Origin of the sequence: Chryseolinea lacunae (genome assembly GCF_016735595.1) — a bacterium.
In the GTDB taxonomy this organism is placed as follows: Bacteria; Bacteroidota; Bacteroidia; order Cytophagales; family Cyclobacteriaceae; genus Chryseolinea; species Chryseolinea lacunae.
In genome coordinates, this window is sequence record NZ_JAERRB010000007.1 from 1 (window position 1) to 57,671 (window position 57,671).

49 protein-coding genes (1 of these 49 running past the window's edge) are annotated in these 57,671 nt (G+C 51.6%); 27 read left to right on the forward strand and 22 right to left on the reverse strand.

Features of this window, described 5'->3' with window-relative positions; translation table 11 throughout:
• Positions 1 to 124: 124 nt before the first annotated feature.
• The 7 genes from JI741_RS19485 to JI741_RS19515 form a co-directional block, all read right to left on the reverse strand.
• Complete coding sequence (locus JI741_RS19485) at positions 125 to 1,243, reverse strand: adenylate/guanylate cyclase domain-containing protein (RefSeq protein WP_202012775.1); 1,119 nt, start codon at positions 1,241 to 1,243, stop codon at positions 125 to 127.
• A gap of 65 nt (positions 1,244 to 1,308) precedes the next feature.
• Positions 1,309 to 1,920 carry a DUF3667 domain-containing protein gene (locus JI741_RS19490; RefSeq protein ID WP_202012776.1) on the reverse strand — a complete coding sequence of 204 codons (612 nt, stop codon included), beginning with the start codon at positions 1,918 to 1,920 and terminating at the stop codon, positions 1,309 to 1,311.
• Positions 1,921 to 2,204: 284 nt separating this feature from the next.
• Positions 2,205 to 2,963 (reverse strand): type I methionyl aminopeptidase, encoded by a 759-nt coding sequence (map, locus tag JI741_RS19495; RefSeq protein ID WP_202012777.1) that lies wholly within the window; start codon positions 2,961 to 2,963, stop codon positions 2,205 to 2,207.
• Between the two features lie 93 nt (positions 2,964 to 3,056).
• Positions 3,057 to 3,599: a flavodoxin family protein gene (locus JI741_RS19500; RefSeq protein ID WP_202012778.1), complete on the reverse strand. Its 543-nt coding sequence runs from the start codon at positions 3,597 to 3,599 to the stop codon at positions 3,057 to 3,059.
• Between the two features lie 130 nt (positions 3,600 to 3,729).
• Entirely contained in the window at positions 3,730 to 4,230 is a 501-nt protein-coding gene (locus JI741_RS19505) for a hypothetical protein (RefSeq protein WP_202012779.1), read from the reverse strand.
• 136 nt (positions 4,231 to 4,366) lie between these two features.
• Positions 4,367 to 6,115: a PQQ-dependent sugar dehydrogenase gene (locus JI741_RS19510; protein ID WP_202012780.1), complete on the reverse strand. Its 1,749-nt coding sequence runs from the start codon at positions 6,113 to 6,115 to the stop codon at positions 4,367 to 4,369.
• Between the two features lie 345 nt (positions 6,116 to 6,460).
• A complete protein-coding gene (locus tag JI741_RS19515; protein WP_202012781.1) occupies positions 6,461 to 9,202 on the reverse strand; it encodes a patatin-like phospholipase family protein in 2,742 nt (913 codons plus the stop codon).
• 268 nt (positions 9,203 to 9,470) lie between these two features.
• On the opposite strand from JI741_RS19515, the gene JI741_RS19520 reads away from it, so the two are divergent.
• Both JI741_RS19520 and JI741_RS19525 read left to right on the forward strand, forming a co-directional pair.
• Positions 9,471 to 10,388 (forward strand): family 2A encapsulin nanocompartment shell protein, encoded by a 918-nt coding sequence (locus tag JI741_RS19520; protein WP_202012782.1) that lies wholly within the window; start codon positions 9,471 to 9,473, stop codon positions 10,386 to 10,388.
• On the forward strand, positions 10,375 to 12,432 hold the full coding sequence (locus JI741_RS19525) for a family 2A encapsulin nanocompartment cargo protein cysteine desulfurase (RefSeq protein ID WP_202012783.1): 2,058 nt from the start codon (positions 10,375 to 10,377) through the stop codon (positions 12,430 to 12,432). Before JI741_RS19520 ends, JI741_RS19525 begins: the two co-directional genes overlap by 14 nt.
• A 121-nt stretch (positions 12,433 to 12,553) precedes the next feature.
• Here the strand turns inward: JI741_RS19525 and JI741_RS19530 are convergent, their stop codons facing one another.
• The 3 genes from JI741_RS19530 to JI741_RS19540 form a co-directional block, all read right to left on the reverse strand.
• Positions 12,554 to 13,003 (reverse strand): SRPBCC family protein, encoded by a 450-nt coding sequence (locus JI741_RS19530; RefSeq protein ID WP_202012784.1) that lies wholly within the window; start codon positions 13,001 to 13,003, stop codon positions 12,554 to 12,556.
• A gap of 89 nt (positions 13,004 to 13,092) precedes the next feature.
• Complete coding sequence (locus tag JI741_RS19535; protein WP_202012785.1) at positions 13,093 to 14,358, reverse strand: M64 family metallopeptidase; 1,266 nt, start codon at positions 14,356 to 14,358, stop codon at positions 13,093 to 13,095.
• A gap of 32 nt (positions 14,359 to 14,390) precedes the next feature.
• Complete coding sequence (locus tag JI741_RS19540) at positions 14,391 to 15,059, reverse strand: IPT/TIG domain-containing protein (protein WP_202012786.1); 669 nt, start codon at positions 15,057 to 15,059, stop codon at positions 14,391 to 14,393.
• A gap of 262 nt (positions 15,060 to 15,321) precedes the next feature.
• Here JI741_RS19540 and JI741_RS19545 point away from each other — a divergent pair, with 262 nt between their 5' ends.
• From JI741_RS19545 to JI741_RS19570, 6 genes are all read left to right on the forward strand, one after another.
• Entirely contained in the window at positions 15,322 to 16,332 is a 1,011-nt protein-coding gene (locus tag JI741_RS19545) for a hypothetical protein (RefSeq protein WP_202012787.1), read from the forward strand.
• A gap of 348 nt (positions 16,333 to 16,680) precedes the next feature.
• Positions 16,681 to 17,007: a PadR family transcriptional regulator gene (locus tag JI741_RS19550; protein ID WP_202012788.1), complete on the forward strand. Its 327-nt coding sequence runs from the start codon at positions 16,681 to 16,683 to the stop codon at positions 17,005 to 17,007.
• Positions 17,008 to 17,026: 19 nt separating this feature from the next.
• A complete protein-coding gene (locus JI741_RS19555; protein WP_236676178.1) occupies positions 17,027 to 19,651 on the forward strand; it encodes an ABC transporter permease in 2,625 nt (874 codons plus the stop codon).
• A gap of 297 nt (positions 19,652 to 19,948) precedes the next feature.
• Entirely contained in the window at positions 19,949 to 20,218 is a 270-nt protein-coding gene (locus JI741_RS19560) for a hypothetical protein (protein ID WP_202012789.1), read from the forward strand.
• 18 nt (positions 20,219 to 20,236) lie between these two features.
• Positions 20,237 to 20,677 (forward strand): DUF1801 domain-containing protein, encoded by a 441-nt coding sequence (locus tag JI741_RS19565; RefSeq protein ID WP_202012790.1) that lies wholly within the window; start codon positions 20,237 to 20,239, stop codon positions 20,675 to 20,677.
• A gap of 167 nt (positions 20,678 to 20,844) precedes the next feature.
• Positions 20,845 to 21,378 carry a DUF4269 domain-containing protein gene (locus tag JI741_RS19570; protein WP_202012791.1) on the forward strand — a complete coding sequence of 178 codons (534 nt, stop codon included), beginning with the start codon at positions 20,845 to 20,847 and terminating at the stop codon, positions 21,376 to 21,378.
• Between the two features lie 78 nt (positions 21,379 to 21,456).
• On the opposite strand, the gene JI741_RS19575 is transcribed toward JI741_RS19570, so the two are convergent.
• On the reverse strand, positions 21,457 to 21,870 hold the full coding sequence (locus tag JI741_RS19575; RefSeq protein ID WP_202012792.1) for a DUF1801 domain-containing protein: 414 nt from the start codon (positions 21,868 to 21,870) through the stop codon (positions 21,457 to 21,459).
• Positions 21,871 to 22,003: 133 nt separating this feature from the next.
• On the opposite strand from JI741_RS19575, the gene JI741_RS19580 reads away from it, so the two are divergent.
• Together JI741_RS19580 and JI741_RS19585 are read left to right on the forward strand one after the other, a co-directional pair.
• Complete coding sequence (locus JI741_RS19580; protein ID WP_202012793.1) at positions 22,004 to 23,911, forward strand: M61 family metallopeptidase; 1,908 nt, start codon at positions 22,004 to 22,006, stop codon at positions 23,909 to 23,911.
• A 203-nt stretch (positions 23,912 to 24,114) separates the two neighbouring features.
• Complete coding sequence (locus tag JI741_RS19585) at positions 24,115 to 26,511, forward strand: ABC transporter permease (RefSeq protein ID WP_202012794.1); 2,397 nt, start codon at positions 24,115 to 24,117, stop codon at positions 26,509 to 26,511.
• Between the two features lie 176 nt (positions 26,512 to 26,687).
• Here JI741_RS19585 and JI741_RS19590 read toward each other — a convergent pair whose 3' ends face one another.
• The 3 genes from JI741_RS19590 to rhaT form a co-directional block, all read right to left on the reverse strand.
• Positions 26,688 to 26,870: a hypothetical protein gene (locus tag JI741_RS19590; protein WP_202012795.1), complete on the reverse strand. Its 183-nt coding sequence runs from the start codon at positions 26,868 to 26,870 to the stop codon at positions 26,688 to 26,690.
• Positions 26,871 to 27,018: 148 nt separating this feature from the next.
• The gene (gene rhaM, locus JI741_RS19595) at positions 27,019 to 27,333 is read right to left on the reverse strand and encodes an L-rhamnose mutarotase (RefSeq protein WP_202012796.1); all 315 of its coding nucleotides are present in this window, start codon (positions 27,331 to 27,333) and stop codon (positions 27,019 to 27,021) included.
• A 33-nt stretch (positions 27,334 to 27,366) separates the two neighbouring features.
• Positions 27,367 to 28,446 carry an L-rhamnose/proton symporter RhaT gene (rhaT, locus tag JI741_RS19600; protein ID WP_202012797.1) on the reverse strand — a complete coding sequence of 360 codons (1,080 nt, stop codon included), beginning with the start codon at positions 28,444 to 28,446 and terminating at the stop codon, positions 27,367 to 27,369.
• Positions 28,447 to 29,078: 632 nt separating this feature from the next.
• On the opposite strand from rhaT, the gene JI741_RS19605 reads away from it, so the two are divergent.
• From JI741_RS19605 to JI741_RS19630, 6 genes are all read left to right on the forward strand, one after another.
• A complete protein-coding gene (locus JI741_RS19605) occupies positions 29,079 to 30,026 on the forward strand; it encodes an acetyl-CoA carboxylase carboxyltransferase subunit alpha (protein WP_202012798.1) in 948 nt (315 codons plus the stop codon).
• Between the two features lie 175 nt (positions 30,027 to 30,201).
• The gene (locus JI741_RS19610; protein WP_202012799.1) at positions 30,202 to 31,041 is read left to right on the forward strand and encodes an MBL fold metallo-hydrolase; all 840 of its coding nucleotides are present in this window, start codon (positions 30,202 to 30,204) and stop codon (positions 31,039 to 31,041) included.
• 2 nt (positions 31,042 to 31,043) lie between these two features.
• Positions 31,044 to 31,811: a patatin-like phospholipase family protein gene (locus JI741_RS19615; protein ID WP_202012800.1), complete on the forward strand. Its 768-nt coding sequence runs from the start codon at positions 31,044 to 31,046 to the stop codon at positions 31,809 to 31,811.
• 1 nt (position 31,812) lies between these two features.
• Positions 31,813 to 33,816 (forward strand): urocanate hydratase, encoded by a 2,004-nt coding sequence (gene hutU / locus JI741_RS19620; RefSeq protein ID WP_202012801.1) that lies wholly within the window; start codon positions 31,813 to 31,815, stop codon positions 33,814 to 33,816.
• A 192-nt stretch (positions 33,817 to 34,008) separates the two neighbouring features.
• On the forward strand, positions 34,009 to 34,233 hold the full coding sequence (locus JI741_RS19625) for a porin family protein (RefSeq protein WP_202012802.1): 225 nt from the start codon (positions 34,009 to 34,011) through the stop codon (positions 34,231 to 34,233).
• Positions 34,234 to 34,248: 15 nt separating this feature from the next.
• A complete protein-coding gene (locus JI741_RS19630) occupies positions 34,249 to 34,587 on the forward strand; it encodes a porin family protein (RefSeq protein ID WP_202012803.1) in 339 nt (112 codons plus the stop codon).
• Between the two features lie 91 nt (positions 34,588 to 34,678).
• On the opposite strand, the gene tyrS is transcribed toward JI741_RS19630, so the two are convergent.
• The 4 genes from tyrS to JI741_RS19650 form a co-directional block, all read right to left on the reverse strand.
• Positions 34,679 to 35,962 carry a tyrosine--tRNA ligase gene (tyrS, locus tag JI741_RS19635; RefSeq protein ID WP_202012804.1) on the reverse strand — a complete coding sequence of 428 codons (1,284 nt, stop codon included), beginning with the start codon at positions 35,960 to 35,962 and terminating at the stop codon, positions 34,679 to 34,681.
• Between the two features lie 44 nt (positions 35,963 to 36,006).
• Positions 36,007 to 36,657, reverse strand: a complete 651-nt coding sequence (can, locus tag JI741_RS19640) for a carbonate dehydratase (RefSeq protein ID WP_202012805.1) — start codon at positions 36,655 to 36,657, stop codon at positions 36,007 to 36,009.
• Between the two features lie 3 nt (positions 36,658 to 36,660).
• On the reverse strand, positions 36,661 to 38,220 hold the full coding sequence (locus JI741_RS19645; protein ID WP_202012806.1) for a SulP family inorganic anion transporter: 1,560 nt from the start codon (positions 38,218 to 38,220) through the stop codon (positions 36,661 to 36,663).
• A gap of 111 nt (positions 38,221 to 38,331) precedes the next feature.
• On the reverse strand, positions 38,332 to 38,700 hold the full coding sequence (locus JI741_RS19650; RefSeq protein ID WP_202012807.1) for a hypothetical protein: 369 nt from the start codon (positions 38,698 to 38,700) through the stop codon (positions 38,332 to 38,334).
• A 287-nt stretch (positions 38,701 to 38,987) separates the two neighbouring features.
• On the opposite strand from JI741_RS19650, the gene JI741_RS19655 reads away from it, so the two are divergent.
• A complete protein-coding gene (locus JI741_RS19655; protein WP_202012808.1) occupies positions 38,988 to 39,461 on the forward strand; it encodes a pyrophosphohydrolase domain-containing protein in 474 nt (157 codons plus the stop codon).
• 7 nt (positions 39,462 to 39,468) lie between these two features.
• On the opposite strand, the gene JI741_RS19660 is transcribed toward JI741_RS19655, so the two are convergent.
• A complete protein-coding gene (locus JI741_RS19660) occupies positions 39,469 to 39,696 on the reverse strand; it encodes a hypothetical protein (protein ID WP_202012809.1) in 228 nt (75 codons plus the stop codon).
• A gap of 18 nt (positions 39,697 to 39,714) precedes the next feature.
• Positions 39,715 to 39,969 (reverse strand): hypothetical protein, encoded by a 255-nt coding sequence (locus JI741_RS19665; RefSeq protein ID WP_202012810.1) that lies wholly within the window; start codon positions 39,967 to 39,969, stop codon positions 39,715 to 39,717.
• Positions 39,970 to 40,363: 394 nt separating this feature from the next.
• Here JI741_RS19665 and JI741_RS19670 point away from each other — a divergent pair, with 394 nt between their 5' ends.
• The 5 genes from JI741_RS19670 to JI741_RS19690 all read left to right on the forward strand — a co-directional run bounded on the left by JI741_RS19670 (position 40,364) and on the right by JI741_RS19690 (position 48,069).
• Positions 40,364 to 41,254, forward strand: coding sequence for a hypothetical protein (locus JI741_RS19670; RefSeq protein WP_236676179.1), 891 nt, complete (start codon positions 40,364 to 40,366; stop codon positions 41,252 to 41,254).
• A gap of 202 nt (positions 41,255 to 41,456) precedes the next feature.
• Positions 41,457 to 43,502 carry a carboxy terminal-processing peptidase gene (locus tag JI741_RS19675; RefSeq protein WP_202012811.1) on the forward strand — a complete coding sequence of 682 codons (2,046 nt, stop codon included), beginning with the start codon at positions 41,457 to 41,459 and terminating at the stop codon, positions 43,500 to 43,502.
• A 348-nt stretch (positions 43,503 to 43,850) separates the two neighbouring features.
• The gene (locus tag JI741_RS19680) at positions 43,851 to 46,937 is read left to right on the forward strand and encodes an ATP-binding cassette domain-containing protein (RefSeq protein ID WP_202012812.1); all 3,087 of its coding nucleotides are present in this window, start codon (positions 43,851 to 43,853) and stop codon (positions 46,935 to 46,937) included.
• Between the two features lie 58 nt (positions 46,938 to 46,995).
• On the forward strand, positions 46,996 to 47,445 hold the full coding sequence (locus tag JI741_RS19685; RefSeq protein WP_202012813.1) for a hypothetical protein: 450 nt from the start codon (positions 46,996 to 46,998) through the stop codon (positions 47,443 to 47,445).
• A 66-nt stretch (positions 47,446 to 47,511) separates the two neighbouring features.
• On the forward strand, positions 47,512 to 48,069 hold the full coding sequence (locus JI741_RS19690; RefSeq protein ID WP_202012814.1) for a pentapeptide repeat-containing protein: 558 nt from the start codon (positions 47,512 to 47,514) through the stop codon (positions 48,067 to 48,069).
• Between the two features lie 124 nt (positions 48,070 to 48,193).
• On the opposite strand, the gene JI741_RS19695 is transcribed toward JI741_RS19690, so the two are convergent.
• Positions 48,194 to 50,413 carry a YCF48-related protein gene (locus JI741_RS19695; protein ID WP_202012815.1) on the reverse strand — a complete coding sequence of 740 codons (2,220 nt, stop codon included), beginning with the start codon at positions 50,411 to 50,413 and terminating at the stop codon, positions 48,194 to 48,196.
• A 553-nt stretch (positions 50,414 to 50,966) separates the two neighbouring features.
• Between JI741_RS19695 and JI741_RS19700 the strand changes: the two genes are divergently transcribed.
• From JI741_RS19700 to JI741_RS19715, 4 genes are all read left to right on the forward strand, one after another.
• The gene (locus tag JI741_RS19700; RefSeq protein WP_202012816.1) at positions 50,967 to 52,067 is read left to right on the forward strand and encodes an outer membrane beta-barrel protein; all 1,101 of its coding nucleotides are present in this window, start codon (positions 50,967 to 50,969) and stop codon (positions 52,065 to 52,067) included.
• A gap of 4 nt (positions 52,068 to 52,071) precedes the next feature.
• On the forward strand, positions 52,072 to 52,461 hold the full coding sequence (locus JI741_RS19705; RefSeq protein ID WP_202012817.1) for a hypothetical protein: 390 nt from the start codon (positions 52,072 to 52,074) through the stop codon (positions 52,459 to 52,461).
• Positions 52,462 to 52,693: 232 nt separating this feature from the next.
• Positions 52,694 to 53,929 carry an outer membrane beta-barrel protein gene (locus tag JI741_RS19710; protein WP_202012818.1) on the forward strand — a complete coding sequence of 412 codons (1,236 nt, stop codon included), beginning with the start codon at positions 52,694 to 52,696 and terminating at the stop codon, positions 53,927 to 53,929.
• 4 nt (positions 53,930 to 53,933) lie between these two features.
• On the forward strand, positions 53,934 to 55,874 hold the full coding sequence (locus JI741_RS19715; protein ID WP_202012819.1) for an IPT/TIG domain-containing protein: 1,941 nt from the start codon (positions 53,934 to 53,936) through the stop codon (positions 55,872 to 55,874).
• 120 nt (positions 55,875 to 55,994) lie between these two features.
• Here the strand turns inward: JI741_RS19715 and JI741_RS19720 are convergent, their stop codons facing one another.
• Positions 55,995 to 56,801 (reverse strand): alpha/beta hydrolase, encoded by an 807-nt coding sequence (locus JI741_RS19720; protein ID WP_202012820.1) that lies wholly within the window; start codon positions 56,799 to 56,801, stop codon positions 55,995 to 55,997.
• A gap of 143 nt (positions 56,802 to 56,944) precedes the next feature.
• On the opposite strand from JI741_RS19720, the gene JI741_RS19725 reads away from it, so the two are divergent.
• Positions 56,945 to 57,671, forward strand: the beginning of a protein-coding gene (locus tag JI741_RS19725; RefSeq protein ID WP_202012821.1) for an MFS transporter. 818 nt of this gene lie beyond the right edge of the window; only the first 727 of its 1,545 coding nucleotides appear in the window; the start codon lies at positions 56,945 to 56,947; the stop codon falls past the right edge of the window.

Genomic DNA, 57,671 nt, shown 5'->3' on the forward strand with positions numbered 1-57,671 from the left:
GGGCGTGCGAAGGATTCTGCGCGGCCACTCGCGAAGCCCTTGACTTATTTGGAGCGGTGGCTACCTTTGCCTAGTAGGAAGGAATCCCTAGCTCAACTGTCAGATCAAGTACTAGCTATTACATTTAAAAGACAGGCTCCACACTCACAATCTCAATCTCTTCTTCACGTCCTTTCAACTTCACAACACCTAATTTGTCGATCTTATAACCAGGCAACCCATTCATCGCCGCAATCACCGTGTCTGACACCAGCAGGTTTTTATGGTACTCGTTGCACAGGCTTTGGATGCGGGCGGCGGTGTTGAGGGTGTCGCCGTGGTAGGCAATGTCTTTTTTGATTTCGCCAATTTCTACGGCCGCCACAATGCCCATGTGAACGCCCGCTTTGAAGAGGGGCAGGGTGCCGTATTTGTCGAGGTAGTATTTCGATTTTTCGTGGAATCGTTTTTCGCATTCAAAATAGAAGCGGATAAAGGTGGCGTTGTCGAGGCCATACTGCATGGGCCATGTGAGCACAATTTCGTCGCCCACGTATTGATAGATTTCGGTGTGGACGGTGCGGATGGCGAAGTTGATGTCGAGGAAGCTGTCTTGTATGAGTGCGCTATATTTCAAATGGCCCAGTCGTTCGGCGAGGGTGGTCGAGCCCTTCAGGTCCATGAACATAAAAATGCGATGCTCTTCCTTGGGGTTTCTGTATTTTCCGAACAGCAGGGGAATGACCACCCCAGGCCCGAATTTTTTGTTCACCATGTTGATCACGCTGATCAGGAGGGTCATGAAGAAGTAGTAGAAAATGAGCAGGTGAAACGTGGACCGGAACAATTCTTCATTGTCGGGCATGGGGTTGCCCATGACGGCGCTCATAAACCCGTTGGTATACACGCTTCGGGTAATGGTGATGATGGCGATGATGCCTGCCAGTGAGATGCCGGTTTTGATGAATAGCACCTTGCCCAGCGATTTGTTTCTGAAATAGCCTTGAAATAGATAGTAGTCGGCAAGGCCCAGGATGAGGCCATACACAATGCCAATGCTCACGGCCAGGATCAGTAGACCCTTCAGGTCGTAGGCTGCAGGCACGTGGTTCACCTTCGACGTCATCAGGTCGTGCAGGTACAGGATGACTGTGAGAAAAATATTGGCAGCGATCCAGAAATTGATCTGAATCGACACAAAGGTTAGTGCGGGGTAGCGTGAGCTAAGGGCTTTAGCCCAAAAGGTGTATTCTCTCTGCGACATTCATCCACTCTTTTTCGTTTCTGCATCTTCGCCATATACGGGCATGCCGGGTCGGTAGTTGGGGGTCAGTGCATAAAGATCGCGTCGGCGAGCAATCCCAACAGCCATGTCGCAAGTGAAAATGTGATCATTCCCAGGGTGTAGGCGCCAAGCGCTTTCCCGTAGCTAAGGGCTTTCTTCTCATCAAAAAACTGCGCGATGGCCCACATTGCGTAGAGAAAGAAAAGAGCTGCCGAAACTTGCATCAGGTGTGTTTTTATCAGGCCCTCCACGATGCCAAAAAAAGAAAAGAACAACATGCCCACGCCCATCACGAAACACAAAAGGATCACAATTTCAAAAATGTTATAACCATACTTTTTGAAAAACAGGTTTAGCCAGAACGCAATGAATACGCCCAGAATGATATTCGCATAGCCGTAGTGCGTGGTGATCCATCTGGCGATGGCTACTGACGGTGAATTTTCAGGAATGTGTGCGTTGCTTAATTTAATGTAGCCATCTTCGATGTGAAAAAAGTGTGTGACGATGGAATAGATCAACGACGTGACAACAATGAAGATGATGGGCTTCACCAGTCGGCTTCTGTTTTCGGAGATAAATTCCCGCACAATTTTTCCGGGCCTGATCAGGAGTTCCTTTACGGTGAAAAAAAAACCTTTTTCAACGTGCAGCACGTGTTGTATTTCATGTACGATATAGTGCCAATCAATCCTTTTCAGTTTGGCGGGGTACCCACAGTTGGAACAAAAGTTGTCTTGTATGGTGTGGCTACAGTTTTTGCAAGTTGTGGTCATCGGTCAGGGTCAGGAATTTGAGAGCTGAGGTAAGGAACATACGTTTGCATTACATGATTTATACGTATGTTGTCTGCCTTTTTTTATCTGCTTTCCAAAGTAAGCACTCCCGGCAGATTATCCAAAAACAGGAAGAGGCTTCTAGTAGTGGGGCACCGTGTGGATCAAATCTCATTCATCCCTGTCAGAATCAGGGAATCATTTTCGCCCACCACAATGGTGTGCTCATGCTGGGCCACAAAGCCGCCGCGATTGCCCAGCAGGGTCCAGCCATCTTGTGTGGTTTGGGCAAACGTTGACGCGGTGGAGATAAAGGTCTCGACCGCCACTACTGAATTTCGTTTGAAGCGGGTGGTGTTGTTCCGGTCCCTGAAGTTGGCAATCTCGTGTGGCGCCTCATGCAGGCTTCGGCCGATGCCATGACCGGTCAGGTTTTTGATGACCTTGTAGCCCGACCGTTTGGCCTCGGTTTCAATTAAATGGCCGATATCCGAAATGCGCACGCCCGACTTTATGTTGGCGATTGCTTTTCGCAAAATGCGCTTCGAAGCGTCCACCAGGGGTTGATGTTGGTTGGTGTCTTCGCCCAGCACAAACGAGCCACCGTTGTCTGACCAGAATCCGTCAAGCTCTGCCGACACGTCGATATTGATGAGGTCGCCTTCGCGGATAATTTTTGAAGCACTGGGAATGCCGTGGGCAATTTCGTTATTCACGCTAATGCACGTCCACCCGGGAAAGCCGTAGGTGAGGCGCGGCGCCGACCGGGCATTGAAGTCGCGAAGAATTTGTCCGCCAAAGTCGTCCAGCTGTTTGGTGGTCATGCCGGGTCTGGCATAATTTCTCATTTCTTTCAGCGTCACGGCAACGGCCTCGCTGGCGGTTTGCATGCCGGTTAGTTCTGATTGCTTCGTGATGGACATAGGTGCTGTTGTGGAGTCAAAGACGTCCACAAGATTAGCAAATTCAGAATTCAAGGACAAATCTCACCGGCGCGAGAGGGTCGTGGCAATGTTTCAGAGCGGCACGGGCTGGTGGTCGAGGATGGCTTCTGTAAAGGCGTTCAGTCTTGCGTCGAAGGTTTTCCAGTCTTGGGGACTCACGCGATAGGGTGTGGTGTATTTAACTTTGTTTTTCTGTTCGGCGGGCAACAGGTCGTTCACCCAGAACTCTTCGAGGGCAATTGGTTTTTTTGACGTCAGCTTTTCGAGGGAAAGGGCGAGTATTTCTTTTTGGCCGGGTCGTCCACCACACAGGGTGGCAAAGGCATAGTGGTTCAGTTCACTGCTGGCGTCTTGCAGGTAGGTGGCCATGGGGGAGGCAATCAGTCCGGCCCACACCGGCGCGCAAAAGATCACCACATCAAATTCAGACAACACAACGTCGGGTTTGCGTATTTTGGCCGGGCGACGGAAAACAAATTCCATCAGCATGGTGAACGTGTTTCGTTTTCGCAATTCTTCAATGGGAATGGCCGGGCAATCCAAACGGCGTTGGAGCTCACGCATCAGCAGGGCGTTGTTGCCTGTGTAGGAATAATAGACGATGACAGTTTTCATAGCGGTCGGTTTTTGAAGTGATGAGGCGTTGTTTGCATAATAAAAGTAACAGCCACATTCGCCGTGCGCGATGACTTTCGTTTGCCTGCAAGACGACAATTGTCATCCCGAACCAGAGGCTCACGTTTCTTTAGTAAAGTACTCTCAGTCGGGTGTTGCGTCTTATTTTTATTTTGTTCCGGATAAAAAGTTTCAAGAGCAGCCCGGTGCCGATGGCCGTGCCGCTAATGATGAGGGTTTGCCTGTTGAACTCTTCGTTGTTGATGACGTCCAGCACCAGATAACCAGCGCCCGCCAGCAGCAACAGTTGGGCAGGTTTGTAGCGAAGCCACCACCGCGTTTTTTCATCGATGTGAAGGGCGGTGATTTTGGTGATGTGAATTTTATAACCGCGGAACACGATGGCACTGTCTTCAAAGGCCAGGATGGTGTCGGTCACTTTTGAATGGCGATCGGTGTAGTAGGTAATTTCGTCGCCCACGTCGTAGTAGACATTTTTGTTCCTGTTTTTCTTTTGCAGCATGAGGTGCTGGCCAAAGGCGTTGGAGCAGGCGAGGAGCAGGATCAATGCAGCGAATATGCAGCTTTGGTAGGGTATGAATTTTTTTAATACGCCGGTCGCAGCGATCATGGTGTGGTCGTAGGTTTCGCGGCGCGTGGTGGTGCCCTGCGTGGTGAAGGTTAATCTTGGTAGAGATGGTGTGAAGGAGGGAAAAGTTTTAAGTGGTCCCGCGTTTCACATTAACCGTCATCGCCTGACGGCGCCGTCACTTCACCTTCTCCGCTTTCACGATCTTGTAAATCTTCCCGTCATACTTTGTCAACACATATAATTCCCCTTGCGCATCGCGACCCAAACGCATGTCGACACGGCTCAGCCCTGACCTGGACAGCAGCGTGGTTTCTTTGCCGTTGAGACGCACGTGCAGGCGGTGAAGGTCGGCAAGTTTTGCGTTGCGTAATTGTGCCACGTCGGTGATGAACAGCTTGCCCTTGGCAATGTCGCCCAGGATATATTTTCCCGCGAAGGCCGGAATGGCTTTGCCTGTGTATTCAAATCCACCCACCATCGCGAAACCTTCGTCGTGATCGTATTGCACCACCGGATAAACCAAACCGTTAATAGAGTCGTTGGCAGGCAGGGGATAGGCACGGTTGATGTCGCCTTCGGTGTCGATCGCAAAGCTGCCTTCGCGTATGGGCCATCCGTGGTTCTTGCCCTTCTGCACGCGATAGACCGCTTCCACATGATGCTGACCAATGTTGCCCGCCAGCATTTCGCCAGAGCGCAGCCATGTGAGGCGGTGTGGATTGCGAAAGCCATAGGCAAAGATCTCTTTCACCGCGCCGTCTTCTTTCACAAACGGATTGCTGGCGGGAATGCCATAGTGCCCGTTCTTGCTGTTGGTGCCCAAGGGGTCTATTCTGAAAATCGATCCCAGGTAGCAGCGCTCGTTTCCGACCAGAAACGGAAAACCATGCTCCACACATCCCGCGTCGCCTATGCCGATATAAAGAAGTCCATAGTCTTCGTCTTTGGGTTTTGCATTGGGATTGAAGGTGAGCTCCTGCATGCCGTGCATGCCCGTCACCATTTCGGCGCGGAAAATTTCGCGGCTTGTGCCGGAGAAGGGAACCTTGTCGGGCGTGGTGGTTTTCCATTCGGTAACCACCCATTGAACGGTGCTGGGAATGGAGTCGGCAAACGTGAAGTCGGCGGGTTTGCTTCGCGGCGGTTCGGTATGGGCGGTATATAGCAAGCCGTTCGCGTTAAACTCCGGGTGGAAGGCAAAGCTGCCAAAGCCCGTGGCCATGCCCGGCTCGCTCACAAACGCGGGCTTCTCTTTTGTCATGTCCAGGTAGGGCTGTGTTTTTCCGTTCTCTACCAGATAGAGCGTTCCGCGCAGGTCAACCACATAGAAGCCGCCGCGGGGAGCCGATTGAAATTTCGTGATCCGTGTTTGCAGTCCCTCAAACGTAACACCCTTCCGCGTCGACGCCGGCATCTGTGTGATCAGTTCCAGGTCCACACGCAGGTCGGCCATGGGTATCGAATCGGGGAACGGATCTTTGATGGCCGTGAGCGTGTCGTAGTGATTCACGGGCAGGCGTTTGTGTTTGGTGTTGATGTAGGCCAGCAGATTGTCCACCTCGTCGGCTTTCAGGTGTGCGAACGACGGCATGGTGACTTTAAAGTTTTCTTTCATGTCGAGCGCCCTGAACTCCTTCCGGTCCATGTAACTCTGCGAGTTGTTGATGAACCCCGCGATCCAGGCTTTCGAAAGTGTGTCGTGTGTCACGCCCGCGAGGTTGGGGCCAATGCCATCGAGCCGGAAGTTGTGGCAGGCGCTGCAGTGTTTTTCGAACAATGCCTCGCCTTGGTGGATGGCTTCGGCGCTGGAGAGATAGGGCGCGTCATCTTTGTTTTTTGTGCAGGAGGTAAACGCGGTGAGCGCGAACAGCAGTAACGACGAAATGGTGCGTGTGCGTTTTGAGCTGAGGAAAAATCGAGTCATGATCAACTAAAGTTTTTTGTACATCCATGGCAGCCGGACCAGGCCAAAGGATGTGGTTTCGATTGGTGCTACAGCCGATACTCTGAAGGAGACATGAAGCGACAACACCTAATCAAAGAAAGTTAAAAAATCGGCGAATACGCAAGAATGTGCGTGTGTTTTTGCAGTGCCCTTGCGCGTTGCTGTGCGTGTGTTGAACACACCGCTTAAAGGTGGAGTTATTGGAATAAAATAAAGCCGCGCAACGGACAACGCTAGTGCACAACGACTCTGGATGCACACGCACACAGTATGCAGGCTTTGGTTGGACAACGTCTAGCGCACAGCGCCATGATCATCACTTTTTTATTTAGGCACGAGCGACGACAGAATTTCGGTACACTCCTTTTGCGTTATGGCGTTTTTCAGGCGTCGGTTCATGCGCGTGAGGTTGTAGTCGGAGATGACCCAGTTTATGGGGTAGATGGTGTCTTGTTTTATGTAGAGATTTATGTTCAGGTCCGGGGTCTTTGGATCGAGCTTTTTCAAGAAGCTGGAGAGGCGTTGATTGTTCACGTCTGTTTGGGAAGAGTAGGTTCCAAGCACCGTGAGCAAAGGGGCGGCCGCATCGTTGATGACGGGATGGATGCCCGAACTTCCAGACGACTCCAGCGCCGAGTTGCTGAGGTGAATCAGTTTGAAGCTTAGTCGGCTATAGAGCATTGAATCGTTTTTGTCGAGTCCGCCACCGCGATAAAGGCTGTCAAGCTGCTGCAGCATTTCGTGGACAACGCCTGCGCCGGTGTTGTCGAAGTAGCCACCATCCACAAAATAGTTTTCGTCGATGCTTCCCGCGGGCGATATATAGGGGAATCGTGCGCCGAGCACCACGGCCGTGCTAAAGAGCAGGTCGTGTGTTTTTCCAACGCTATCCAGCACATCGACGCGATGGCTAAATCCCTTTAACTTTATGCTGCTCACCACGGCAGGTGCTCCCTGTTGCACGTGGGTGGTGTTGATAAAGAGCATGGGCAATTGGCCGGTGGTGTCGATCACGCGTGTGAAAGGTTTTTCAAACGTGCTGTCCAGGCTCTTCTGGCTGAAGTATTCCATCACTTCTTCCAGCGCCTGTGCACGGTCGCCAATGCCAAGCCACCGCAGGGGCACAATGTGCTGAATAATATCCGACCCCAGCAGGTGCGTGATTACTGGCGAAAGAAAATCCTCCTTTAAAAAAGTACGGCTTTTTTCGAGGTAGGTTTGACCTTTGGGATTGGTTTTTAGCATGGAGTAAAACGTGGCCGTGCCCACACTACCTCCGGAAGCGCCTGACAACGCCAACACATGCCGGTCGAACGTGTGGCCGGAAACATTTTTCATCGAGCGGTCCTGTAGCGCCGAAAGCACCGACGACACCCAATAGCCTGACCGTGATGCGCCACCGTCGGCAATGACAACATAGACAGAAAAGGTATCGTCTTTTGCCAGCACCGTCGAATCCAGGAGTGTCTTCCGGGCCGCCAGCCACAAGTGAAAATAAGTTTTCAAGTCAGGTCGCTCCACATGATGCTCCTTATTTTCAACGAGGTCGTGAAGTCTTACCTCATAGGGATTGTAAAGGTTGCCAACAATCAATGCCACCACCAGGAGAAGAACAAAGAAGTTCACTCGCTTGTAGATCGTGAGCATGGAGATAACGTTCAAAAGGCCAACCAAAATGCCAAAGGCCAACAGCGCAACGGCAAGCGGCCCCATGCGGTTGTCAAGCCAAAAACTAAAGAAGCCCGTCACGTACACAACAATGCCAACAAGGGCAAAGAGGTTAAACCATTTAAAGAATGTACGTTCTTCGGCGGGCAGTCGCACGGGAGTACGAAACGATTTTGATGCCACAGTGATCTCCACAAACGAGGTGCTGCCGGCATTGGAATTTAGTTTGGCACGCCGGCGAATGAAAAGCCAAAGCAATGCCAGCTCGAATATGAAAAGCAGCAGGGCAATGAGCGGAAGCCAGCGCTGATGTCTGCTGTTGTCGCATCTCAACCAAAAAGCAGCCACGGCATAGACCAGAACGACCAGCACGGTGATGGTGCCGTGCAACACTCGCCGCTCATTATTGAACAAATTATGCCAAACAAAGTAGAATAGATTTTGGATGATAACAAAAATCCAAAGTTGACACTGGTCAAGCTTACCAATGGTAGGCAACGCCAGAATCGCCGCCTGAATGCTTACCAATGCATTGAACGCGATGATGCGCGGAATGTGCATGTGCAGACTTTCGGCGATGCGATTGGGTTCGTTCAGGTTTTCAAATTTCTGATAGCCCACCACGCGTGAGCTATACCACGAAATGATCGTCCACGCGATCACTGAAAACATGGTCCATAAAAACGGTCCCCACCATTCGGCAATCTGAATCACCACATCCTGTCCGGGCGACACGCGGATGAAAAGAAAGTAGCTGACCAGCACAAAAAATATTCCCGTCACATAGGTGCGCAAGGCTTTCAAAAGCTCACGAAGGGCGTCCCATTGGAACCGAATAAAGAGAACAAGGTGAATGGCGACAAGCCCCAATGACACGTACTTGATCAGGGCAGGCAGGGCAAAGAAAACAGGATTAACATTTTCGGTGAGGATGAAACGGGTGGTGAATACATTTTCGATCGCGTCGCACCCGGCGGCCACCATGCAAAGTGTAATGAAGAATTTTGTAGCCGTGGTGAGATAAAACTCGGGTTGATGTGGACTCTCAGTGCTGGCATCAGCGCTTCTGCCTGCACTGTTTTGAAGGGGTGCTGGTTTAGGCACTCTGTTCCGTGCCAGAACACAGCACATGAGCAGAAGCGTGTAGGCAACAATAAATAAATAGTCGATGCTGATGGAGTGCAACGCGATGGCGATCACGTCTTTTTCCTTCCACGACTGCACAATGGCATGTGCCTTCTCAGCATTCCACGTCCATTGCAGCGACACAATTTTAAGCGGTGCGTCCGTGGTCACCAACTTGTCATTATAAGACGTGATCCAACAAAGCACCACCAGAAAAAACACAAGCGCACCGGAAAGAATCAGGAATTTATTCCTTTCAAAGAATTTTAACATAACAGAGAGTCTTTAGAGAGGTGAATAAAAAAAGCCCATCAACCTTCTTGCGAAAAGAAGATCGATGGGCTCAACAAACGTAATGTAGAAAGACGTTTTTGTTTTTGCAATCGCCCGCCAGATTACTTTATGTACTTTATTTTGTGATGCTAACGTGAGGCACCGTTTGCAGATGTTTTTATCCCTGTTTTCAGCATAGGAATTTCCAGCGCCCCTCTCTATATTTGATCATACCACCAACCATCTCTTACGTTAACAATTTTCATTCATGTCTGATCAGAACAGAAAACAAACCGCTTTGGGCGATGTGGCCGCACGACAGCTGGCCATTGCCACACGCACCGTGCCGCAGATGCCAACCATCACGCCCCGGTGGCTTACGCATTTAATGAGTTGGATTCCCGTCGAGTCCGGTATCTACAGAGTCAACAAAGTGAAGGACGCCAACAGTGTGGAAGTAGATTGCTCTTCACGCGACGAACGAACCCTGCCCCAAACTTTTGTTGACTATATCGAAAATCCCCGCGAGTATATGCTCAGCGCCGTCAACACGGTGCTCGATGTGCACACCCGCGTGTCGGATTTGTATAGCAGACCCTACAACCAGATCAGCGAGCAATTGCGCCTCATCATCGAAACGGTGAAGGAGCGCCAGGAGAGCGAGCTCATCAACAACAAAGAATACGGCCTGCTGCACAGCATCGCTGCCTCGCAGCGCATCAAGACCCGCACCGGCGCGCCCACGCCCGACGACATGGACGAACTCATCACCAAGGTGTGGAAAGAACCAGGCTTCTTCCTGCTGCACCCGCTCACCGTGGCCGCCTTTGGTCGTGAGTGCACGCGCAGAGGTGTGCCACCGCCCACCGTGTCGCTGTTCGGTTCGCAGTTCATCACCTGGCGTGGCATCCCGCTGATCCCGTCAGACAAGGTGCCTATCGAAAACGGTAAATCAAAAATACTCTTGCTGCGCACGGGCGAAAGCCGTCAGGGCGTGGTGGGACTTTATCAACCCAATCTTCCCGGCGAACAAACCCCCGGGTTGTCGGTGCGCTTCATGGGCATCAACGACCGGGCTATCGCATCCTACCTGGTGTCGCTCTATTGCTCGCTGGCCGTGCTGGTCGACGACGCCATTGCCGTGTTAGACGATGTTGAAATCGGAAAGTATCATGAGTACAAATAGTCACGAAGGTTTCGACGGAAATCTGCCCGACGTGGCGTTGCTGGAAAAACTGGCCAACCAGTTCTTTTCGACTTTGCCCGGCAGCAAGCCAGGTGGAGTGGAGTTGTCGCCTGCAGCCGCAGCGGAATCGCATGTCATACACGATCCCATATCGCAAGGATACGTGGCCGGTGCGCCTTCGCCGCAACCATTTCCCGGCGACGCGCTCATCCCCAGGTCTGTGGCGGGCAGCGGCACATCGCCCAACGCACAAGCCACACAGGGTAGCCACGCGTTCGACGTGAATCAACCGCCCACCAGTTTGCCCGACCCGCATTTTGCAGGCACGGGAAACATCCCGAAATCCGTTGCCGGAAGCGGTGTGTCGCCCAGCGCACCCGCCCAGAGCGGACGGGACTTCGATGTGAACCAGCCACCCACCAGTTTGCCCGACCCGCACTTTGCAGGCACAGGCAACGTTCCAAAGTCGGTGGCTGGCAGTGGCGTTTCTCCTTCGGTAGTGCAACCGGGCCAGACGGCAAACCTCACCCCGGCAACAGACTATGCAGCGTCGGCGCGACCGCATACCTTTTCCGGAACACAGGCACCCGTGTCGCCGTTCAGCACACCGGTGTTGCCCTTTGTGTCGGAAACATCGTTCGAAACGGAATTGCAGGATGTGCTGCGCTCGCTCACCACGTTTCATGGCGCACCACAACTTCCCCGCGATGCGGCGGCATTCAATCCTTCCTACTATTTTCTGGGAAAGGAAGCCGGTATACCTGGAGGAGGGCATTCAAAATCCTATCTCGACAGCAAGGCGGCCGCGGGCCTCAGTGCACCGCCGTTTGATGTGAACCTGGTGCGCCGCGATTTTCCTATTCTGCAAGAACGTGTAAACGGTCGGCCACTCATCTGGCTCGACAACGCCGCCACCACGCAAAAGCCGAAGCAGGTCATCGACCGCGTTTCGTATTTCTACGAACACGAGAACTCAAACATTCACCGCGCCGCCCACGAGCTGGCCGCCCGCGCCACCGACGCCTACGAAGGTGCACGCAAAAAAGTGCAGACGTTTCTCAATGCTTCGTCGCCAAACGAAATTGTGTTTGTGCGCGGCGCCACCGAGGCCATCAACCTCGTGGCCAAAAGCTGGGGCGAACAATACCTGCAAGCGGGCGACGAAATTGTGGTAAGCCATCTGGAACATCACGCCAACATCGTGCCCTGGCAACAGCTGGCCGCGAAGAAAGGATTGCGCCTGCGCGTCATCCCCGTTGACGACGATGGACAGGTGATCTTGTCGGAGTATGCCAAGCTGCTCGGTCCCAAAACAAAGCTGGTGTCGTTCACACATGTATCCAATGCGTTGGGCACCGTAACCCCCGTGCAACAAATGGTGGCCATGGGCCAACAGGCTGGCGCGAAAGTGCTGGTAGACGGCGCTCAATCGGTGTCGCATTTGCGTGTGGATGTGACGGCCCTCAACGCCGACTGGTATGTGTTTTCGGGCCACAAGGTTTTTGGCCCCACGGGCATCGGTGTGCTCTATGGCAAAGAAGACCTGCTGAACGAAACGCAACCGTGGCAAGGCGGCGGCAACATGATACAGGATGTGACCTTTGAGCACACCAAATATCACAACGCCCCTGCGCGCTTCGAAGCCGGCACCGGCAACATTGCCGACGCGGTGGGTCTGGGAGCCGCCATCGACTATGTGATGCGCCTCGGCATGGACGCCATCAACCAATACGAACACTACCTGCTGCTCTACGCCACACGCCTCATGAAAGACGTGTCGGGCCTGCGCCTCATCGGCACGGCCCCCGACAAGGCCAGTGTGCTGTCGTTCACGCTCGAGGGTTATAAGACAGAAGAAGTAGGCGCTGCACTGAACAAGGAAGGTATCGCCGTGCGTTCAGGCCATCACTGTGCTCAACCCATTCTGCGTCGCTTTGGTGTGGAGAGTTCGGTGCGTCCTTCGCTGGCATTCTACAACACATGTTCGGAAATCGATACGATGGTCACGGTTTTGCACAAGCTTAGTGCGCAGCCGCGGCGTTAGTAAAGTGTTGAACTTGTAAAAATGATTCGGCGCCGTATTTCGTACGGTGCCGATTTTTTTTGTTTGATAGTGTTGCAGCGTTACCGGGATTGATTTCGCTTTGTAGTGTTGGTGTGACGTCTTAATGAAGTTGTTCAACACGTCCGTCTTGCAAGGTCACCGTTCCGGTTTCCAACAAGGTCTTTAGTTTCTGAAGATTGTCCATCACCGCCGACTGCACTTTGTTCTTGGCAAGCCATCGCACAAACCACGAGGCTTCCAGGTCCCAGTCGTCAATAATTTTTGTGGACGACCCTTGTGCCACGAGGGTGAAGCGCATCAGCAGATAACGTTCCGGCGGCAATGTTTCGAGTGCAAGCAGCGTGGGAGAATCCATTGCCACGATTCTGAAATCCTGCGCGTCTGTTTTTCGCGATTGATGATAGACCGCTCCCACAGCAACGGGCCCTTCGGTGATCTTGTTCACCTTCATGACATAATAATTCCATTTTGAAAGGTTTTCAAAATCTGACAGGAACTTGAAGACGTCTTCGATCGATCGGTTGATGATGATCTCGTTTCGGAATTTCATGCCGGCCATGACTTTTATCTTTTATGCGCCTGCAATGTTAGGAATCTAAGGTCAGGCGCACAATAAAAAAATAAAGCACGGAGCGAACGTCAGAGCGCCACCTGTTTTCCGCCCCGCGCCAAAGTCACATCCACCGGGGCTGCTTCATTCAGGGTTTGCAAGGGTGCTATGCTCAGGAAGTAGGCAACGTTTGTGTTTTCGGCAAAAGAAATTGTGGCTCCTTTGTCTGTATCGCGCACGGTTGCGTCCACTTTCTTGCCGTCGGCGGTGATCACTTCAATGGCGTATTGTTTTGTATTGATGCTGAGTGTTATTTCCATTCGCTCTTCAAAACTATCCAGACCAAGTGGGCAGAAACAGCACTCGGGAATGCGAATGATTTTTGGTTTATAGACATAGAATTTTTTCCGGAGCTGGCTCAGCATGCAGGCCAGGCTTCCCGGCGCTCGTTCGCACGCGGTGCAGGTGGGATGCAGAATGTTGGTGAGCGCACCGGAACACACTGCGCAAAGTTCGAGGTTGAGGGCGCGCATCAGGCAGTCTTGTTGTGGACGGTAAATGCCGGTGGGAGAGTAGCCGCCGCCTGCCCACAAACCCACCACACCGGCTGGCGTGTTCACCGTGGTGGGAAGTGGCGTAGCAGGTTGTATGAAATTTTTCCACTTGATGGCTGCGCGGTTGGTTTGCAGCGTGAGGTTCACGGCGTCGGGTTCCGGACCTGAGTAGGGCGGTTCTGCGCGGCCGTCGCAGAAGTAGCACGGATATTCATCAGCCAGGTGGCCCACAAAATGTCCCAGCTCATGCACCACCACTTCCTGCATGCTTGTGTTGAGCGACGTGTACACAATGTCACCGGCCGCGCCGCCATATTGTTCGTCGTTCACCAGCACATAGACGGCTTCATAGGCGGGTGCGAAGTTGGCGGCCTCCGTCACGCGTGGCGGTGTGGTGGAAAAGATGACGCGTTCGGGCTGGCTGATGTTGTCGCCAAAGGTGCAATTCAGCTCCGTGTTTTTGCTGACGCCCGTAACCGGGTGATCGACGCCAGACTGTGCAGAGATCACATTCACACGCCACACATTGAAGCCGCAGAGGTTTGTAGCATACGGTTCTTTATGACGCAGTGCATCCACCGCTGAAAGCACCGCGTTGTTGAAACGCGTCTGGTCGGTGGCCGACGATGTGAAGCCGTCGCCCACAAACACAATGTCATATTTCAGGGTAGAGCTGCCGTTGTAAAGCACGGACGTGAAGCGGGTGCCGTCGCCGTTCACCTGCACGTTCACGGTGGCAAACGTGGTGAGGCAACAGCAGCAGGTCAGCAGCAAAAGGAAAAGTTTTCGTGGCGTTCTCATGGTGGTTGTTATTTATTGAATGCACGTCTGATCTATTTTATGGGAATGGTCACTTCGCCCAGCACTTTTGCATTGTCTTTGGCAGTGGCGTTGAGCGTGGTGAGCCGGGCTTTGCGAAGTCCCGCAAGCACGGGCACATTCACCGAAAACTGTACGTCGCCTTTTTGCTCAATCATGTTAAAGCCCTTGCCGTCGGCCGAAGGCACTTCGAGGGCTGTGGGATGGTCGATGTATGAAACAGCCAACACTTCGCCGGCATCGTCGAGGAATTCCAGATAGAGTCGGTTGTGTGAATGACTCTTGTCGCGCATAAACGTTTCGCGACTGGGTTGCCGTTCCAGAAACGTGATGGTGCTTCCCTTCAGGTTGAACCATAGCCGTTCCGTGGCGGAGGGCTCGATTTGAAACGGCAGGCTGATTTCTTTTTTGTCGAGCGTCACCGTGACCTGGGTTTGCTGCGGTTTCAGTGCGGGCACCAGGAAGGCGAGGGCGGTGTCTGACGAGGCCACGATCATGGCATGCTCTGCGGCAATCTTTACCGACGTCGCTTTCGAAACTTTGGCGTGTTGCACATCCACAGTCACCACATCGCCGGGGCTGCCACTGGGGGTGTCGAGGATTATGGTGGCATTTTTTTTGCAGGCTGACGTCAGCACCATGCTGACCAGAAACCATAGCGGAGGATGGGGGAGACGTTTCATCGGATACTGGATTTTAGGGATAGCTCAACTTCACATCAGAAACAAATTCCAACACGGCAATAGAGGGATGCAGCAAGGCAACGCCGAACCATTGGAAAACATGAGCCTGAACTGCTGAAATCGAATGATGGGTGTTGCGTTCGAAAGGTACGATGCGCTGCCTGGCGGGGGTATCCCAGTGTTCAGTGAAAATTTGATTCTGTCGGCCACACACTTATCTTTCGGTCGGTTTGGGATGAGGCTTGTGTTTTACAGGTTTGTTATGAAGAAAATTATACTCCTCGCGGTGTTCTGTCTGAGCCAGGCAAGTGTTTTTGCGCAGGCAACAGACAGTCTGAATTTCGGTCCCGAACCCGAAGGCGGCGTGTCGAACCTCACGTTGCTGTATTATAAAATCGATTTTCGTCCAAGCCAGCGCATAACACTCAACAACAGCTCGCTCGAACTGATCTTTATGGTCGACGCCCTTGGCCGCGCCAGTCTCGACAACGTGAAGGGCACACAAGACAAATCCATCCTCGACAGCCTCTATAGCCGCGCATCGACCCTTCCCAGATTTACTCCCCGAACGGTGAATGGCGAGGCCGTCGCGTCCTCATATTCATTCACTCTTGTCTATCCGCGCTACGAATCCCACGGCGCTGTGCCGGAAGAAAGACCGCACCAGGACAGACCGCTCACGGCCGACGACTTTCAGGGAGCGGAAGTGGCCGAGCGCGTTGATATTGTTATCGGTGGTGTGGTGAATGGATTTGGTGGCAGCGCGCAGGGATACCTGGGCGTGGGTGGCGGCATGAAAATAGAACTGATGATGCGCGGCAAGAATAAATTTGGCGGCGGCATTGTGATGAATTTTTATGGCAATCCTTCCCGAAGAGATTACCCCATAAGCACACCACAGCCACAAAACAAAACCCCGGTCACGTTGCTCGTTGGTTTAGCGGTGAGTCGCGATGTGATTGTGGAAGATCGGAGGGAGGTGATTCTTCAAATGGAAATAAATTACGCCATGCAAAACATATCGCCGAGCTCGCAAGATCAAAACGACTACGTCCAGCTAAAAGGATTCAGTCCGGGCTTCACCCTTCACTATGCGTTGCCCCTTGGGAAACAAAAATTGTCGATGGACAGCTATCGTCCGATACTGTATAAACATCATGTCGATTTCCATGCTGCCCTTCGGCCGGTTTTCTATAATGTGCACGAAGCTACGGGGGTGATGTGGGAGGCGGGCGTGTCGTACCGGTTGGGCTGTAGCTTTCTATCCTACTAGCGGAGGTGAAGTGCGTGATAAATAGGCAAACGGATCGTAGCTTTACGGCGGTTGTTAGTTTAACGGCAAAACCATAATCGAATGGGTTCGAATCCCACCACTTCTACCTGGGTAGTTTATGCCTGGTTAAAACCGGTTATGAAACACAGTTCGACTCCGTGTACAGCCGTTCTTTCTTCCATAGCTTAGAATGCATTGACCTGGCACCGAAAGGAAGAGGCAATGATCTTCATGCCGGATGAATGTCTCATCCGGAAAGTAACAGCCCATAAAATTTTTCTCTCCATCCCAACCCTGCAAGATAAAGGTAAAACTATTTTACATACATTTACGTAATTAATCATCAAGATGAAAGGAACCAACCTCGGAGAGTTTGAAGAACTGGTGCTGCTGACCATTGCCACGTTTGTGAGCGATGCCTACAGCGTGGCCATTTGCGATGAGCTCGAAAAAAGTTCGGGACGCTCGGCCAAACTGGGCGTGGTGCACGCGGTGTTGAACCGTCTCGAAGAAAAGGGTCTTGTGAAGAGCGCGCTCGGCGAGGCCACCAGCACCCGCGGCGGAAAACGGAAACGCTTCTACACCGTCACCAACGGAGGAAAGGCGGCGCTGTTGAAAGCCAAAGAAGTGCGCGACGGACTGTGGAGCAGGATTCCCGCGTTTGCCTTAAAATGATTTATTAAAAACAAGATCCATGACCAAACATCCACCGCGCTGGGCCGAGCGCTTGCTCGAATGGTATTGCAAGCCGGAGTTGTTGGAAGACCTTCAGGGCGACCTGAACGAATTTTTCGACCGGAACGTGAAAGCCAAAGGCGTTCGGCGCGCACGTTTTATTTATGTGTTGGATGTTCTGAAATTCTGCCGCCTCTACACCATTCGAAAACCGGATTCCATAACACTCTTACTCCATTGGATTATGATTGGCAGCTACATCAAAACTTCGGGACGCAGCATGCTGCGCAACAAATTGTTTTCATCCATCAACATTGTGGGACTGGCCATCAGCATGTCGGTGGGCCTCATCATGATTGGCGTGTTGGTGGATATATCTTCTTACGATAAGTTTCACGAGAAGCACGACCGCATCTATCGCGTCATCAGCCAGCGGCAACACCTGGGGCAGGACGATGGCAATTTCAACGCCACCACCTCGCGTCGGTCGGCACGTGCCATACAGGAAACATTTGCCGGCATAGACGACGTAGCTGTTCTTCATCGCGGCTTCGAAGGCGACATGAAGGTGGGCGAAAAAGTGCTGCCCCTCACGGGATTTTATGCGAACGAAGGCGTGTTGCGCGTTTTTAGTTTCCCACTGCTTAAAGGCAATCCGGCCACGGCATTGAAAGCTCCGTTTTCGGTGGTGCTCACGGAACTTACAGCGCGCAAACTATTTGGCGACGACGAACCCATAGGAAAGACCGTGATCATGAACCAGGACAAAGCCTACACGGTGACCGGCGTGATGAAAGACGTGCCCAAATTTTCGCACATGAAATTCGACATGTTGGGTTCCATGAGCACGCGCGACATCGCCGAAACGGCGAGCAAAAATGAATGGTCGTGGGACAATGTGTGGAGCACGTGGGTTTATCTGGAACTGCCCGAACAAGCCGATCTGAACGCCGTGCAGTCGCGCCTGAACACACTGAGCAGGAAAGAAGATCCGTCCACACCCAACACCCACATTCAACTGGCCTTGCAACCGCTTGACAACATTATGACCGGCGAAAATCTAAACAACCAAATCGGCACCATTCTGGGCAGCACACTGCTGTGGGTGTTTGCCGGGTTGTCGTTTGTGGTGATCCTGTCGGCCTGTTTCAATTACACCAATCTTTCGGTGGCGCGGTCGCTGCGGCGGTCGCGTGAAGTAGGCATCCGGAAAGTGATCGGCGCCTTGAAGCACCATGTTGCAATGCAGTTTGTGATGGAGGCTGTCATCATCTCGGTGTTGTCGGGTGTGGTGGCCTTTGTGCTCTTCCTGCTGCTACGACCCTATTTCATAAACCTGCAACCCGACCTGCAACAACTGCTGGTGTTGGAGCCGTCGCCCTTTCTGGTGGGTTGTTTCTTTGTGTTCTCCATAGTGGTGGGACTGGCGGCAGGAATATTTCCGGCGCTGTTCTTTTCGCGCATCAATGCCATTCAGGTATTGAAGAATGCCACGTCTGTTCGCCTGTTCAGGAAAGTGACGTTGCGGAAAGTGCTGATCGTGTTTCAGTATTCCGTGTCGCTCATGCTCATCACGGGCACGTTGATCATCTTCAAAGAATATAAACATTTTGTGTCGTTCGATCTGGGCTTTTCCACGGCAAACATCATCAACATTCGCTTGCAGGGAAATTCGGCCGAGCGGTTGAAAAAAGAATTGCGGGAGTTGCCGGAGGTGACAGACATGGCCGAGGCCTGGCTCGTGACGGGCATCGGGCACTATGCCGGCGAGCAAGTGAGAAACCCACACCAGCCGGAAGATTCTGCACTTGTCTATTTTAATCGTGTTGATGAACATTACATTCCATTTCTCAACCTGGAGCTTTTGGCAGGCCGCAATTTTATGACGCGTCCCGACTCCAGCGAAGAGCGTGAAGTGATTGTGAACCAACAAGTGTTGAAGCGTTTTCAGCTGGCAGAACAAAATCCTCAGCGTGCCATTGGTGAAGTGCTGCACATGGCGGGAAAGGAACTGAAAATCATTGGCGTGATCAAAGACTTTCGTTATGGCAAGCCCGGCAACAACACACCAAACGAAGTCATGCTCCGGCATGCAGTCAAAGATGCAGGCATGCTGCATGTGAAGATAGCGGGTGGCGACAATGCAGCAACCTATGCCCGCATTGAAAGCTTGTGGAAAAAGATAGACCCCGTGCACACGTTCAGTGCGAAATTCTATGACGACACCATTAAAGAATCCTTCAGCGGAATTTCTGCATCTGTGAAACTTGCGGGCTTTGTTTCGCTGCTCGCCATCTGCATTGCGTCGATGGGGCTGTTGGGCATGGTGGTGTTTACCACCGAGACACGTCTGAAAGAAATCAGCATCCGAAAGGTGTTGGGTGCAGGAGAAGGCAAGCTAATGTTTCTGTTGGGGCGGGGCTTCTTCATGTTGTTGGCCATCGCTACCTTCATTGCCATCCCGTCAACCTATTTGTTCTGTGACGCGGTGCTGTTGAAAAGAATGGCCAACCCGGCGCCGTTGGGTGTTGGCGAGGGGCTGGTGGGCGTGCTGAGTGTGATGGCTATTGCGTTGGTGATGATCGGCTCGCAGACGCTGAAAGTGGCGCGAAGCAATCCGGCAGAAGTGTTGAAGAACGAATAACGGTTTCGCCTAAACGCTGCTGGGTCAGAACCTTTATAAACCATGATGCAGTCACGTTCCGGTTGCTGAAGAATGAGTATTGAGTATTGAGTAGTAAGTATTGAGTAGAAAAAAATGGCTAACGGAAGCGTTGCCGGAGAAAATTGAAGACCAGGTTTGGAAAGGAAAGGAGAACTGAGCATCAAGCATACTAAAGGACTCAGGACTAAAGACTCAGGACTAAAGACCAGGTGTCGACCAAAACCTATGCGGGGTTGTTTCCGTTGGTGCAGGTGAATCAAACTCAACCCTCTCTCCATGCGCTATTTTGTTTACCTGTTTTCTGCCATCAACCTCTATGCAGGCACGCGATTCCTGTTGAATGCAGTGGGCATCCTGCAAACCAGCAAGTATTCCAACGGATCGAATATCTTTTTCGGAATCGTGCTTTTCGCGGCCGCCGTTGTGGCGTTTGTTTTCTTGTTTACCGGCAAACAGGCCTCGGCAGCCCTGTGGATCGACATTGCCCCCTGGGCGCTGACGTTGGTGCTGCTGGTGGGAAACATGATGTTGGGTGACTATAAATAAATTAATCGCGACCAACCCATGCCTGCAAAACCCCGGAAGACACCCCGAAAAACCGTCGCCGTCAAGACCGCCAAACCCAAAAAGACCACGCCGCCGAAAGACGATGCCACGGCCGTAGCAGCCTACATGACGGCCCTCAAACATCCCTTGAAAGCGGAGATTGAGGCCGTGCGTACCATCATCAAAAACGCGCATCCCGACATTGCCGAGCGCATCAAGTGGAATGCGCCGAGCTATCACAGCAAAGAAGACATGGTGACTTTTCATGTGAGGCCACAGGATTGTGTTCACCTGGTGTTTCATCATCCCGCTATAGTTACTATAGCATCGCCGTTGCTGACGGGCGACTACAAAGATCGCCGCATGCTCATGCTGAAAGACATGAAGGCCGTCCGCACCCATGCGAAAGAGCTCACCCGAATCCTGCAGGCGTTGGTGAAAAAGGTCCACGAACATTAGGCACAACGTTGTGTTCGCGGTGCGTCTTTTTTTTCTTACTTTGCATCGATGTTCCTCCCCTCAAACATTCCTGGATATTGGATAATGCTTCTCGCCGTGTGTGCGAAGGGGCGGCGTGCTGGGTTGCAGAATGAATCAGGTGAACCCGGTGAGAAGGGACGAGGACTATGAATTTTGAAACGCTCGACTATTTGAAGCGTGGCACGCCCACACAGCGCCGGGCCTTTGCCGCCCTCGCCGAATATGCAGTGTTCAGCATCCTGAAAGATTTTTCGCCGGTGCTGGCCGGCACAATCCCCATCAATATCGACATCGAAGGCAGCGACCTCGACATCATTTGTCATTGCACCAAACGCATCGCGTTCACGGCGTGTCTTCTTCAGAACTTTTCAACCTTCAAAGGGTTCACCTTGCGCGATGGTGTGGTGGGACGATATCATACCACGGTAGCCAATTTTCGCATCAACGAATTTGAGGTGGAAATTTTTGGTCAGAATCGTCCCGTGCGCGAGCAGGAAGCCTATCAGCACATGTTGATAGAACATGCCGTGCTGCAGGCCCGTGGTGAGGAGTTCAGGCAACGCATCATCGCCCTGAAAAAGCAGGGCATCAAAACAGAACCGGCCTTTGCCGAGGCGCTGGGATTGGAAGGCGATCCGTATGTGGCGCTTCTGAACTACGGCGTGAATGCAGCGAAGTGATCGTGCCTGCAAACCAGGCCAAGGCTATGCACAGGTGTCGTCGGTTGATAAAAACTAATCCATGCAAACAGGAGAGCGCTACTTCTTCTTCATTTTCCGAAACGTGCCGTCGATCATGTCTGCTTCATAGAGAAATGCGCGAAGCTGATCGTCGTTTATTTCTTTTAGTGATTTGAAATAGATGCAGTGCACCTGCTTCCGGTTTTCGGCCAGCAGAATGCCGTCGGGGTTGGCCATTTTGTTGCCCTGGCAAAAGCCCAGGGTGACGCCGCGTGTTTCCAGTGAATATTTTTTCTTGCCCCACGAAATAGAGGGCGGCCAAATGAAACAGATCATCCGGTTTTGGGTGTAGAACGGAACGCCATACATCATCTTTTCGGTGGCAAAAGGCAGGCATTCCAACACGAGGTTGCGCAGACGCCGCACAATGGTTTGCTCGCGGCGGGGAAGGTCGAACAACACTTCGTCGATGGTTTTATTCGCGCTTAACATTTGCGTGTAAAAGTACGAAGCGGACCCCAGCGAACCATCCCGGCCTACCGCATTATTCAGTATTTAAACCGCCCAATAAAACATTTCTGCTCAGCCAAACAAAATAAATCTATCTTGCGCCAAATTTTGAACTATGCGCTTACGGCTGGCCGGTGTGTTTTTGTGCTTTTGGGTTGCGTCCCACGCTCAAACAGGCAAAGAAAAAGGATATGTCTACACCGTGGACATTACCAAAGTGGTGAAAGACAGAGTGTATGTGGAACTGCTGTCTCCCGCCATCTCAAGTGACGAAATTATATTTTATTTCCCCAAGATTGTTCCCGGCACCTACGACATTGCAGACTACGGACGCTACGTGACCGAGTTCACAGCCACCGACAAGAAAGGCAGGAAACTGGAAGTACTGAAAGTGGACGACAACACGTGGAAGATTAAAGGCGCCACCAAACTTGCCCGCATCAGCTACTGGGTAGACGACACCATCGACACCGAAATGAAAGGCCCCGAGATTTTTCAATCGGCGGGCACCAACATCGAAGAAGGAAAGAACTTCATCATGAACACCAGCGGATACTTTGGCTATTTCAAAGACATGAAAGAGCTGCCGTTTCAATTCAACGTGATTCGCCCCAAAGACTTCTATGGCACAACGGGCCTCATCGCACAACAAACCGGCAAGCCACTCAGCATCCTGAAGCTGGAAAAAGGCGGACGCGAAAAAGACAAACTGGTTGACGTCTACAAAACCAGCAACTATGACCAGCTCGTCGATTCACCCCTGATGTATAACAAGGCCGACACGGCCGTGATCCGCGTGGCCAACACCGAAGTGCTGGTAGGCGCCTATTCACCCACGGGTAAGATCACCGCGAAAGAAATCGCCGCCAGCATCCGCGAAGTGCTGATGGCCCAAAAGGAATTTCTCGGCGGCAAGTTGCCAGTAGAAAAGTATGCGTTCATTTTTTACTTCACCGACAAGCCGCTCTATAGCTATGGCGCACTCGAACATTCGTATTCGTCCATGTATTACATGCCCGAAATGACCATCGAGCAAATCAACCAGCAGCTGCACGACTTTGCTGCACACGAATTCTTTCACATCATCACACCCCTGGGCATTCACTCGCAGGAAATCGGTCACTTCGATTTCAACGATCCCAAAATGTCGCAACACTTGTGGATGTATGAAGGTGTGACGGAATATTTCGCCGGTCTTGTACAATTGAAATACAACCTCATCGACCTGCATCAATACCTGGAGATGCTCTATGAGAAAATGATGACCTCCGACGGTTTCAAGAACGAAGTGCCGTTCACGGAGATCAGCAAGTTCACCCTCGACAAATACAACGACCAATACTACAACGTCTACCAGAAGGGCGCACTCATCGGCTTTTGTCTGGATGTGAAACTGCGCAAACTGTCGCACGGCAAATACGGATTGCAAAACCTGATGCTGGACCTGTCGAAAAAATTTGGCAAGGACAAGGCGTTTGAAGACGATCAACTGTTCGACGAAATCACCCGCATGACCTATCCCGAGATCGGCACATTTTTTAAACGCTATGTGCAAGGTCCCGAGAAGCTGCCGTTGAAAGAAGCCTTTGCCGAAATCGGAATACTCTACACCGACGAAGCCAAAATGAAAACACTGAACCTCGGCATCGACCAGGACGTGATTGGCGTGGAAGAAATTGAAGGCAAACCCAAACTGAAAATCGTGACGGGCGACAACCTTAGCCCTGTTGGCAAAGCCCTCGGGTTCAAGAACGACGACATCCTCATCAAGCTCAACGGCGAAATTATTCCCGACGTAGGCCCGGAGTTGGAAGGTTTCCTCAGCCGTCACTTTGCTTCGCTGGAGGCAGGCAAATCGCTTTCCTACACCGTGCTGCGCAAAGACGACAAAGGCAAATCTTCGCTGGTAGACTTATCAACTCCCAATGCCGAAGTGGAAGTAACGCGCCGGCATTTGCTGGAGGTTGACCCCGAAGCCACACCCGAAGAGATCGCGCTTCGCGATGCATGGATGAAGCCCTGATACCACACCAACCCGCAACAGGTTTGAAGGCCATGCGGACACTTGATATAATAGCCTCCGGTGAAAATTCCGGAGGCTATTTTTTTTGACAACCATCTACACGCATACGTCTCCCGTGGCGCGGGGTAGAAAGAGATTCGCCGTTTGGCAAGTGCAACTTTTTAGCGAACTTTAACATCAACCCCTTGTAAATCCCTCATCGCATGCTGAAGAATTTATTGACCATTGCCTGGCGAAACATCCGCAAAGACAAAACCTACAGTGCCATCAACATTCTGGGCCTCACCATCGGCATCACCTGCAGCATGTTCCTGCTGCTCTACATATTGGACGAGCTGAGCTTCGATCGCTATCACACCAACGTATCGAACATCTATCGCGTGGTGTCGAACATCAAGGAACCCGACAACGCGTTCACCTGGGCCGTGGCGCAGCAACCCCTGGCACCGGAGTTGCGCGACAATTATCCCGAGGTGAAAAACGCAGTGCGTTTCAACGGCATGGGCAGCAAACGCCTCATGAAATACAAAGACCGTGAGTTCTACGAAGACAACCTCTACCTGGCCGACTCGACCGTGTTCGACATGTTCACTTATCCGTTCGTTGCCGGCGATCCCAACACGGCGCTTGACCAACCATTCTCTATCGTGCTCACGGAAAAGATGGCGATCAAATATTTCGGCACCGAAAATCCCCTCGGGCAAATGCTGGTGAACCAGGACAACGAATCGTTTAAAGTGACCGGTGTGATGAAAGATGTTCCCCTGAACTCGCATTTTGTTTTCGATGCGCTGGTGTCGAACAGCACGCGGCGCGAAGAACCCAGTTGGGGAAACTTTGGCGTGTTCACCTACATACAGCTTCCCGAGGGCTACGACATCAATAAGATGTATGCAAGCCTCGCAAAAATCCTGAAGGAAAAAGTAGATCCCATTTTCACGCAGTATAACATCACCATCAAATACGAACTTCAACCCATTGCCGACATACACCTGCACTCCAAAATTCAGGACGAAGCAGAAGCCGGCGGCGACATATCCTATATCTACATCTTTGCGGCCGTGGCTGCCTTCATGCTCATCATTGCGTCCATCAACTACATGAACCTGGCCACGGCGCGGTCGGCGAGTCGTGCACGAGAGGTGGGCATACGCAAGGTGATGGGGTCGATGCGCGGGCAACTCATTGCGCAGTTCATTGCCGAATCGGTGGTGATCACCCTGTTGGCGCTGGCGGCCAGCCTCGTGCTCATCTATGCGCTGCTGCCCCAGTTCAACGAGCTTTCGAACAAGCAGCTTCCGTTTGGTTACATACTGCAGGCGCCCGTGTTGTTGAGTCTTGTTGGCATTGTGGTGGTGATTGGTGTGTTGGGAGGAAGCTACCCGGCGCTATACTTGTCGGGCTTCAACCCGGTGACGGTGCTCAAGGGCAAAGTGTCGGGCAAAGGTGGCAATGCCGTGTTTCGCAAGGTGCTGGTGGTGGCGCAGTTTTCTATCTCCATCTTCATGCTCATTTCCACGCTGGTGGTCTACGATCAGTTGCAATACCTGCGCAGCAAAGACCTGGGCTTCTCCAAGGAACGCATTGTGCGCATCCTGTTGCCCACCGACGAAATGGTTAACCACACGGCTGCCATCGAAGAAAGTATGCGTCAGACGAAAGGGGTGACGTCTGTGGGCTCATCCAACTCGTCGCCGGGCTTTGGCATTGGCAAGCTGCTGTTGCAGGTGGAAGACAACGAAGGTAAGCTGTCGGAACGCGGCGTAGACTTGTTTGAAGGCGACTATGACTTTGTGAGCACGCTCGGCATGACCATTGTGGAAGGCCGCGACTTCTCGCGCGATGTGCCTTCAGACACCATCTATGGCGCGCTCGTGAACGAAGCTATGGTGCGCCGTATGTCGTGGACCAATCCCATCGGCAAGAAGTTCGTTTTCAAATCCAGTGGTCCCAATGGCGAAGACCTTGAACGTCGCGTGGTGGGCGTGGTGAAAGACTATCACCAGAATTCCCTCTACGACGCCATCGAACCGCTGATGATTTATCTTGACCTGAAGAACAGTCTCATCTTCATCAAGACCGAAGAAGGCGACGTGCGCGAATCGCTCGCCGCCATCGAAAAAACATGGAAAGGTCTTTATCCCAACTACCCGTTCGACTATCAATTCCTGGATCAGGATTTTAACTCACAATACAAGTCAGACGAAAAACGCAGTCAGATCTTCACAGCCTTTTCGGGCCTCACCATCTTCATTGCCTGCCTGGGCCTGCTGGGGCTGGCCGCATTCACCACAGAGCAACGCACCAAAGAGATTGGTGTTCGCAAAGTGATTGGCGCCAGCGTGAACGGACTTGTGTTGCTGGTAGCAAAAGAGTTCTTTGTGCTGGTAGGCCTCGGCACCCTGCTGGCCTACCCGCTGGCGTGGTATTTCACCAACACCTGGCTGCAAAGCTTCGCCTACAAAATAGAACTGAAGGGCGAGTGGGTCACATTTATTCTTTCGGCTGTGCTGGCCTGTGTCATAACACTAGTCACCGTAGGCTATCATGTGGTGCGCGCTGCGGCCGCTAACCCTGTGAAGGCTTTGCGTGACGAGTAGGGCATTTTCGGTAGGGCGACTTTTTTATTATTTAGCCGCGGTTCATGGCAATGGGCCTTTCATTTTTTATCGAATAGATACATTACTTCACTATTTATGCCTCGCCAATCGCCGGGTTCCACCCGGCGATTTTAGTTGATATTCACTTCCTGCGACCCTCAGCCACTCTACGACTTTCAACCATCAATAAAATTCTTAAACATCACCGCGATACCAGCCGAAACACACAGCACGCCGAAAGTATAATAGAAAGCTTTCACAAACCACGGGCTTTCGCGCGTGGGAGGGGAGTTGATCCACGCGATGGTGGTGACCCCCATGGAGACCATCACCAGCATATATAAGAAGTCGAAAAACATAGGCCTCGAAAAAAGGTGAAGCCTGTTGTTGCAACAAGGAGAGGAGGACACAGCATCAAGTGACAGGCGTATACAAGAATAACTCACACCACTGCAACGGGCTTGCAGTGATGACGTGAGACAAAAATTAATTTACGGACGTGGTGCCTTAGTCGAGATGAAAGACCTCTGTGAGCGAAACCTGCACGGGCGAGCCATCGGGGTTGGTGTCCATGATGTCTTTCATGTGTTGCCACCACCGGCGCATCACGGGCTGATCGGGCAGGGGCACAAGGTTGGCGGCATCGCGCACTTTGAGCACGCCAAACAGCGTGTGTGTTTTTTCGTCGAGGAAGATGGAATAGTCTTCTATGCCCGTGTCTTTCAACAGCTGCAGCAGGTCGGGCCAGAGGGCGTCGTGGCGTCGCTTGTATTCTTGTGCTTGTCCCGGGTGGAGTTGCATGGTGAAGGCCAGACGTTGCATGACGGAATGTTTTTTAGATGAACCTGCTATGTTTTATTTCATGGCGTTGCCATAGCCAACAATAATCACCGAAAGGAGAATCATGAGAATGCCCGCGGCGATGGTGGCTTTGGTTTTGCGTTGCACGCCTTTCCATTCGTTGAGGGCAAGGCCCCACACGTTGGCCACGAGAATGATAAACGCCATGTGCAAAATCCAGGAGCTGGCGCCGTTGCCAAGCTTGCTTTCGCCCATGCCATAGAAGAAGAATTGCAGAAACCAGATGGAGCCGGCCAGCGCAGCAAAGAAATAGTTTTGCAGCAGCGGCGTTTTGGCGTTGGTGTAATCGCCAAACGTTTTGTTGCGCGCATTCAGAATCATGCACCAGATAAAATTTGTGGTGAGCCCGCCCCACAGCAGCACCACATAGATCACATTGTTTTGATAGAGAAACTCCGTGGTGGCACCGGGGTTGGCCGCCTGCCACAAGGCGTTGGCTTCTTCGGCCATGGGTGTTCCCGCTTCGATGCCATAGTTGAAACACGCACTGAGGATGCCCGAGAACGTGCACACCACGAGGCCTTTCACAAGGTTGAATTCTTTTATGCTCTCTTTCTTTTTTTCTTCAGGCAGCTCCCGCTCTTTCAGCACGCCGGCACGTCCACAGATATAGATCCCTACGAGGCAAAGGGCCACGCCCAGCAACACCACTTGTCCCCACGAGGTGCCGAGCAGTTCGTTGAAGCTGGTCTTACCCGGTGTAGGCACCACGTTATAATACAGCGACGGCACAATAGAACCAAAGGCCGAGGTGAACCCCAGCAGCACCGAGTTGCCCAGCGACATGCCCAGATAGCGCATGCCCAACCCGTAGGTAAGCCCACCAATGCCCCACAGAATGCCCCAGAAATAGGTCCACCAAAATGTTGACGACGAGGCCGATGAAATGATGTCGGAAAAATGCGGCACCGTGAGCCACGCGGCAAACGGCGGAATGAGCAGCCACGAAAACAACCCGCCCACAATCCAGTAGCTTTCCCACGACCAGTCTCTCACTTTTTTGAAAGGAACATAAAAACTGCCCGACGCAAAACCGCCGATGAAGTGAAAGAGAATTCCGAAGATAACCTGCATACAGTGCCGTTCAAGGTTGGGTAAGGGTACAGGTAAAAATAGACACTCCTGACCAAAGCAACTATCCTGAACTGTTCTGCAACGGTTTGAAATAATCAGAAGCCTGGGGGCATGCTCCGCCACACCATCACAGGGCTTTGCTACTTTTTCTCTACACGAAACAGGCTTCAACCTTGCGTTTCAGGCCTTTGGGCGGTTGGCACAGGAATCGAACAACATGATGCAAAAGACACAACGCATTTATGGAAACCGAGAAAGAAATGAGCAACACCGAGTGGCTACTGGAAGTGGTGACCTGGTTGACCGTGTCGGTCGTGATATTTTCGATTTGAAGGAAATGAAAGCTCCGGCCTTTTGTTTCTTTTGAAGGAAGAACACCCCCGATGGATGCGTCGAAAGGGGAGGACGCCCGCTCGTGAAATGGCGATAGCCCCGTTGCTGCTGACCTCCGCCGGGCAAATGGGAATGCTGAAAATGTAACGTTTTCAGCGTCGGCCAAATCGTTTCGCCGTTGTTTGAAATTGAAATTTTGGCAACCAGTCAGCTGAAAATGAGCCCTTTAATGCGAAACTTTTCCATTAATTACCGATATTTCACAATCCTTCTAACTTTGTGCCGACAAAATCAACCCTATGCTATTGGATTTTGAAAAGCCCATCGCTGAATTGGAGGCAAAACTTGTAGATATGAATCAGTTGGCCAGCGACAGCGACAAGGAAGTTCAGGCAGCTGTGAAAGCACTCGAAAGAAAGATTCTCGATTTGAAAAGAGAAACTTTCGATAACCTCACCGGATGGCAGCGCGTTCAGTTGTCGCGCCACCCTGACCGTCCTTATACCCAGGATTACATTTACGAAATCACTTCCGACTTCATCGAGATCCACGGCGACCGCACCGTGGGCGACGACAAAGCCATGATTGGCGGCTTCGGCACCATCGACGGCCAGACTTACATGCTCATCGGTCAACAAAAAGGCCGCAACACCAAACAGCGCCAGCTGCGCAACTTTGGTATGGCCAACCCCGAAGGCTATCGCAAGGCCCTGCGCCTCATGAAGATTGCCGAGAAGTTCAACAAACCCATCGTGACCTTCATCGACACTCCGGGTGCCTTTCCTGGTCTGGAAGCAGAAGAGCGCGGACAAGGCGAGGCCATTGCCCGCAACCTCAAGGAAATGTTTGGATTGAAAGTGCCCGTCATCTGCATTGTGATTGGCGAAGGTGCATCGGGCGGCGCGCTCGGCATCGCCATCGGCGACCGCGTGCTCATGCTCGAAAACTCGTGGTACTCCGTGATCTCTCCCGAAAACTGCTCCACCATTCTGTGGCGCAGCTGGGACTTCAAAGAACAGGCTGCCGAGTTGCTGAAACTCACCGCCAAAGACATGCACGCCCTCAAGTTAGTAGACGGCATCATCACCGAACCGCTGGGCGGCGCCCACACTGACGTGAAGTGGATGGCCAAAGAAATCAAACGCGTGATCATCGAAAACACAAAACAGCTACAAGCGCTCACCCCGACCCAACGCATCACCGAACGCATCGACAAGTTCTGCGCGATGGGGGTTGTGAAAGAATAGCACACTGGAAAAATAACAAAGGGCTCCGACTTGTCGGGGCCTTTTTCTTTTCCGGAAAAATCGAAAACACCAGTCCGGCAAACGGCACACAACGCTGGAACCTTTTCTATTTTCTTTGCACCTTGCAACACACCGGACAAACTGCGTTAACGGCTTTAAAGACCCACCCCAAACCATGAACCTTCACGTCATCAACACCGGATTTTTCAAGCTCGACGGCGGCGCCATGTTTGGCGTGGTGCCCAAGTCCATCTGGCAAAAAACAAACCCCGCCAACGACCTGAACCTGTGCGACTGGGCCATGCGTTGCCTGCTCATTGAAGACGGCAACCAACGCATCCTCATCGACAACGGCATCGGCACAAAGCAAGACGCCAAATTCTTCAGCCACTACTACCTGCACGGCAACGACACCCTCACCTCGTCGCTGCAACAGGCAGGCTGCCAACCCGGCGACATCACCGACATGTTTCTCACGCACCTGCACTTCGACCATTGTGGTGGCGGCGTGGTGAACAACAACGACAAACTGGAGTTGGCCTTTCCCAGGGCGACCTATTGGTCGAACGCCGACCATTGGAAGTGGGCGACCCAACCCAACGCCCGCGAGAAAGCCAGCTTCATCAAAGAGAACATACTGCCGATGGAACAAAGCGGTCAGCTGAAATTTGTTGACCCGGCCGTGTCTTCACCGTTCTCATCCTTCGACCTCTTCTATGCTTCGGGACACACCGACAAAATGATGATCCCGAAAATCAAATACAAAAATCACGTGATCTGCTTTATGGCCGACTTGCTGCCGTCGGTGGGGCACATACCGTTGCCGTATGTGATGGGCTACGACACCCGCCCGCTTCTGACCCTCGAAGAAAAAGAACGCTTCCTCAACGAAGCCGCCGACAATCAATACGTGCTCTTCCTGGAGCATGACCCCGTGAACGAATGCTGCACCGTGAAGCGCACCGAAAAAGGTGTTCGCGTAGATAGAACATTTGACTTGAAAGAAATCCTTTGACGATGACAAAAATAGGCTTAGTACTTTCCGGCGGCGGTGCCCGTGGCATCTCGCACATTGGCGTTTTAAAAGCACTCGAAGAATTTGGTGTGAAGGTGGATGTGGTGGCTGGCACAAGCGCCGGTTCCATAGTAGGATCGTTGTATGCCTATGGCTATAAAGCCGACCAGATCATGGACATTATCGTCACCACCAGCTTCCTCCGTTCGCTGCGTCCCGCCTGGACCATGAAGGGGCTGTTGAGTTTGGATGGTCTGCGCGATGCCCTGCAAAAACACATTCCCGAAAATACATTCGAAGCGCTGAAGATTCCCATGACCGTGGCCACTACCAACATTGGCGAAGGTGTGCCCGAATATTTTTCGAATGGCGAACTCATTCCCGCCGTGCTGGCATCGTGTTGCGTGCCGCTGGTGTTCAATCCCATCCAGATCAAAAACAAAATGTATGTCGACGGCGGCATCCTCGATAATTTTCCGGCGCACACCATCCGCGGAGCGTGCGATTTATTGATCGGGGCACACTGCAATCATATTCGCGGCGACTTCAACGCCATGAACTTCCGCTCTGTGATCGAACGAAGTCTCATGATGGCCATCAACGGCAACACGGCCAACAACAAAGCCCTCTGCGACGTCTTTATTGATCCGCCCGGAGCCGGCAGCGTGAGCGGCTTCGATGTGGGCAAAGCCAAAGACCTGTTCAACATCGGCTATCAATTCACGAAAGAGAATTTCAAACGCGAACAGTTTGTCATCAATCCCGCCTAACATGACGTTCCAGGAACAAATTCTGCAAGGCATCCCCGACGCGTTGCCCCAACCTAAACCCTACGACACCACCATCAGCCACGCGCCCAGGCGGAAAGACATCCTTTCACCCGACGAAAAGAAGCTGGCTGTGCGAAACGCCCTGCGCTATTTTGATCCGAAACACCACGCCGTGTTGGCCCCCGAATTTTATGAAGAGCTGGTGACCTACGGTCGCATCTACATGTATCGCTTCCGTCCTGACTATGCCATGCATGCGCGCCCGCTGCACGACTACCCGCACAAGTCACTGCAGGCTGCTGCCATCATGCTCATGATTCAGAACAACCTCGACCCGGCCGTGGCGCAGCATCCGCACGAGCTGATCACCTATGGCGGCAACGGCGCCGTGTTTCAGAACTGGGCACAATACAGGCTCACCCTGCAATACCTGGCCAACCTCACCGACGCGCAAACGCTTCACATGTATTCAGGCCATCCCATGGGAGCCTTTCCATCTTCGCCCGAAGCACCCCGCGTGGTGGTGACCAATGGCATGATGATTCCAAACTATTCAAAACCCGACGACTGGGAAAAATACAATGCCCTGGGTGTGACACAGTATGGCCAGATGACGGCCGGTTCCTATATGTACATTGGTCCGCAAGGCATTGTGCACGGCACCACCATCACGGTGCTGAACGCCGGGCGCAGCATCAGCAAAACAGGAGAGGGGCTTGAAGGAAAAATATTTCTGACCTCGGGGCTTGGTGGCATGAGCGGCGCACAACCCAAAGCCGGCAACATCGCGCGCTGCATTTCGGTAGTGGCCGAAGTGAACGGAAAGGCCGTGCACAAACGCCACGAGCAAGGTTGGGTAGACGAGATTGTGAGCGACCTCGATGCGTTGGTTTCGCGTGTTCGCAAAGCACAGGCGGGCAAGGAAGTGGTGTCGCTGGCCTATCATGGCAACATCGTTGATGTGTGGGAAAGGTTTGATAAAGAAAACATTTATGTGGCCCTGGGCTCCGACCAAACATCGCTGCACAATCCCTGGGCCGGTGGCTATTATCCCGTAGGCCAGTCGTTGGAAGACTCGAACGCGCTCATGGTAAAAGATCCGGCGAAGTTCAAAGCTCAGGTTGAGGAATCCCTGCGCCGGCAGGCAACATCCATCGCGAAGCACGTGGCCAAAGGAACCTATTTCTTTGACTATGGAAATGCGTTTCTGCTGGAAGCCTCGCGCGCCGGTGCCGACGTGATGGCCGACGATGGAATCAACTTCCGCTATCCATCATATGTGCAGGACATTATGGGACCGTTGTGTTTTGATTTTGGATTCGGTCCCTTCCGATGGGTGTGCACGTCGGGAAAAGAAAGTGATCTTGACTTCACCGACCAGTTGGCAGCCGACGTGTTGCAGGAAATGGCAAAAGATACACCGCCCGAAATTCAACAACAACTGCACGACAACCTGCAGTGGATAACACAAGCCAAGACAAACAAACTGGTGGTGGGCTCGAAGGCCCGCATCCTCTACGCAAATTCCGAAGGGCGTATAAAAATAGCCACCGCGTTTAACGACGCCATCGCCGCGGGCAAAATCGGCGCCGTGGTGTTGGGCCGCGACCATCACGATGTGTCGGGAACGGACAGTCCCTATCGCGAAACCTCAAACATCTATGATGGCTCACGCTTCACGGCCGACATGGCCATTCACAACGTGATTGGCGATTCGTTCCGCGGTGCCACGTGGGTGTCTATCCACAACGGCGGGGGTGTGGGCTGGGGCGAAGTGATGAACGGAGGCTTTGGCCTGCTGCTCGACGGATCGGAAGACGCCGCACGCAAATTGAAGAACATGCTCTTCTTTGACGTGAACAACGGCATTGCCCGCCGCGCCTGGGCCCGAAACGAAAATGCACTGTGGACCGCCCGCCAGGAACAACACGCCACCCCGGGCCTCACGCTCACTGTGCCCAGCCGGGTAGACAACAACCTTATTGACAACCTGCCCACGGCATAGCTGGACACACCACACCATAACAAAACCGGCTCCGTGGCGTTATAGCAGGAGCAAGGAAGTGTGTCGTGGGCGCCGATAAATATCAACCGCGTATGCCACAAGCCTGATGAACAAAAACCGATGTTGAACTGCATCCGGTTTGATTTTATAGGCACTATCTTTGCCAAGTGATTTAAAAACTAAATAACCAGTATGAAAAAAATCATTATCGTATTAGCATTGGTGGCTGCTTCGGTAGGAGCATATGCACAGGCATCCGTGGCCGTCGGTATAAAAGGCGGCGTGAACTTCGCGAAGTTGGATGGGACAAGTGCGTCGAACACATTTAAAAACCGCACAGGCTACCACTTTGGTGCTTTCACCTTGTTTAAATTCTCCAAGATCGGCATCCAACCCGAAGTCATGTTTTCACAATAAGGATCGAAAGTGAAAGTGAACACTCAAGATTTCGATGCCAACTTCAGCTACATCAACATTCCGGTCATTGTAAAATTATACACAGTGGCGGGGATAAACTTGCAAGCCGGCCCACAGTTCGGCTTCCTCTCAAAAGCTGAAATCGACGGCGACAACGTGAAAGACTCTTTCAAGAAATCGGATGTGAGCCTTGCGCTTGGTGCCGGATGGGATCTTCCCTTTGGTCTCACCATAGACGCACGCTACAATCTTGGTCTTACTAAGATCGAAGAGACCAATCCTTCTTACAGCAACATCAAAAATCAAGTGTGGCAAGTGTCGCTTGGTTACAAGCTGTTCAAGTTCGGCGAATAAGACCGAGAACAACCCAAGTTTTTTTTTAAAGAAAGGCCCCGATTCGTCGAGGCCTTTTTCTTTATGCATTTTTTCTATGATACCTACAGGTCTATTCAACAACAATTAAGTAGTAATTTTTCTTTCCCTTCTGCGCCAGCAGATACTTGTTGTTCAGCAATTCAAACGCTACCTTCTGGTTGGCGTCCGTCACCTTCACTTTGTTGATGCTCACGCCGCCAGCCTGGATCATCTTGCGCGCTTCACCTTTGGAGGGAAACACGATGTTGTTCGTGGCCACCGACAGCAAGTCGGTGATGGTGGCACATTGTTCGAAGTCGGCTTTTGAAATCGACGTCTGAGGAACACCCTCCAACACCGAAAGCAATAGCGTTTCACTCAGGCTTTGCAACTCTTCGGTGGTGGAGTTGCCAAACAGAATGTTGGTGGCTTTGATGGCCGTTTCATATTCCTCTGCCGAATGCACGCGTGTGGTGATGTCTTTCGCCAAAACCTGTTGCAGCTTGCGCAGGTGGGGTGCAGTGGCGTGTTCGGCCAACAACGCTTCCACTTCTTCGCGTGTCAGTTGCGTAAAGATCTTGATGAAGTTCGAAGCGTCTTCGTCCGATGTGTTGAGCCAGTATTGGTAGAACGCATAGGGCGATGTTTTCTTCGGATCGAGCCACACGTTGCCGCCTTCCGTTTTTCCAAACTTGGTGCCGTCGGCTTTGGTGATGAGCTTGGTGGTGAGTGCAAAAGCATCGCCACCCGACTTTCTGCGGATCAGTTCCGTGCCCGTCACAATGTTTCCCCATTGGTCCGAGCCGCCCATCTGAAGCTTGCACCCCTTGTTAGCGTTGAGCCAATAGAAGTCGTAGCCCTGCACTAGCTGGTAGGTGAACTCGGTGAACGACAGCCCAGACTCCAGGCGTTTCTGCACGGAGTCTTTGGCCATCATATAATTCACGGTGATGTGCTTGCCCACGTCGCGGATGAAGTCCAGGAACGTGAAGTTCTTGAACCAGTCGTAGTTGTTCACCATCTCGGCGGCGTTGTCGCCGCTGAAGACCAGGAACTTTTCCAGCTGTTGTTTCACACAGGCCACGTTGTGCAGCAGCACGTCTTCCGACAGCAGGTTGCGTTCGGCCGATTTGCCGGAGGGGTCGCCCACCATGCCGGTGGCACCGCCCACCAGGGCATAGGGCTTGTGACCCGCCTTTTGAAAGTTGAGCAGAGTCATGATCTGCGCCAGGTGGCCAATGTGCAGCGAGTCGGCCGTCGGGTCAAACCCGATATAGCCGCTGGTGCGTTCCTTCGTCAACTGCTCTTCCGTGCCGGGCATCACGTCGTGCAACATGCCACGCCACCGAAGTTCTTCCACAAAATTGTTCGTCATCTGATTCTAAATAGACCGCAAATATAGAAAAGGGGCCGTTTTAATCAGCCTCCCTTCACCACTTTGCTGTTGATGCGGTAGATCGCCGGCACCTCGCGCTGGTTGTCCATGGTCACTTCCAGGTCTTTAATACGTCCGGTTTTCAGGTCGTATACCCAGCCGTGCACTTGTGGCGAGTTGCGTTCGCGCCAGGCGTTCTGGATGATAGACGTTTTGGTAAGGTCAAAAACCTGTTCAATCACGTTCACTTCCACCAGGCGTTTAAAGCGTGCATCGTCGTCTTCGATGGCCTCCAGCTCGTCGCTGTGAATCCGGTACACGTCTTTGATGTGACGCAGCCAGTTGTCGATCAGGCCGTATTGTTCATGCCCCATGGCCGCTTTCACGCCGCCGCAGCCGTAGTGGCCACACACGATCACGTGTTTCACTTTCAGAATAGTAACGGCATAGTCGAGCACGCTCAGCAGGTTCATGTCCGAATGCACCACCATGTTGGCGATGTTCCGGTGCACGAAAATTTCGCCGGGGTCGGTGCCGGTAATTTCATTGGCGGGCACGCGGCTGTCGGAACAGCCAATCCAGAGGAAATCGGGCGCTTGGCCATTGGCACTGCGTTCAAAATAGTCTTTGTCAAATTTTGTGCGTTCCTCAGACCAGGCTTGGTTCTGAAGCAATAGTTTTTTGTACGATTCCATAGTTTAGTCCTGTTTGCGGAAAAATTCATTTGGTGAAGAGTGGCTCTTCTTTATTTCTACATTAATGTTTCGGCTCGGTGCGTTCAGCACAAAATCTTCGAGTGTTTCGATGATGTCGGAGTCCATAAATTGCGTTTCACCCCCGTCGATGATCACGTTGGCATCCTTCGGAATCTTCTCGAACGTCTGGCGCAGCAGCGCCTTGTTCAGGAACGAAACGTCTTTGTTCATGCGAAGTAAATAATTTTCGCCGCGCACCACCAGCGTAATCGCCTGTTTGAAGTTTGAGCGCAGCACAAAGAACAGCCCCACCACGATGCCGATGAGAATACCGACCAGCAGGTTGGTGAACAGAATGGCCAACACCGTGACCACAAATGGCAGAAACTGGCTGATGCCCTTGCGAAACATGTCGACATAGAGCGAAGGTTTTGTGAGTTTGAAGCCCGTCAGCAACAAGATGGCCGCCAGCGAAGCCAGCGGAATGAGATTGAGCAACCTCGGAATGGCAATAACAGCCAGCAGCAACAGCATGCCGTGAATCACTGCCGAAGCCCGGGTGCGTGCACCCGCCGATATGTTGGCCGAACTCCGAACAATGACCGCGGTGATCGGAAGCCCGCCGATGAGGCCCGAAACAACGTTGCCAATGCCTTGTGCCTTGAGCTCGCGGTTCAGCGGCGTGTGGCGCTTGAATGTGTCCATTTTGTCGGACGCTTCAATGCTTAGCAAGCTTTCAAGACTGGCCACCAACGCCAGGGTGATGGCGGTCATATAGATTTTTGGATTTCCCAGGGCTCCGAAATCCGGAAAAGTAAGTTGACTGAGAAAGTCGGAAACTCCCGTAGACGCCTGTATGGAAACAAGGTGTTCATCGGGGATGTTGAAAGCAGCCCAATAGCGGGCGAAGAACAGGTTTCCACCAATGCCCAGCAATACCACGATCAACGGCGAGGGGACGGTTTGAAAGAACCTGTATTTTTTTAGAAAAGGTTTTTCCCAAAGGATCATAATGATGACAGACACCGCACAAATGAGAATGGCACCGGGGGTGATATAGTCCCAGGCATTCCAGATTTCGGTGAATGTGTTCTGACCGTCGGGCTGATCAAAACTTTCGTCGCCCTCGAAGTCGCGGTCATAGCCCAGCGCATGCGGAATTTGTTTCAGCACGAGAATGATGCCGATGGCCGCCAGCATGCCTTTGATGACTGCCGAAGGAAAAAAGTGGCCGATGGTGCCTGCCTGCAACACGCCGAGCAGAAATTGAAACACGCCGGCCAGCACCACAGCGCACAGGAATATGTCAAACGAACCAAGATCATGAATAGACGCCACCACAATGGTGGTGAGCCCCGCAGCCGGGCCGCTCACACTCACGTTGGACCCGCTGAGCAGACCAATCACAATGCCCCCCACAATGCCGGCAATGATTCCAGAAAACATAGGGGCTCCCGAGGCTAACGCAATCCCCAAACACAACGGCAAGGCTACCAGAAAGACTACAATACTTGACGGAAGATCGTGCGACAGATTCCCGATTGGATTCGATACATTACGCATATACTATTTTAATGTAAAAATGAATGAATAATCCAGCGGAACACTTCCTGGGAAATGTTCAGGCCAAAATCAAGACGAGCACCGCATGGAAACACGGCGAAGGGTGGAATGTTATGCGAACGATTCGGGAGGGGGATTCTGAATGTCGAATACGGGGGAGCGGAGCGATGGTCCGTCTGCACTGACAAACGGTTTTGACAACGAGAGGGCACTGGGCGGGAGCGATGCAAAAGCGTTAAGCTCAAGATCGATCTCCTTGAAGAGTGAGTCACTTTCGCCCGCCATCTCGCAGCCGGTGTCTTTCTCCTCTTCGTTTACGCCGGCAAAGACTTTGACCATGTTTTCCCACAGGGCTTTATTCTTTTTGCGGATCTCCAGCGCGTTCATTTCGGCCAGGAAAAAGCTCATGTTCATGAAGACCAGACCCGTGAAGGCGGTCAACACACGACGAAGCAATACCTGTCTCCAAAAATTCATCATACAAAGGTAATCCAATAATCCACAAAAAATTCACGGAGTCCAACGTCCACATGGGCAAAATCTGCCTGCATTGGTGGCCCAACGCAGTTAACGGGAAGATGTTCAGTGTCTTACTTGTCCGGTAAAAAAAACATCGTTTAGAATCCCAGAATGCCTTTTGCCGGCTATGCGTCCCGTGCCAGAGGAACAAATTTCCAGTCAACTCCGTCCGGGCAACATTCTGCGCGATTCATTCCTGCCGATCGCTTATTTTTACCCGGTATTTATCAAAAAAACAAACATCACCCATGAACCAACCGGAAACCCTCAACCTTGTTTCGCAATTTCACAAGACCTTTAAACATCCCATTCTGAATCACCCGGCCATACCCGACGAAAATCGTTGCCGGCTCCGCGTGGCCCTCATCGCCGAAGAGCTGAAGGAGTTTGAGGTGGCTATCCTGGAAAACGACATCGTGGCCGTGGCCGATGCGTTGTGTGACATCCAGTACGTGTTGTCTGGTGCCATTCTTGAGTTTGGTCTCGGCGAAAAATTCAAAACGCTGTTTGAAGAAGTGCAGCGCTCCAACATGAGCAAAGCGTGCGAGTCGATCGAGGAAGCACAGGCCACCATTGAACACTACAAAAAGAAAGACGGCACGGAATGCTACTACCGCGAAGAAGGTGGCAAGTGGTTGATCTACCGGAAGTCGGATAACAAGACGCTGAAGTCTATTAACTATAGCCCTGCCGATCTGGAGGGTATTCTCTCAAAACAATAAAAGCGACTCAGATATAGAATTCAAATTGAAACACAGCGTCCTGGCCGCGTAGGGGGAGGGGATTGATGGCCAGGATGGTGGTGTCGTTGTAGGCTTTTATGAACTCGGAACGGCTGATGCGTAGTTTGCTGTGTCCGGGTTTTATTTTGTGGTATTGCATGCGCCCCGACGCATTGGCCGTGGCGCTATAGACATAGCTGAACTGTATGGGAATGGGAGAGGGGATGTACCTCATGATGGCGATGGGAGTGTTTTACACCCCATGATGATTGGTTTTGAATTCCTCGTTCAGCATCGTGTTCTGTTTCGAATTGTACTGTGCCAGTAAGGCATATGCGCAATTTGGCACATGGTCGAACCGCTCTTCCAGCTCCTCGATCTTGAGGCAAAGCTCACGGACATAGAACCTGATTTGTTCCAAATTGCGGCATTCTGAGGGCCTTTGGAAGTTTTTCGACGTGAACGACATCAGGTCGATTTCAATCTTTTTGCGTTCAAATTCTGACATAGGATTGTGTATTATTACACAATAGTAGATTTTCCTCCTGACGAAACCAAGTACTTCTGTGCAATTCTTCACAATTATTTTTCGCGGCGGCTAACCCCCTCATCATCACATCTGTGAATAGGGCTGCCGTTGGTATTTAGCTGTAATTCGCTGATATAAAATGTATTATTGATAGAATGGCGTCGGATCAAACGTTTTTTTTCATGGATTGGCCAGCCTTGGACCCCCGAGGGTGGGTTCGGAAATGATGAAATTCTGCACAAAATCTCCTCTCCTAATAAAACCACCCAAAAAGGAAGTGATTTTTGGCGGTGGTTGTAGACGGATGGCGAAGGCTAATTCGTTTTAATCATTATCTTTAAAAGCACTAAATCATAAACCCTATTAGCTTCTAATGGAAACGGAAACCAGCCCATTCTTGCAATTCTGGCATTTAAGCATGATTATCGGCGCCATCGCCATGGTCGGCATCGGAATTTTCATCTATCTCGCCCACAACCTGCGCATTTCTACGATCCGCGACTATAAGGGGAAATATGACTTCATAAACGGTCACGAGATCAAGAGCTATAAGAAAGTGTTTCTTTGCTTTGGTGTGGCGGCCACGCTGCTCATCAACCTCTATGGCATGGGCAAATTGCACAGCATTGGAGTGTGGTTTTTTGTGCGTCTGTTCATCTCCATCGCCGGCGGAACACTGGTGGCCTATGTGGCCTTTCTGGTGCTGGACTATTATTATCCCACCATCCTGAACCGGAAGCTGCGCAAGTGGCGCTTCATGCCCCGCAAAGGCAAAGACGGCAACCTGCTGCGCCTGCTGAGTGAGGAAGAAGAAGATGTGCATTTGGAAGAAGGTATGCGCGCCGAAGAAAATGTGTTCTCGATCGACTACGATGTGTGGATGGACGAGAAAACGGGCGATGTGAAAATTGAAAAGTATCCCGGCCACCTGCAGGCGCTTAAGTGCAACAGCTGCGGTTTCTACACCATGAAAGTGGTGCGCGAAGAAGTGACCCGCGAACCCAGCAAAGACGCTCCGGGCGAGCTCATCAAACACTATCAGTGCTACTATTGCAAGTCGGTGCGTGCCACGGCCTTCAACATTTCTACGCGTGAGGCCGACGATTATAAGAATGTTCCCCTGAAAGCCTTCAAACGCAGCAAAAACGTTGAAATGGTGCGTCTCGAAATTCAGACCACCACCGGCAACAAGAAGTTCTTTGAATTTCAGAACATCGGCCAGGCACAAAAATTCCTGGACGAATATGACGGCGAAAAGCCTTGAGCGAGAAATGAATACGTCCGTTCCCTTCTACCACACTTGGTGGCATATTGGGAGCACACGTAAATCAATTTCAGCATTTTTACGTTCAGGGAATGAAGGCACAACATTTGCCTACAGTGAACAAAGAAAGATAACCACGTGAAGATGAAACGGAGCCTGCGCTCGGCAGGCCGTCCGGCATGAAATGAAATCTATGGCAGACATGAAAAGAACTTTTTTTGCGGCGATTTTCGCCAGCGTTTTAGGCGTCACAGGCATAGCACAAGGTGCTACCGGAACCGCCGACACCACCGCACTGAAACCCAGTGCTGTCTATGGTAAGGAAGCGAAAGTGATGGCCTACATCCTCGACAACAACCACTATCGCAAAATCAATCTCAACGACTCGCTCTCTTCGGCCATCCTTGATGGTTACGTGAAAAGCCTCGACAACAACAAAACGTATTTCACCTCGGCCGACCTGGCCGCGTTTGAAAAATACCGTTTCAAAATCGACGACCTCACACGTTCCGAGAATGTGGACCCGGCCTACGAGATCTACAAAGTTTTCAAGAAGCGTTTTTCCACCCGCATGAATTATGTGATGACAAAACTCATCCCGCAGTCGTTCGACTATAGCTCGGAAGAATATTATGAAACCGATCGCGACAAAGAACCCTGGTGCAAAAACGAGGCAGAACTGGACGATGTGTGGCGCAAGATCATCAAGAGCCAGGCCCTCAGCCTGAAGCTTGCCGGCAAAGGCCAACCCGAAATTGAAAAAACATTGAAGGAACGTTATGACCGTTTCGCGAAGTCGATACAGCAGTTCAACAGCGAAGATGTGTTCAGCATGTACATGAACTCCATCACCGAAGCCTACGATCCGCACACCAGCTATTTCTCGCCCAAAGCCGCCGACCTGTTTCAGCAACAAATGAGTCTTTCGTTGGAGGGCATCGGCGCCCGTCTCCAAACCGACAACGACTATACCCGCGTGGCCGAAGTGATTACCGGTGGTCCTGCCGACAAGAGCAAACTTGTGAGCGTGAACGATAAAATTATCGGCGTGGCCCAGGGTTCCGACGGTGAAATTGTGGACGTGATCGGCTGGCGCATCGACGACGTGGTGAAGCTCATCAAAGGCCCCAAAGGCACCACGGTGAAACTGCAGATCCTTCCCGCCGAAACGGGTGTGACAGGACCTTCGAAAGTGATCACGCTGGTGCGCGACAAAATTAAACTCGAAGATCAGCGTGCCAAGAAAAGCACCATCAACTATCAGAAGAACGGCAAGAACCTGAAGCTTGGCATCATCACACTGCCCAGTTTCTACATGGACTTTGAAGCCTACCAAAAAGGCGATCCCAACTACATGAGCACCACGCGCGATGTGGCCCGCCTCATTAAAGAATTGCAAACCGAAAAAATTGACGGCATCGTGCTTGACCTGCGCAACAACGGCGGCGGCTCACTCACCGAAGCTATCGACCTCACAGGTCTGTTCATTAAGGACGGCCCCGTGGTGCAAGTGAAAAACTCGTCGAACAAAATAGACGTGGGCAAAGACGACGATCCCAGCATCGCCTACAACGGCCCGCTGGTGGTGATGACCAACCGCTTCAGTGCCTCGGCTTCCGAAATTTTTGCCGGTGCCATCCAGGACTATAAGCGGGGTGTGATTGTGGGTGAGTCAACCTACGGCAAAGGCACTGTGCAGACCATTGTGGACCTGAACCGCTTCATCAATGATCCCAACAACAAAGTGGGCGAATTGAAAATCACATTCCAAAAATTCTACCGTGTCACGGGCAGCAGCACGCAACACAAAGGTGTGACCCCCGACGTGGCATTCCCTACCGCCCTGGATGCCGAGCAGTTTGGCGAAAGCTCCAGCGCCAGCGCGTTGCCCTGGGATGAAATCCGTGGCACACTGTTTCAGAAGTCGACCATGGTGAACGATCGCGTGGTGGCCAACCTCAACAAGGCGTATCAGGATCGCCTCAAGACCGACGTGTCGCTGCAACGTTTTTCCGAAGACATTGCCGATATGCGCAAGGGCTATAAGGATACCAAAATTTCGCTGAACGAAACCGTGCGCAAAAAAGAAATGGAGGAGGCCGAAAAGAAGAAAGCCGCCAACGACAAGTTGGGTACCAAGATGGTGAACAAAGAAGGCAAGCCCACCAACGTGCTGGAGCTTGACGACATCTTCCTGCAGGAAGGATTGTTCGTGCTGGGCGACCTCATCAATACCAAAGTCGGATAAGAAATATTCAGCATCAAAAATAAAAAAGCCCCGACGAGTCGGGGCTTTTTTTATAGGCAACAATTACCCGCATCGGGGGAGTTGAATCGGGCAACAAATCAAAGATGGCCCATGGGTGATGGTGATACGTTTCGGGTTGTGCCTGTCATGATTTCCCAGTGAAATAATTTTTTCGGCGAAAGCCCAACCGTAGGCCTAGACCGTTGCGTATAAACTCCATCCACTGAAGAAGTTACCGCCGGCTCAAAACCCGGCAGGCCAGAACTTTGCAATTCTTGTTTTTCCCGAACCTTACAGCCTTTACTTTCCCTTTTTAAAAGCTATTTTAGGGCCCAATAGCCTAAATCCATGAGTGAAGAACTGCTCAAAGCCATACTCCAACTTTTTGCTATCGTTGCCCGTGAGCGCATCACCGAAGCTGAGCGCACCAACATCAAAGAGTTTCTCGGCCTGCACCTGAGCCGCGAAGCCACGGTCTATTACCTGAAACTTTTCGACGAATTTGCCGCCACACACGAAATTGAATCGCGCCAGGAACTGAGCAGCCTCGACGCCGACACCCAGCAATTTGTGGACGACTGGGCCAAGATCATGAAGATCGTGAAGCAGGTGAATCAGGCCCTCACCATGCAACAGAAAGTTGTCCTCATTGTAAAGATTATCGAACTGGTCTTTGCCGAAGACGAAATTTCCGACCGGCAGGGCAACCTCATCTTCTATATTGGCCAGGCCCTCAAAATCCCGCGCGCCGACGTGCAAGCCCTCAAGGCATTTGTGACGGGGCGCGATATCGACGAGCTGGCCTCCAAACAAGTGCTCATCATCGACGAAGGCTCGGGCGACTATCCCGGACCCCGCATCATCGAGAAAGACCTCACGGGCCTCATCGCCATTCTGCGCCTGCACGATGCCGACACCTATCTCGTGAAATACCTCGGCATCACCACGCTCTACCTCAACAGCATCCTGTTGAAAAGCCGGAAGATCGATGTGTTCCCTACGGGCAGCACCATCCGCGGCGACAAGGTGGGACCGATCTATTATAGCGACATCATTGGCAAGTTTTTGACCGACGCCTCGCAGGCACGTATCTCGTTTACTGCCGACCACATCTTCTATCATTTCAAGAGCGGTCGTGCCGGCATACAGAACGTGAACATTGCCGAACAGGGCGGCAAACTTATCGGCCTCATGGGCGCGAGCGGCTCGGGCAAATCAACCCTGCTAAACGTGCTGAACGGCTCGGAGAAACCCAGCAGCGGCCGTGTGCTCATCAACGACATCGACATACACGTACACCCCGAAAAAGTGCAGGGCATCATTGGCTATGTGCCACAAGACGACCTGCTCATCGAGGAGCTCACCGTGTTCCAAAACCTATACTACGCCGCCAAACTTTGCTTTGGCCACTATACCGAAAAGGAAACCATTGAAGTGGTGATCCGTGTGCTGGTGAACCTGGGGCTCTCTGAAATACGCGACCTGAAGGTAGGCTCACCGTTGGAGAAGACCATTAGCGGCGGCCAGCGCAAGCGCGTGAACATTGCCCTCGAAATGCTGCGCGAACCCACCATCCTGTTTGTGGACGAACCCACGTCGGGCTTGTCGTCGCGCGATTCGGAAAACATCATGGACTTGCTGAAGGAATTGGCGCTGCGGGGGAAGATGGTGTTTGTGGTAATTCACCAGCCGTCGTCCGACATCTTCAAAATGTTCGACACGCTCATCATCATGGATGTGGGCGGGTTCCAGATTTATTATGGAAACCCGGTGGAGTCGGTCATCTATTTTCGCGACATCATCAACGCCGCCAACAAAACACAGGGGCAATGTCCGGAGTGCGGGAACATCAATCCCGAGCAGGTGTTCAGCATCATCGAAACGCGTGTGGTGAATGAATACGGACGCCTCACCAACACCCGCAAGGTTTCGGCAGGGCAGTGGTATCAATATTTCAAACAAAAAATCAAAGTTCCCCGTGTCGACCATGTGCAAGAGTCATTGCCCGTGGTGCAGGAAATTCCCGGAAGGCTTGCGCAACTTCAAACGTTCATCACCCGCGATGTGCTGGCCAAGCTGTCGAACAAACAATACCTCTACATCAACTTGCTGGAAGCGCCCGTGCTGGCGTTCTTCATCGCGTTTATGGTGAAATATTATAATGTGCTCACCGACGAAAACCCGGTATATACATTCTACAGCAACAACAACGTGCCCGTCTACTTTTTTATGAGTGTGGTGGTGGCGTTGTTCTTCGGGCTCACCATGAGTGCAGAAGAAATTTTCAGAGACCGGAAGATATTGAAGCGCGAAGAGTTTTTGCACCTCAGCCGCAGCAGCTACCTGGTGTCGAAGGTGGCGGTCATGTTTGGCATCTCGGCCATACAAACCTTTTTGTTTTTGTTGGTGGGCAACACCATTCTGGAAATACCCCTCACAGAGATGCGCTACTGGCTCATCCTTTTTAGTTGTTCGTGTTTTGCGAATATGCTGGGGCTGAATATTTCGGCAGCGTTTAACTCGGCCGTGACCATCTACATTCTGATACCGCTGCTGGTGATACCCCAGTTGCTGCTGAGTGGTGTGGTGATCAGCTTCGACAAGTTTAATCCCCGTGTGGGCAAGCCCATTGGCGTGCCGGTGGTGGGAGAGATGATGGCGTCGCGCTGGGCCTTCGAGGCGTTTATGGTGACGCAGTTCAAGGACAACCCGTTTCAGAAACAGTTCTATGCTCTTGACAAACAACAGGCAGAGGCCGAATACAAGCGTGTGTACTACATTCCTGCGCTCGAATCGAAGCTGGCTTATGTGGTGAACAACCCGTCGAGCTGGCGCCGCGACAACAATCCGAGGGTGACACGCTCGCTGGACTTGCTGCACAACGAAATTGAAAACGAACTGAAGTTTGTGGGCGCCGACAATTTTCCGGAATTGGAGCAGTTGCGCGTGGGCGAATTCGATTCGACCACCTATCAGAAAACATCGCACTTTCTGGCCACGCTGAAACAATTCTACAGCATCCAGATGCAACGGGCGGGCACCGCGCGCGAAAGCCTGGTAGCCAAACTCACCGCCACTCCCGTGGAGGCTGCGAAATATGAGCAGGTGAAACTGCGCTATGCCAACAAGTCGGTGGCCGACGCGGTAGAAAACATTGCAACATCCGACCGCATTGTGGAATACGACGGCTCGCTGGTGCAAAAGATCTATCCCATTTACCTCGACGACCACAAGCCCAAAAACAAACTGGACTTCTCGGCCAACCTATACCAACCCTCCAAACATTTCTGGGATCACAACTTCGACACGTTCTATTTCAACGTGACCGTGATCTGGAGCATGACCCTGTTCCTGTTCCTTACGCTCTATTTCGACGTGTTGAAGCGCCTCATGAAACGACTGGAGTTGCGCCGGAAATATCGCAAGCGTGACTAGCCGGAATGTGCCGTCCCTTTTTTATTTTTGCTGAACAACATCATCAGACCCCACGATCATGAACCGAAACCTGGCCATTACCTGCATCGTTGCCACACTGGCAATTGTCGCCATTGCCTGCGGCAGCAAGAAAGAAACATCCACCACCGCGGAAGCCACGCCTGCTGCGGCCGAACCTAAAGAATGGAAGGAGATGGACGACTTTCACATGATCATGGCCGAAGCGTTTCACCCCTTTAAAGACTCCGCCAACCTGGCCCCCGCCAAAGCCAAAGCCGCCGAAATGGCCATTGCCGCCGAAACGTGGGCCAACGCTCCGCTCCCCGAAAAAGTGAACAACAACGAGGTAAAAGAAAAACTCCAACACCTGAAGACCGAAACCACGTCATTCGTGACAACAGCAAAGTCAACCGACGACAAAGCAGTGGGCGAAGCGCTGACCAAACTGCACGACCTTTTTCACGAACTGCAGGAAGCGTGGTATGGTGGTGGCGAACATCACCACTAGGGAATCACCATCGTTTTTATACCGCAGGCCTGACCTAAGCACCGGCCTTCGAAACACATTCTGGCCATGCAGGACCAAACCTTCGACCGGATCGACTTCACCAGAACACCACTGGCAAAAGAAGCCTACGAGTATTGCACCTTCAACCAGTGCGACCTGTCCAACTGCGACTTGTCCACCATAAAGTTTGTGGAATGCGAATTCAAGTCGTGCAACCTCAGCATGGCCGAACTGAAAAACGCCGCATTTCGCGATGTGAAGTTCAGAGATTGCAAAATGCTCGGCCTGAAATTCGAAACGTGTCAGGCACTGGCCGTGTTGGTAAGCTTCGAAAACTGCATCCTCAACCATTCCTCATTTCATCATCTCAAACTGAAGAAAACGCCATTCAAAAACAGCCAGCTCCACGAAGCCGACTTCACAGGCTGCGACCTCACGGCCATTGTGTTCGATCACTGCGACCTGAGCCGTGCCATTTTCAACAACACCATCCTTGAAAAAGCAGACTTCCGCACGGCGTATAACTATTCCATTGATCCTGAAAACAACCGCCTGCGGAAAGCGAGGTTTTCATTGCAAGGGGTGGTGGGATTGTTGGAGAAGTATGGGGTGGAAGTGGAGTGAGACAAAGCTATTGTCTATAGACGCAACGTGTGTGCTTAGCAAGACAGTTTGATCGATTGAATTGGTTGACTGTGGCAGGATCGCATGTTGGAATTGCATTTGATAGCGCGGGTTTGAATCCGCGTTATCTGAATAAGGATGCTTTAACAAACCGCTTTCGCCAATACCCACCGCTTGTTTTTACTTCGAGCACATACAGGCCATCGGACAGATGATTGACAGCAATGCGATAGCCATTCTTTTCCGTTTCTTCTGCGGCGGCCATCAATCTTGATCCGTTTAGGGCAACCACGGCCACAGACTCAAGTTGATGATCGGGAGTTATGGAAAGCGTTAGAAAATCATGAGTAGGGTTAGGATACAGCCGCGCATCGCTGTCTGGAATTTCAGCAACATGCGTGACCTCTTCGGGAACAGTGGTGCGCAATATTATTCCATAGCCGCCGGTGGCGAACACAAAGTCTCCTGCAACGGCCATGTCGGAAATGCCAAAGTCGACAGGGGGTAATTGTTCTTCACGCCAGTGAAGTCCGGCATCGGTAGAAATCCATACGGCACCTTGCACATAGTTGCCATTATTTTTAGAACCGTAGGCATACACGACGCGGTCATTCACCTTTATGAAATCTTTTATCAGCATGCTCACATCGAACGAGCCAACTGTTTGCCAATGCACACCACCATCGGAAGAACGCTTCATTTCGCCTGATGTGAAAAATGCCAATGCGGTTTGCTCATCCAGAAAGTGCACTGCGTTGAGGTAGCCGTTGTTGGTTGTGAAAACCGTTTCCGGTGATTGACCACGAGAGCCCGAACGTGTAATCGTTACGGATGAGGTGTAGTAGAATCGATTGTGAATGCGCTGCACCTGAAAGATCAGATTCCGTTCGTCCGACAGTGTTGTTGTTTCCCAGGTTTCGCCCCGATCGCCCGAACGCAACAAAACCTGGCGAAACGGAGCCAGTGCAGTGCCCGCTATAAAAACCGAATCGCCCGACTGAACGAGTTCGGAGAGCGACAGGAAGTTGACCGGAAGCGTAAGCAAATCAATGTCAGCTCCGCCTTGTGAAACGCGGTAATAAAAATTCTTAAATCCGTAAAGCATGCCGTCGGTCTCGCTTACAAACTGCATGTTTAAAACGGTTAACGATTCAGATTGATGTTGGAAAGTCCACGTAGCTCCGCCATCGGTGGTTTTGAAAAATCCTTTGCCTGAACTGGCATAGCCAACATTTTTTGATGGAAACGAAAGCGAATGAAAAAACGGGTAACCTTCATTGGCACTACGCCAAGTTTTTCCTTTGTCGTTGGTGCGAAGAATGTTGCCTGCTGCGCCAACGGCAAACCCGTTGTTCGCGTCCACAAAAGCGATGTCGGTAAGGATGTTAATATCCTGTTGTGGAAACACGGGAAGCGAAATCGGCTCCCAGGAAGTTCCGCCATTTTCGGTGCGAAAAAACTCGTTGTCATATAACGATGTGGTGCCAAAGGCCACCGCAGTTTTTCCATCAATCCAGTGGAGGGTTTTGATGGCTCGTAAGCCTGGAGGATTTACGGGGTTCCACGATTGACCACCATCTATGGTAGCGAACAACTCATCATTGTCCTTTGAATTTTTGAACGTGGCAAAACCGTGGTCGGCATCAACAAACCGAAGATTGATGATGCGTGCATCCGTCTGAGCAGGTAAATCCCAACGCTTCCAGGTAGTGCCGCCATCGGTCGTTTTCAGTACAAACTCTGTGAAGCCGTAGTTCATTTCAATGGTGGCCACATCGTAGCCGGAGATGTAGCCGGTTAGATTATCCGTGAACACGACATCCGAATAGCTAACGAACGGAGCTGTGGCTGTGGTTGCGCTAAGGACCTTCCAGGTCTGCCCGCCGTCGGAAGTCTGGTATAGCTTTGCAAAATCGCCTACGGCATAGCCATTTTGTTCGTTTAGAAAAAATATTGAACTGAATATTGCACTGGCAAAATATTTTGGATGCGTCTGTGTGCTCTCCAACACAACATTCCAATGCGCACCGCGGTCGGTAGTTTTGTAAATTCTGTTTTCGAACAGGAAGTAGGCCGTGGTGGCGCTAACAAATTGCAAATCGTAGTAGCGCGAATCGGGTGTTAAATTCACGGGCAAGTGATTCTGCAAGCTTCGTTGCCACGACACCCCGCCATCGACCGATATGGCCAGGTCGTTTCCAACGGCATAACATTCCGTGCTGCCCGGGGGAACAACTGCTTTAATGAATAGACGATGAAGCGGCGATGCCGGATGAACCAACTGCCACTGCGCCTGCAATGAAACACAAAAAAGTACAAACACAACCGTGAGGGTATTTCTCATACGCAAAGATTTCTGTTTGTTCAGACACACGTTGCGGGGGTGAAGTTGGACAGCGGTATGAAAATCACGCGCAATGGGGTAGCTTAGGATGGTGATTAAGACAGTGAAAATTGGAGATAGCCATTGCGTTGAAGACTTGGTTTATGTTGATCTTACTTTGTTGAATTGTTTTCAGCAAAACGGCTGAGCGAGGATCTTGACCGCGAGTTGAGGTGGTATGGGATCGCCAACGCAGGAGCCTTTGGAAGCGTCCCGATCGCCGGTTTGGTGTAAGAAAACAGTACCTTCTCCAGAATTCCATTCTTGTCCCAATCACTAATCCCGTTAAATTTGCGACCGGCTTGCGTCTGTTGAAGTATCGATGCGTTCATCTCAACGTCGTTAGTAGAATGTTAATTTTCATTATAAAGGTTTCATGAAAGGAAAGTGGTTGCTCTTGCTGTTGGTCGTCGGGATTTCTCCGCGACTTTATTCTCAGTCCGATTTTAGAAAAGGGTTTGTAGTCACACTTGCTGGCGATACGGTCAAAGGGTTTGTCAACTATCGGGAGGGGATGCGCGCCTATCGCCAGGCCAGTTTCAGGACCAGTGAGCGTGGCGATGCAACGGACTATGCACCCGATCAACTGGCGGGCTACGGCTATGCGGGCAATGCCCGCTTTGAATCACGCTCCATAGACGCCGAAAATGGGCAGAAGGAACAATTGTTCCTTGAGCTGCTGGTTCGTGGAACGGTGTCGCTGTTCCGGGTGGACAACAGTTTTTTCATGGAAAAGAAAGGCGAAGGAAAACTCATGCGCCTCACCATTGAACACACCACGGTGGAACGCGACGGCCGCCAGGTGCCAATAACAAACAACCGCTACCTCGGCGTCATCAACCTCATGATGCACGATTGTGCTACCATAAAGAAGTCGCTTCGGGGCATGGCCCTTTCGGAGAAAAAACTGACGCACCTTGTGGAACGCTACAATGCGTGCATGGGAACCGAGGCCGAAACGTTTAAAGTGAAAATGCCCTGGCTGCGGCTTGGCGCAGGTGTGATGACGGGCGTGGTACAATCGAACCTGATCATATCGTCCGACCAGACTTACATGCAACCGTGGACGTCGCCCTATCGCAAGTCGAACGCGATCTTTGGCGGTGTGGCGTTTCATTTGACATCGCCCCGTGTGAACGAAAAGTTTGCGTTGTTGGTGGAGCTGCAATATTTGAAGTCTTCGTTCTATTCTTATACCGATGTGAACAGCGGATTTGGATCGGCGCGTAACTATGCATCGGTGTCGATCACCGACTTGCGAATTCCTTTAGGTCTCCGGTATACTTTTTCGAACAAAGGTTTTGCGCCTTACCTGGCACTGGGGGTGAATAACATCATTCATTCAAGCGGCAGTTCCAGCATGCGCCGGGAAGAGATCTATCACAGCGACGTGCAGAGTGTGCATTGGGAACCCTTGCCGCTGCTGAAACATCAGTTTGGTGTGTGGGGTGGGGTAGGTGCCGCATTTGCCGTTCATCCCAAGCTGAATGCTTTTGTTGAAGTTCGCTACGAGCGCGCGAACACGTTGGTGAACAGCCAGGTGCTCATACCGCAGAACCTTTTCAAATCCCACATCAACAATTTGCAATTGATCATAGGCCTGAGAACAAAATAGCAGCATGAAGACGTTCCGTAATATAGCATTTGTGTTTGTGGTACTGTCGCTTGTTTCGGCTTGCAACAACTACGAATTCCCAACACCACCCTATGCCACAGTAGAGACCTTGCCGGTGACAGACATCACCAGCACCAGCGTCACACTCCACGGCACATTGGTGTCGCTCACAACCGACCCTGTTCTGGAACATGGCTTTCTGTGGAGCTATGCCGACTTTGATACAAACAGCGAGTTCAAATGGTCTCTGGGGCCTAAGACTGAAACCGGATCGTTTGACTATAAACTTTCGGAGGATATCGTCGCTGGCAAGACCTATTATGTTAAAGCCTATGTGAAAACAAATGGCTATACTTTCTATGGCCAGATGACAACGTTCAACCGGCCGAAGTAATTATAATTGCGTTCGCCGTGGCCGGGCGTTGTGGTGAGTTCTGTCTTACCCGAAGGCTGCGACGTGATCTGTTTGCATCAATTTTTCGCGGTCCCTGTTTTTTATTATCGGCAATTCGCTAGATTTGTCTACCTGCTAAAAAGGAGTCTTAAGCGGGCGTTTTAAATTAGTCGTTATCCGTCGTGCCGTTAGCCCTCCTGTTAACGTAGCGACACACCAGCGTTTTTGTAATATGTCAGGAAGATTATTGTTGTTGCTGCTGGTCTTCAGCAGTGTTGCCCATTCGGCACGCTCCCAATCCGATTATCGAAAAGGTTTTATTGTCACATCGGCGTACGATACAGTGCGCGGGTTTGTGAATTACCGTGAGGGGGCGAAAGCCTATAAGGAATGTGATTTCAAGCCTGCCGAAAATGCGGCGCCGGTCTCCTACAAGCCAGGTCAGCTTACTGGCTACGGTTTTGTGGACAATGCGTATTTTGTTTCGCGTACGGTGGAGGTTGAGAAAGGTAAACCCGAAACTGTTTTTATTGAAGTGCTGGTGAACGGGCCGGTGTCGCTCTATAAATATTACGGTGGTTTTTTTATGGAAAAGGCCGATGGGCGATTGATGTGGATTGCCTATGGAGAAACCCGCATCGAAAATGAGAGCGGTGTGTATGTGAAGAAGTCGAATAGACACATCGGCATTGTGAACATGATGCTGTACGATTGTGAGGCAATACGCCATTCGGTGGAACGTCTTACGCTGAGTGAAAAACATCTTACAAACCTGGTGGAGCGCTACAACAGTTGCGTAGGAACTACGGCGGTAGTGTATAAGGAAAAAAAATCCTGGTTGAAGGCCGATGTCGGTCTGCTGACCGGTGTCAACTACTCGACGCTGACGTTTTCGTCGCCCTATGGAAGCTTCGATCTCTTTGAGGTGCCCTTAACAAAATCGACATCGCCGTTGGTAGGTGTTTCTATCGACGTGTCGTCGCCACGATTGAACGAGCGCATCTCACTTCATATTGAGGGTCAATATTTGAAAGCGTCGCATACAGCGTTTGTGTTGTATGAAAACGGGTCCACTACCAACCGTAACTATCTTTCGTATGCCATCAGCCAAGTGAAGGTGCCCGTAGCGTTTCGCTACACATTTGCCGAACGGAAGTTCACGCCCTATGTCAATGCCGGTGCATCCGCTACCTTTCAGGTGAAAGCAAGTTCGATTTGGAAACTGGAGTCCGAGTCATTCAATACCGTAACAACACAGTATGAGGACCCTTTGCCCATGGGCAACAAACAATTCGGCGTGTGGGGTGGCATGGGAGGAAACATCGCTGTACTTCCTAAATTCAGTGCCTTTGTTGAGCTCCGCTACGAATGGACCAACGGTGTGATTGATCGCGGAAAGGTTCACGGTGAAGTCATGACTTCCGCTGTCACCAACATTCAATTAGTCATTGGCCTGAAAACGAAATAGAAGGATGAAAACGTTATTCAAAATCTCCGTGATCCTGTTGGTGTCGCTAGCGTTTGTGAAATGCGACAAGAATGATTTTCCTACGCCGCCCTATCCAACGGTACAAACTCTTGAGGTGACCGGCATCTCAGAAAATGGCGTGACGTTTGAAGGCGCAGTGCGCTCTATGAACGACGAGCCCATCATTGATCACGGCTTTGTATGGGGATTATACCAGTATGCCATTGAGGGCCAGTTCAAGACTTCACTTGGCCCCAGAGATGGCGCGGGCGCATTCACCCTGGATGTGTCGTCGGGTCTGTATGCCGACACGTTATATTATGTGAAGGCTTATCTGAAGACAAAAACCTATACGGTGTATGGCGAAGAGCAGCCATTCACCAGCCGAGGCAGTCATGTGCCTGTCATCGAAAGCTTTCTGCCGCTCGAGGGCACAGGTGGCGACACGGTGGTGATCAAAGGGAATTACTTTTCGACCGACGCCAAGGCCGTGAAGGTTAAGTTCGGCACTTTCGAAGCGCCAGTGTTGAGCAGCAGTCTCACCGAAGTGAAGTGTCGCGTGCCGGCCGACATTCCGTTGGACGAAGTTGCCATTGTGGTGACCGTGACGCGCCAGAGCGTTCAGGCACCCACGCTCTTCAAACTGGAAACCCCAGTAGTAGAAACCTTCTCACCCCAAACCGGCACGTTTGGCGACGTGGTGACTTTGCAAGGCAAGCACTTCGATGTCGTGAAAGAAAAGAACATTGTTAAATTTAATGACGTGATAGCTACCGTAATTGATGCAACACCCACGGTCATTAAAGTTGGTGTTCCTGCGGGGCTGCGCACACGCGAAAGTAGAATAAGCATTAGTGTCGGGTTGCAGTCATCGCTGGCACAAGGCAATTTTACATTAAATGCTCCCATCATTCAGTCGCTATCATCCACAAGTGACTACACAGGCAAAACCTTGAGCATAGCCGGGAGCAACTTTAATCCGGAAAGGGCAGCGAACGTGGTGTTGCTCGGTGGTCTTGAAGTGACGGTACAGAACGCTTCAAAAACGCTGCTTGTGGTGGACATACCCGCGAAGGAAATCTACGATGCCCGGTCGTTCAAAGTTGAAGTGCGGGTGGCGGAGCAGAACGCTTTCAGCGCGCAGACCTTCACGCTAAAAGATGCCTGGCTGCGCAGGGCCAACGTGCCGATCGGCGACACGTTCGGGCCCTATAGCATGGTAAACTTTACACTCGCAGGCAAAGGTTACATCGGCATGGGCGACCCCAACGCCACCAAAGCCTTTTGGCGGTATACGCCTCAAACTAACACGTGGACGCAGGTAACAAACTATCCCGGAACGACGAAGACCGGTGCCACTGCATTTACAGTGGGCGACAAAGCTTATGTGGGTCTGGGAAGTGCAAAGGAGTTCTACAGCTATGAGCCCTTGGCAAACCAGTGGACAAAGCTGGGTGATTTCCCCGGATCAAGAGCATCTACACCCATTGGTTTTTCCGGAATCAACAAGGGCTATGTGGCGCTAGGGAATGCCACCAGTAATTTTTGGGAGTATGATCCGGCCGTTGACAAATGGACGCTGAAAGCAACGTTGCCTGCGTCTGGTTACTTCGCAGGGTTTACCATCAACAACACACCCTATGCCTACAGGCTCGGAACAACTTCTTTTTTACAATACGATGTGGCAAACGATGCATGGATTAGCAAAGCAGGAGAAACCACGAGTGCCGACTACTCATCGGGCTATGCGTTTAAAGGAAAGGGATATCTGAGAACTCAAAAGCAAGTTTTTCAATACGATCCATCATCGGATGGCTGGCAGACAATCGACGATGCGACACACGGTGTGGGCGGTGGTTATTTTGCCTTCGAGATTGACGGCCGGCTTTATCTCGGATCAACGATGGGACGTGAAATGTGGGAGTATGATCCCGCTTATGACTAGCTGGTAGTAGCTTGTAGTGAATGACCATCGGTCTGACACGTAACGAGTGTACGCATAAAAAAGCTAGAGCAAATGGAGACTTGTTCCACACATCGACGCATAGTGGGGGCAACGTTGGCGCTACAACCCAACCTCCTTTAACCCTTCTCTATACTCCCGAAACTCACTCAAATTATTGTGCGTTCCCATCGGCATAATAACTTTCTCCTTTTCCCCTGTGAACGCATCGTATAGCCTGTTCGTATGCTCCACCGGAATGAGCGCATCTATTGCTCCATGGAAAAACAGGATCGGGCACTGCACGGAATTTATCTTCTTCAAATTATTAAACGAAAAACGAAGCACAAGCGAGGGCAGGAGGTAGGGCACCTTCTCGTTTGCCAATGTTTTGAGGCTGCTATAAGGCGATTCCAGAATAAGGTGTTTCACATCGTGACGTGTGGCAAGTTCAACCGCGATGCCCGTGCCAATAGAGCGACCGTAGATAATGATGTTCCCGGCGGATAGGTGTTGTTCCTTGAGAAGATATTGATAGGCTGCTTCTGCGTCTTGATACAGTCCATCTTCAGAGAGCGTGCCCGTGCTTTTTCCGTAGCCGCGGAAATCGATGATGAGAAGGCCGTGCCCGAGCGGAGCCAGGTCGTGGTGCACATCCTGCCAGCTGCTGAGGTCGCCTGCATTGCCGTGAAAGTAGAGGATGGTTGTGTTGTTTGTGCCGGGATAGAAAATTGCGTTGATGGTTTCGCCGTCGGTGGTTTTGATAAACGCTTCGGTGGCATCGCCGTACAGATCGAATGCGAAATCGGGCGGAAGCTTTCCGGGATGGAAGATGAGTTTGTGTTGCAGAAGGCCAACCACGGCAACAACGACGATGTAGAGGCTGAGGATGACGAGGAATGTGGTGAGCAAGGCGCGAAGGAATTTCATGTGACCGATTGAACCCGTTTCGAATCGAAAGTGAATGGTGCGAAGATGACTTTTTGAACGACCAACTCCAATTCCCTGCAATCGAATGTTGGCATCGTTTTCATTTCTGATTATATTTCCCAAAATCAGTATCTAAACCGCACATGCAACCTACTGCCCTCACGTCACAGGAGAAGTCGAAACTTTGGTTTGTTATTGCCGCCTCTTCGGTGGGCACGCTCATCGAGTGGTATGACTTCTACATCTTCGGAAGCCTCGCCGTCATTCTTTCGGAACAGTTCTTTCCTCAAACGCACCCCACCGCCGCCTTTCTCTCCACGCTGGCAACCTTTGCCGCGGGGTTCATTGTGCGTCCGTTTGGGGCGCTAGTGTTTGGTCGGTTGGGCGACCTGGTAGGGCGGAAGTATACGTTTCTGGTCACGCTCGTGCTCATGGGCGGGTCCACGTTTGCCATCGGGTTGGTGCCGGGCTATCAGTCCATTGGCCTGTTTGCGCCAGCGCTGGTGTTGGTGCTTCGCCTATTGCAGGGGTTGGCCCTGGGCGGTGAATATGGTGGTGCCGCCACCTATGTAGCAGAACATGCTCCGGCCGCCAAGCGCGGATTCTATACAAGCTTTATACAGACCACGGCCACGCTGGGGCTATTTGTTTCCATCGGGGTGATTCTGGCTGTGCGGCAGACTATAGGGGTGGAGGCGTTCGCTGAATGGGGATGGCGTATTCCGTTTTTGCTGTCGTCGTTGCTGGTAGTTGTGTCGGTGTTCATCCGCATGCGCATGAGCGAGTCGCCGCTGTTCTCGAAGTTGAAGTCGGAAGGGAAGGTGTCGAAGAACCCGTTGAAGGAAAGTTTTGCCAACAAAGAAAACCTGA

Bases quoted from the DNA above. Each gene is read 5' to 3' on its own strand.
- JI741_RS19485 (WP_202012775.1), bottom strand. From the start codon at position 1,243: ATGTCGCAGAGAGAATACACCTTTTGGGCTAAAGCCCTTAGCTCACGC.
- map (WP_202012777.1), bottom strand. From the start codon at position 2,963: ATGTCCATCACGAAGCAATCAGAACTAACCGGCATGCAAACCGCCAGC.
- JI741_RS19500 (WP_202012778.1), bottom strand. From the start codon at position 3,599: ATGAAAACTGTCATCGTCTATTATTCCTACACAGGCAACAACGCCCTG.
- JI741_RS19505 (WP_202012779.1), bottom strand. From the start codon at position 4,230: ATGATCGCTGCGACCGGCGTATTAAAAAAATTCATACCCTACCAAAGC.
- JI741_RS19510 (WP_202012780.1), bottom strand. From the start codon at position 6,115: ATGACTCGATTTTTCCTCAGCTCAAAACGCACACGCACCATTTCGTCG.
- JI741_RS19515 (WP_202012781.1), bottom strand. From the start codon at position 9,202: ATGTTAAAATTCTTTGAAAGGAATAAATTCCTGATTCTTTCCGGTGCG.
- JI741_RS19520 (WP_202012782.1), top strand. From the start codon at position 9,471: ATGTCTGATCAGAACAGAAAACAAACCGCTTTGGGCGATGTGGCCGCA.
- JI741_RS19525 (WP_202012783.1), top strand. From the start codon at position 10,375: ATGAGTACAAATAGTCACGAAGGTTTCGACGGAAATCTGCCCGACGTG.
- JI741_RS19530 (WP_202012784.1), bottom strand. From the start codon at position 13,003: ATGAAATTCCGAAACGAGATCATCATCAACCGATCGATCGAAGACGTC.
- JI741_RS19535 (WP_202012785.1), bottom strand. From the start codon at position 14,358: ATGAGAACGCCACGAAAACTTTTCCTTTTGCTGCTGACCTGCTGCTGT.
- JI741_RS19540 (WP_202012786.1), bottom strand. From the start codon at position 15,059: ATGAAACGTCTCCCCCATCCTCCGCTATGGTTTCTGGTCAGCATGGTG.
- JI741_RS19545 (WP_202012787.1), top strand. From the start codon at position 15,322: ATGAAGAAAATTATACTCCTCGCGGTGTTCTGTCTGAGCCAGGCAAGT.
- JI741_RS19550 (WP_202012788.1), top strand. From the start codon at position 16,681: ATGAAAGGAACCAACCTCGGAGAGTTTGAAGAACTGGTGCTGCTGACC.
- JI741_RS19555 (WP_236676178.1), top strand. From the start codon at position 17,027: ATGACCAAACATCCACCGCGCTGGGCCGAGCGCTTGCTCGAATGGTAT.
- JI741_RS19560 (WP_202012789.1), top strand. From the start codon at position 19,949: ATGCGCTATTTTGTTTACCTGTTTTCTGCCATCAACCTCTATGCAGGC.
- JI741_RS19565 (WP_202012790.1), top strand. From the start codon at position 20,237: ATGCCTGCAAAACCCCGGAAGACACCCCGAAAAACCGTCGCCGTCAAG.
- JI741_RS19570 (WP_202012791.1), top strand. From the start codon at position 20,845: ATGAATTTTGAAACGCTCGACTATTTGAAGCGTGGCACGCCCACACAG.
- JI741_RS19575 (WP_202012792.1), bottom strand. From the start codon at position 21,870: ATGTTAAGCGCGAATAAAACCATCGACGAAGTGTTGTTCGACCTTCCC.
- JI741_RS19580 (WP_202012793.1), top strand. From the start codon at position 22,004: ATGCGCTTACGGCTGGCCGGTGTGTTTTTGTGCTTTTGGGTTGCGTCC.
- JI741_RS19585 (WP_202012794.1), top strand. From the start codon at position 24,115: ATGCTGAAGAATTTATTGACCATTGCCTGGCGAAACATCCGCAAAGAC.
- JI741_RS19590 (WP_202012795.1), bottom strand. From the start codon at position 26,870: ATGTTTTTCGACTTCTTATATATGCTGGTGATGGTCTCCATGGGGGTC.
- rhaM (WP_202012796.1), bottom strand. From the start codon at position 27,333: ATGCAACGTCTGGCCTTCACCATGCAACTCCACCCGGGACAAGCACAA.
- rhaT (WP_202012797.1), bottom strand. From the start codon at position 28,446: ATGCAGGTTATCTTCGGAATTCTCTTTCACTTCATCGGCGGTTTTGCG.
- JI741_RS19605 (WP_202012798.1), top strand. From the start codon at position 29,079: ATGCTATTGGATTTTGAAAAGCCCATCGCTGAATTGGAGGCAAAACTT.
- JI741_RS19610 (WP_202012799.1), top strand. From the start codon at position 30,202: ATGAACCTTCACGTCATCAACACCGGATTTTTCAAGCTCGACGGCGGC.
- JI741_RS19615 (WP_202012800.1), top strand. From the start codon at position 31,044: ATGACAAAAATAGGCTTAGTACTTTCCGGCGGCGGTGCCCGTGGCATC.
- hutU (WP_202012801.1), top strand. From the start codon at position 31,813: ATGACGTTCCAGGAACAAATTCTGCAAGGCATCCCCGACGCGTTGCCC.
- JI741_RS19625 (WP_202012802.1), top strand. From the start codon at position 34,009: ATGAAAAAAATCATTATCGTATTAGCATTGGTGGCTGCTTCGGTAGGA.
- tyrS (WP_202012804.1), bottom strand. From the start codon at position 35,962: ATGACGAACAATTTTGTGGAAGAACTTCGGTGGCGTGGCATGTTGCAC.
- can (WP_202012805.1), bottom strand. From the start codon at position 36,657: ATGGAATCGTACAAAAAACTATTGCTTCAGAACCAAGCCTGGTCTGAG.
- JI741_RS19645 (WP_202012806.1), bottom strand. From the start codon at position 38,220: ATGCGTAATGTATCGAATCCAATCGGGAATCTGTCGCACGATCTTCCG.
- JI741_RS19650 (WP_202012807.1), bottom strand. From the start codon at position 38,700: ATGATGAATTTTTGGAGACAGGTATTGCTTCGTCGTGTGTTGACCGCC.
- JI741_RS19655 (WP_202012808.1), top strand. From the start codon at position 38,988: ATGAACCAACCGGAAACCCTCAACCTTGTTTCGCAATTTCACAAGACC.
- JI741_RS19660 (WP_202012809.1), bottom strand. From the start codon at position 39,696: ATGAGGTACATCCCCTCTCCCATTCCCATACAGTTCAGCTATGTCTAT.
- JI741_RS19665 (WP_202012810.1), bottom strand. From the start codon at position 39,969: ATGTCAGAATTTGAACGCAAAAAGATTGAAATCGACCTGATGTCGTTC.
- JI741_RS19670 (WP_236676179.1), top strand. From the start codon at position 40,364: ATGGAAACGGAAACCAGCCCATTCTTGCAATTCTGGCATTTAAGCATG.
- JI741_RS19675 (WP_202012811.1), top strand. From the start codon at position 41,457: ATGAAAAGAACTTTTTTTGCGGCGATTTTCGCCAGCGTTTTAGGCGTC.
- JI741_RS19680 (WP_202012812.1), top strand. From the start codon at position 43,851: ATGAGTGAAGAACTGCTCAAAGCCATACTCCAACTTTTTGCTATCGTT.
- JI741_RS19685 (WP_202012813.1), top strand. From the start codon at position 46,996: ATGAACCGAAACCTGGCCATTACCTGCATCGTTGCCACACTGGCAATT.
- JI741_RS19690 (WP_202012814.1), top strand. From the start codon at position 47,512: ATGCAGGACCAAACCTTCGACCGGATCGACTTCACCAGAACACCACTG.
- JI741_RS19695 (WP_202012815.1), bottom strand. From the start codon at position 50,413: ATGAGAAATACCCTCACGGTTGTGTTTGTACTTTTTTGTGTTTCATTG.
- JI741_RS19700 (WP_202012816.1), top strand. From the start codon at position 50,967: ATGCGCGCCTATCGCCAGGCCAGTTTCAGGACCAGTGAGCGTGGCGAT.
- JI741_RS19705 (WP_202012817.1), top strand. From the start codon at position 52,072: ATGAAGACGTTCCGTAATATAGCATTTGTGTTTGTGGTACTGTCGCTT.
- JI741_RS19710 (WP_202012818.1), top strand. From the start codon at position 52,694: ATGTCAGGAAGATTATTGTTGTTGCTGCTGGTCTTCAGCAGTGTTGCC.
- JI741_RS19715 (WP_202012819.1), top strand. From the start codon at position 53,934: ATGAAAACGTTATTCAAAATCTCCGTGATCCTGTTGGTGTCGCTAGCG.
- JI741_RS19720 (WP_202012820.1), bottom strand. From the start codon at position 56,801: ATGAAATTCCTTCGCGCCTTGCTCACCACATTCCTCGTCATCCTCAGC.